The following is a 57,671-nucleotide window of genomic DNA, read 5'->3' as shown; positions in this document are numbered from 1 at the left end:
ACGTCTTCCCCGACAACCCGGACGACCCCGACGCCAACGGCATGCGTAACCTCTACGCCTCGCTGCGGCGCGTGGCCACCACGGGAGAACGCGACACCATGGCCCTGCAACGCTACGACGTAGAAGACCCCGAGCGTCCTGGCGTCTGGCAGGAACGCTACTGGAGCCCTGTCAATGTCCCCGTCCTCGCCCCGGACGGCACCGTGGCCCTGCTGCTGCACCGCGTGGAGGAAGTCACCGAACTCATCAAGGCCCGCGACGCCAGCGGGATCGGTGACCGTGCCCGGGTTCTCGAGGCCGAGCTCTACACACGCGCCCGCGAACTCCAGGAGGTCAACGAACGCCTACGCCAGGCACACGCTCGCGAACGCGAAGTCGCCCTCCACCTCCAGCAGGCAATGCTTCCCGCGCCCAGCCCCCTCGGGCACCACCGCGCCGCCGTCCGCTACCGCCCCGCCATCGGCGCGCTGAACGTCTGCGGCGACTGGTACGACCTCGTGGACATACCCAGGACCGGCCGCACAGCCGTCGCCGTCGGCGACGTCGTCGGCCACGGACTCCGCGCGGCCGGCGTCATGGGCCAGCTCCGCAGCGCCCTGTCGGCCACCTCCCACGTAGCCAGCGGCCCCGCCCAGGCCCTCGAGGTCCTTGGCCAGTACGCACGATCCCTCGACGGAGCCGAGTCCACCACCGCGGCCTCCGTCTTCATCGACTGGAACGCCCGCACGCTCACCTACAGCAGCGCCGGCCACCCGCCGCCCGCGCTGTGCCACCTCGACGGCACCGTCACCTTCCTCGACCAGGCCACCGACCCGCCGCTCGGCGCCCGTCCCGAACCCGTCCCCCGCCCCCAAGGCGTCACCTCCTTCACCGACGGCTGTGTGCTGGTCCTCTACACCGACGGCCTCATCGAGCGCCGCCACGAAGACATCGACGCAGGCCTCGCCCGGCTCGCCAACACCCTCGCACGTCACCACGCCACCGACCCCGACACCCTCGCCGACATCCTCCTGGCCCACCTGATCCCCGCAGCGGGCCTCACCGACGACACCGCCCTCATCGTCATGCGCCTTTGACGGGCGCGTCAGCGCTTTCGTGCAAGTCGCCTGGTCTCATTGGATGCTGAGCCGGTCCTCGAAGAACAGTGAGAACTGGTTCAGGGCCTCTATACAGTGTGCGGCGACATGGTTCGCGTCGCGCGCTTTGGCGTTGCGGGTGGCTTTGCGAAGCCGTGAGTTTGATCGATTCGACCAGTGCCTTCGCCGACACCGGATACACGGTGCGGCTCGTCCTTGGCGCCGACGCGCGGCTACGCCGAGGCGGTCGCGGCGCTCGATCCGGGCCTGCACGCGACCGTTCTGGACTCCGGCAACGCGGGCACCGCCACCGTCATCACCTTCTCGACGGTGTTCATGGTGCTGCTGACGCTCGTCGCGTCGCTCGGTGTCTTCAACACCGTTCTCCTGAACACCGGTGAGCGGTGCCGGGACCTGGGCATGGTCAAGTCGATCGGGATGACCCCCGGATGACCATCGCCAGCGCTGCACATCGCATGGATCACCAGTCAGCACCAGCTTCTGGAACCCACCCAAGCCGGCCGACACCGGCAGAGGTCATGCCGGACGCCGCCCAGGCCGTTCGGGGGAAACGCGAGTGGTATCGGGGGCGTATCCCTCCACCGTGGCATCTCTTGATGGGACGAAAGGGACACATGATGCCGCTCTACCTGTCAAGGTTCAGCTATACGCCGGAGACCTGGTCGAAACTCATCGACCACCCCGAGGACCGCGCAAAGGCAGCCCGGTCGTACATCGAGTCCGTCGGCGGCAAGCTCCATGGCTTCTGGTATGCGTTCGGCACTCGCGACGGCTACAACCTGTGGGAGGCCCCCGACAACGTCTCCATGGCCGCGGTCGCCCTGGCGATCAGCGGAGGCGGCGCACTCAGCTCGTTCGAGACGACCGTTCTCCTCACCATCGACGAAACCATCGCTGCCCTCCGCAAAGCAGGGCACGTACAGTACCGGGCTCCCGGCAGCCAGGAGTGAAGCCGGTCGGGGCCCGGCGGATTCCAGCGACCGTCGCAAGGTGATCACGCGCAGCCGGTCGGTTCCAACAGCGGGGGCGCCGCGGCCTCCGGCTCGGGCGGACCAAGCCTCCGCCCGCCGGGAACGAAGGCTTCGTCGCCAACGACGACATCGGTCTGGCGCTTCTCCCCTCAGCACACACGAACCGTCAGATCGCGGATCCTCGGTCGTCTCCCCGCTCGCGGTAGGTGGCCACTCGCTCAGAAGAAGGCGGAAGACCTTGCGATGCCGTGGACTACGGGTGAAGCGGCCGGACGGCGCCGACTATGACGCTCCGCACCTGGCCAGCGCGGTTCGCGCCAGCCCGCGCAGCCAGGCGTGGGCGTGGTCGGTGTCGTAGCGCTGATGCCAGGACAGGTATATCGGCGCCGACGGCAGTTCGAGCGGGAGGGGGAGCACCACCAGGCCCAGGTCGGCGACCGCTGACCGCGTGGTGGCCTCGGGGACGCTGATCAGGATGTCGGAGCCGCGCGCGAACTCCAGCGCAGCCGCTTCCGTGGGCGCTGTCGCCACCACGCGACGGGAGAGGCCGAGCCGCGCGAGGGCGTCATCGACGGCATTGCTGAGGTTTCCACGTCTCGAGACGGTGACATGCTCAGCGGCGGCGTAACGCTTCGCGGTGACGGTCCTGACGCGGGTGAGGGGGTGCCCCTGCCTCACGACGATGACGAGGCGGGTCTCGCCGACGTTCTCGGCACGGATGTCCGGTGCGCCCGGGCGGTTGGCGTTCGCCTCCAGGTCGACCTCGCCGCGCCGCAACTCGGGGGTGTCGATGCTCGATTCCGCGACGAAGCGCAGTCGCACGCCCGGCGCCTGTCCGCGTACGGCCGCGAGCAGCGCGGGGCCGCTCAAGGCGACCAGGGAATCGTGCCAGCGGAGTGTGAACGTGCGCTCCAACGTCGCCAGATCCAGTTCACGGCTCGGTGCCAGCACCCCCTGGACCTGGTGCAGCAGCTCATGCACCTGTTCCCGGACGGCGATCGCATACGGCGTCGGGGTCATCGTGCGGCCGGTGCGCACCAGGATCTGATCCCCGGTCGTGCGCCGAATCCGGCCCAGACTCCGGCTCATCGCGGGGGCGGTGACATGCAGGCGCGCCGCCGCCCCGGCCACGCTGCCCTCCTCCAGCAGCGCGTCGAGGGCGGCGAGCAGGTTCAAATCCAATTGCATGCGAGTAATCCTAGTGGTGCCTGACATGCATTTGAAGTTAATCGCGGGGCTGCATACCGTTGAGGCGAAAGCGCAGGAAGCAACGCGCAGTTGGGCCATCGACCGGCCTCAGCCCCCTCCTCAGACGGGAATGCCACCATGTCCGAAACGCTCCAGACCACTGACGTCGCCGTCTCCGACGCAGACCTGCTCGCGCATACCGCGATCGCCGTGCGTGAGGCGGGTTCGGCGCTGCGCGAGCGTTTCGGCGAGGTCGTCCGCCACCAGACCCGCGAAGAGCTGATGCGCGCGCTCGCCGTCAACGACGACGTGGCCCTCGATATCCTGCGCCCCCGCCTCACGCGTCTGCGCCCGGACGCCGGCTGGGTGGAGGACGAACTGGACGGCGGGGCGCTGCCGCCCGGCGACTGGTGGGTCGTGGATCCGGCCGAAGGCAACGTCAACCACCTGCACGCCCTGCCGGAGTGGGCGGTGACCGCCACCCTCGTGCGTGAGAACCAGCCGGTGCTCACCGCAGTCCACCTGCCGTTGACCGGCGAGACCTACACCGCGCTGACCGGCGCGGGTGCCCAGCTCGACGGCCGGCCGCTGCATGTATCCCACACCGCGGACCTCGGCCTGAGCATCGTGGCCACCAGCCAGGCCCGGCCGGACGAAGACGAAAAGGTCGTGCGGCGCGTCGGCTCCTCGATCACCGCGATGCTCTTCGACGCGCTCGTCGTGCGCGCCGCCGTGCCCGCAACCCTGCACCTGCTGAACGTGGCCGCCGGCCGGATCGACGCCTTCTGGCAGTTCGCCGGTGCCCGCGCGGACCTGCTTCCCGGAGCGCTGCTCGTCACCGAGGCCGGCGGACGGATCTCCGACGCCGAGGGCCGCCCGTGGACCCCGCAGAGCCAGAGCTTCCTGGCTGCCGCGCCCGGCGTCCATGCCGAGGCCGTATCCACGCTCTCGCGTTGACCGCGCAACCCAACCCGCATGCACGGAAGGACCAGATCATCATGACCACGATCGCAGTTCTCGGAAACGGCCGCGTCGGCGGCAACCTGGCCGCGGCCCTCGCCCGGGCAGGACACGAAGTGACCGTGGCCGACCGCACGCCGGGCGCCGCCGCCGACGCCGCCCGGACTGCCCGGATCGTCATCAACGCCACCCCGGGCGCCGGCTCGCTGGACCGGCTCGCCGCTCTGCGCGAAGAACTCCGGGACAAGATCCTCGTCGACGTCTCCAACGCCACTACCGACGGACCGGACGGACTGCCCGCCGATCTGATCTACCCCGGCTCGAGCCTCGCCGAACAACTCCAGGAAGCGCTCCCCGAAGCGCGCGTCGTCAAGACACTCAACACCATGCTCTTCCCCGTGATGACCTCGCCCGCCACGCTCGCCCAGACTCCGACCGCGTTCCTCTCCGGCGAGGACCTGCAGGCCAAGCAGACCGTGCGCGAACTACTCATCGACCTCGGCTGGCAGAAGGAATGGATCACCGACCTCGGCGGGATCTCGACCGCCCGCGCCGCAGAGGCCGCGATCCTGTTCGTACCGCACGTCATCCGGTCCGCCGGATTCACACCTTTCGCGATCTCCATCGCCCGCTGACTGTCGAGCTGCACTGGCTGGAGGTAGCCGGAGACAGCGCGTGGCATGGATGGTTTTGCAAGTTCCGCCAGGCGTGGATCCCGGCCATGTAAGCGGCGGCAGCCTCGATGATGTCGGCCCACCGCTGACGCCCGAGGACCAGGAAGCCGTCTGGGTTCCAGGGGCGGGACTCCGTGGGCAGTCTATTTCTGAAGGTGCCGAGGGTGATGCCGAGGGCAGCAGCGAGCTCTTCGGAGTTCAGCACGTACTCCCGGCGTCCGGCCCGGATCATCAGTCCCCTCTCCTGTGCGTCGGTGTAGGGCGGCGGCTTACCCAACTGCGGCTGCGCGAGCACGGGTTGTTGCACGTCAGCGGAGACGGCACAGTGCGCAGTCGCGCACGACATCAGCCCAGCCGCTCTCGCCCGCACACCGAACTGGGAAGCGACGGCTGGCCGCGTCTGAGGCCTGGTCGTAGAACGAACGGCAGACAAGCCTGGTCTGTGGGTGACCGTGTCGAGGCGTCAAGAACGCCGTGTTCCTGACTTTCGCATGTGCAGCAGGCCAGCGAGCCAGGCTCCGCCCAAGAAGCCGCAGGCGGACTCGATGAATCCCCTCGGGCCCTCGCCTCCCGTCACAAGGTCGATGACGTAGAGGGCCGCGAGCAAGGATCCGAAGAGGAAAGGACGAGGGAGGCGGTACCGAAGTTCGGCTGTGGCTTCACACTGGCTCCTACATCTACGGGGGTTGGAGAAGGCGGGCCCGCTGGTGTCCGAAGGGCGGCCACCGGCGGGCTGATGCTGACGGGTTGGTTTCCAGCGGTCAGGACCTGAGTGAGCCGCACGCCAGTCGGTAGGCTTCCTGGATCCAGGGCTCTTCGGCATGGGGGTCCACGTCGCAGGCCAGGGATGCGCCGCTGTCGCCGAACCAGGTGGTCACACTGCCGTAGACGTCACGGCCGGGGCAGGTAACGGTGAAGCTCGCGTCGACGACCTGGACTCCCCCGGCCTCCACAAAGCGCCCCGCGCGTCCGAGGGAGTCGGCCCTGACGGGGTGGCGCCGACGATCGGCGGACTCCTCACCCGGCGCAGCCAGTTGCTCGACGTCCCACCACTTGAGGTGCCTGGCGAGTGCGGCAAGAACCTGACGCTCTGACACACGGTCATCGCTCGTGCTGACCTGGGGCACTATGTTGCGCACCAGGCCCAGGTGGAACGTTACCGAGCCGTCGTCCTTGCGGACGTTCACGACGGGCGAGACTTCGGTGAGCCGCCAGTCCCGGTGCAGCGAAATCCACCGGACAGCCCCGCCCCCGCAGGACGGTATGGATGCGGTGGCCTTCGTCTCGGCCTCGGCTGTCTTCGTCGCCGCCGACCTCGCCGTCGCAGCCGTACAGGCCGCCATCAACGGCACAGCCGCGCACAGCACCGCTGCCATCGCCCACCCACGACGCCATGTCGTCCTACTGCATGCCATTCGCTGTCGTTCCGCTCGTTCTCGTACGGGACCGGGCCGTTCGGACATCGGGGTCCAAGATCCGGATCCTGTGAGAGTAAGCGCTCTGACCAGCCAAAACAACGCCTGTTATCCGGAGGTGACGCGGACTGTGGTCGGGCTTGACCGTGCCGCACAGGGTGGTGGTGCCGAAGACGGAGGTGACGTTGCGTGCGTCGTCCTGGGCGAAGGTCAGATCCTGCAGCGGGTAGCCGTGGATGTCGTCGGTGACCTGGATCCCGGTGAGGCGGCGGGCGCCGGCCTCGAAGAAGTCGTGACGAAGGCCTGCTTCCCGGACACACCGTCGGTGCCGAGCCTGAGCTGGCGCAGGTCGCCCTGCGGGGACAACGCCGCCGCCTGCAGATATCCGGTGGTTCCCCTCGACGTGAGCTGCTGTCTGGTGGCGTTGACTGCTGGTGAGTTGTAGCGGGTGTCGTAGGCCTTGATCTTCTGGATGTAGGCCTTGCCGGGCGCGAAGGCCCCGCCGTCGTCGCAACGTGCCACGGCCGGGGGCCAGCAGAACGTCAAGGCGACTGTCCCGCGAGAACTCCGGCACGGCCCGAGTGAGAGACCGGCTCGGGAAGCGGCACCGGCAGTCGGAGAACGCCGCTCTCGCCCTCACGGCTGCAGACGGGCATCAGGGTGCGGCAGAACATCGGCGAACTGCTGGTCTCCCGCTGCCCATTTGCCGACCTGCCTCTCAACAGCCGTTTCTTACAGTCGTGGACATCCCCCGGAGGCCCGGCTCCCCCAGGCCTCCGAACCCGCAAGTGGCGTCCAGTGTTTGGAGACACCCAGATGCGTGCCCTTCCCCGACGTGTCCTGCTCGCCGCTCCCGCCGCCGTCCTGCGCTCGTCGCGCTGCGCACCACGCTCCCCTACTTCCTGGGCGCGGTGGCCGGGGACCAGGCGGCCATGCAGCAGCAACTGACTGCTGCTCGGCGGGCGCTGCGTCGGCTGCAGGGCGAGCTCAAAGCAGCCGAAGGTCTCAACCGGGACGTGGACGCCACCCTCCAAACACTCTTGCGGGAGGTGAGAAACGCGCCCTGCGGCGCTGCGCCACATGCCTACTTTCCGGGCCGCTGTGGCGCTGGAGGCTGTCCTGGGAATGCGCTCCGTACAGTGACTGACCTTGCACGGTCCTGGCCCCTTGGTGGGCAGCCGTTCCCGTTCTGGACAGGCAGGGTCTTCCGTGAGGCAGGACGTAGCGGAAGGAGTTGCTGTGGATTGCGGCGATGTGGACGGCTGTCACTCCTACGCGGAGTTTCTACAAGAGCTCGACGGACGGGCTTTTGCCGAAGTGCAGCGTGCGGACACGAAGGCGACGACCCTGTGCGGGGTAGCCGGTGGCCTGCTGGCTCTGTCTGTGGCTGCGCTTACGCAGAAGACAAGCGTCGCCTTGGGGGCGGTGTTTGTGCTGGCTGTCAGCTGTCTTCTGCTTGTTACTGCAGTGGGTGCTGCGCTGCTGGCGTTGCGTCCGGTGCTGCCGACGGGTGGGCTCCGCAGGGTACTGGCCGGAGAATCGTGTGGGGATGGCGGATGCGGTTCTGGTACAAGTAGTCCGCTGACCAGCCTAGTTGTCAGGCAGGAGAGAGAAGAGCTCCGGCTGCAGGCTTTGTCTCAGTTGGCTGACAGGAAGCTCCGCTTGGTCCGCTTGGCTGGCGACCTTGTCCTGGTGGCTCTACTGGTGGCCGGAATGGGACTGTTGAGCAGTTGCGCATTCAATTGAGAGGATCTCAACGTATGTGATGAACCACCCAAATCGCACCAGGGGGACGAGTGTATCAGCCGCCGCGGGTCCAGGTGATCGGCGAAATGCTGTGGAGCCGCCTGCGAGCGCTGACGCCACAGCGCGTGCGCCCGGCACGGAGCGTGCTGCTGCGGCAGGGAGATCCTGCAACGCACGTGATCCTGCTGGACTCTGGTTCAGCGCTGGTCACGCTGGCCGGGGCCAGTGGGGGGCAGGCGCTTCTGGCCGTACGGGGGGCTGGCGAGCTGCTCGGCGAGCTGGCCGTGCTCGACGACAGGCCGCGGACAGCCACAGTCATCGCCGCGGAAGCCTGTCACGTGCACATCGTGCCGGCTCCTGAATTCCTCAAGTTCGTGAACACGCACGAGCTGCTGCCCCCTTTGCTGCGCCACGCCATCGCTCGGGTACGGGAATCAGACGCGGTCCGGTTCGAGCTCGCCACGGCATCCGTTCCCGTGCGTCTGGCATCGGCTCTCTGCCGCCTGGTCGAGGCCTCCTCAACCGTGTCGGCGCAGCATTCCGTTCCTTTGACCCAGGCTGAGCTGTCCCAGTTGATCGGCGCGTCCCGAAATGCTGTCGGATCGGCTCTTCGACCGTGGCGGGAGGAAGGCTGGGTGCGTACCGCGTCAGGCGGCGGGCTGCTCGTCTGCAACATTAGTGCCATTCAGTCACACGCACAGATGCAGACGTGATGCGCAGCATGCCGGGCATGCCCACTGGTGGGCACCGGCGTCGGCTGGACCGCAGCAGCATGGGGCACTCATCTGACCGCTCGTGCTGAAAGGCCGGTGCCCGCATGTCTTCGTCGCCGCACCCGGAAGAAACCCAGATTCCCGCCGAGTTCGCCCTGCTGGCTTTCGACATGGAGAAGTACAGCCAGATCCCCGAAGCGATGATGGAAAGCACGCGGTCCGACGTGGACGTCATCGTGGCCGGCGTGCTCGCCGACTGCGGACTGCCGGATCCCCAGACGCTGTCCCACTCGTACAAGGACGGTGGGGACGGCGCAATCCTGCTGTTCCCTCCCGAGGTCCTCGCACGGATCATCGACCCCCTGCTCGGGCGCCTCAGTGCCGCCTTGAGGCACTATGACCAGCGACGGCTGGCCAGCAGTCCCCTCGTGCGGCTGCGGGTGGCCGTGCATGCCGGTCCCGTGACCGGGCCCGAGCTCCGCAGTGGCAACGCCCTGGTTGACGTCAGCCGGCTCCTCGACAGCCAGGCCGTACGTCAGGCTCTGCAGTCAGCGGCTGACACCGGCTCCTTCCTCGCCGGTGTCCTGTCCGAGACCGCCTACCAGCGGTGCGTCTACGGCGGCTACACCGCTGAGCTGGCGCCCCTGCACTTCGCGCAGGCCACCGCTCGGGTCAGTGACAAGCCGGGCTACCAGGCGCAGTGCCATCTCCACGTGCCCGGCATGCCCGGCGTTGCCATCACGCCGTACCTGAGCGGGGAGCCAAGCCCGGGTTCGTCCGGGGCCGGTTCCTCTGCCGCGCCCGGGCCGTCCGGCGCCGCTCCGTCTGCAGCATCCGCCTCCCAGGGCGGCGGCATTCAGTTCCACGCACCGCTGTACGGGGCCACGGTGGGCGGTCACATCGAACGCGTGCGCAACACGTATCCGCATCGCTGACCGGTATCCGCGCTGGCCCGTACCTCGCTTCGCTCTCCTGGAGTGTCCTCATGTCCGATGTCCCGAACGATCCTGCCCGCCCGCATCAGCCTGCCCCTGAAACGCCCGCACCCCACGGCTGGAAGGCGCCCTGGCGCCGCAACCAAGACGCGCGCGCGGACAGTGGCCACACCAGCACACCCCCCACTCCCCCGGATACTGCTCCTGCCAGCCGGGAAGAACGACCTACTCTGCACGCGGGCGACGGCGCGATCCACGTGCATCGTCATGTCGACGTCGTCGCACAACACATCGACGAGCTGATCCTCGAGACCCGCACACGGGACCTGCTGGAAGGCGACGTCCAGGACCGCGTCACCCTTCTGCAGCAGCCATTCGTCCGCAACGACCACTGGACCGAGCTGTGGACTCAGGCTCTGCACCCGGGCGCAGGCGGTCTCCGCCAGCCCATACTCATCGTTGTCGCACCACGCGCGTTCGGCTCCACGACGCTCAGTCTGCGACTGCTGGCAGAGCACACCCCCGACCACGTCCCCCTGGTGAAACTGGACGCGGACTGGAGCAGCCCCTCCAGGGGCCGCCTGCCGTTGGAGAGGGACCACGCCTACCAGCTCGACCTGAAGCACCCGGCGAACGACGCCTTGTCGGCCGACTTCCTCGATGCGCTGTCCAAGCATGCTGAGAGCCTCCGCGGTGCCCGCTCACATCTGGTGCTGTCCGTGGCGGAGGATCTGTGGACCGACCACCGGCTGGGAGAGCGCAGCGGCATCCACGTTCTGCGCCTGCGCCAGGCCCCCGACGCCCTGGCCCTGATCGAGGCGCACCTGGACGCCCACGGCTACAGCCGCCTGACCACCGTGCTGCGTTCATCGGCCCGGGCACAGGCCAGCGTGCGTGGTATGAACGCCGTATCCGCTGCACGCGCCGCGCGCACGGTCGTGGAGGCCTGGCAGGAGCACCGTCACCTCGAGCAGCAGCCCGGGCACCCGGTCGCCGACGAGGCCGTCGAGTCGCTCACGCTGGTCCAGCGCATCGAAGCGGCGCTGACCGATTGGCGCGGTGAACTCGACTCCCGGTTCGGAGAATCCACAGCGCAGCACAGCAGCGGCAGCGCCTCTTTGACTCTGGAAGACCGCTGCCTGCTTCTGGCTCTGGCCGTGTGGCAGTCCGCTCCCATGCCCCAGGTGACCCGCAGTGCGAGCAAGCTGCAGGAAAGCATCGAAAGTCAACCTGCCCCCGCTGGGGCGCTCTCGCCGGTGCGCAGCGCGTTCTCCAGCCGGGGACTGCGCCGCCGCATCATCGATGTCGGAGCCGACGTCAACAATCAGGACGTCGTCGTCTTCGACAGGCCTGCCTACGGCCGTGCCGTGCTCGAGTACGTCTGGGACAACTACGACGTCATGCGCCATCCGCTGATCGTCTGGTTGGTCGGCACAGCTGCAGACGCCTCTCCGGAGGACCGTGCCGTAGGGGTACTGACAGAGCTGACCCTGCGGCACGGGACGGTGGAATACCTCGATCGTCTCGGCAAAATCACCAGCGGGGTGCGCCCGGACGTGCTGGGCACCGTCATGGACAACGCGGTCCGTGATGAACACGTCGGCCGCCTCGCCTGGAGCATGCTGTACCGGTGGGCCGGCGGCCGGTCCGAGTACGCAGCCGTGGTGATCGAAGTCTGCCGACGCATTCTCCAGGAACCGGACGTCACCGGCTCGGCCACCAAGATGGCGATGGTCCGTCTGCGGCGCGTCGCACAGTCCAGCAATGATCCGGACACCCGCAGGAGTGTCCTGACCGTCTTCCAAGAGCTGGCCGGCCAGCCTGAAGTCAAGCGGCGGCTGGTTGCCGAGGTCAGGAGCTGGCAGCAGGACAAGGGTTCCGCCCGCAGCGGCGGCCTCGCGTTCATGGCGCTGACCTTCCTCAACGACGACGGCATGCCGTGGCTTATGTCCCCATCCGCATCGGACATCGACGCTGTCCGCGCCGTGCACGACCTGCTCAAGGACCCCGACACCACGACCGAGATCGTCCCCCGTCTGACCGCATGGATCCGTGCATGCGCCGACGACCCCGAGCTGTACCCACAGCTGCGGGACCAGCTGCTGCCCGCCCTGCGAGGGCACAACATGTTCCAAGCCGGCGCCTCGCTCATGCAGGAACTGCAGGGCCTATCCACCACCGAGGGTGCAAGCGTCGCGGACGACTTCTACCACCACCTCGTCGATGTCCGTCTCCGCTCCGTCTTCCCGCCGCCGGGGGACGCCGCATGAGATGGCCATGGCAGCACCGTGTTCGCACCACTACCTGCAGTCGGCCGCGCCTGCTGCCCACCGCCACGGACGGCATCAGCTTCCAAGCCCTCTACACCATCCACTGGCGCCCCCACCGGCGCAGCCAGCCGTGCGTCGAAGAAGCCGTCCGCACCCACGTCCACGCCTCGGCACTCGACGCCGCAGCCTGCCTGCCGGCCACCGACCTCCCCGCAGCCCAGGACGCCGTCAACGCCGCCCTGCCTCACGGACGTCGCACTGCGCAATACCGTCTGATCTCCGCCCGGGCAGTCCTGCAACTACCGCCCGACGCAGCAGACTTCTTGGAACAGCAACAGGCAGACGACCACCGCATCCGCCGCCTGCGCTTCCTCAAAGCCCACCTCTACGACCATCCGGGCCTCGTCGTCCTGGACCGGCTCGAGCACCACTCCCCCGGAGCGATCAGCGACGACCACGTCGCCGAACTCCAGCGCCTCGCCCGGCTGATCACATCCTGCGACCGATGGTGGTCCCCGCTGATGCAGCAGTGGGAGCAGCTCGGCAACGGCTTCCACGACGCCGAGAAGCAGCAACAGGCCATGCTCGCCCTTCTCGACTCGCTCAAACTCCTCAACGGCGGCAGCCTGCCCGCCGACGCCATCACTCCAGGACCCGACGCGTTCGCCCCTGCGACGCAGTGGAAAGCCCACCCATGAAACTCGCTCTGTGGCGGGCCGTCCTCGACCCCCTCACCAGCCTCCGGGCCGTGATCATCCAGCGACGCAGCACCACCCCCCTGTCCTACGACACCGCCTGGCGCCAAGCCCGCATGCACCGTCACCCCGATGACATGCCCTACCGCCTCCACGGCCACCAACCACAACCCACCACCGACACCAGAGACCACCAACCCGCCAACCCGCCATCCACAGAAGTCACTTAAAGGGCATCCGGCACAGTGGGCGGCTACGGAGCTACCCCCAGCGGCCCTTGCTCCCGCCGTCCTCGACGCTCCCCTGAACGGCCTGCAGAACCAGTGAAGCCACCCAAAAAGCGGGCTCTCGATCTGCGCGCCTTGATTTCAGCTGCCCGATCAGGGCGGGCACGTGCATGACGTCTACGCTCCGGCTGCGGTCGAGGCGTGGGTCTCCGTCTCCGGGACGGCGAGCGCGGCGGGAGTGTCGACGAGACGGTGCTGTCGCTGTCCGCGAAGGGGCTGACGCACGGCGAGATCTCCGCCCACCTGGCCGAGGTCTACGGAGCCGAGGTGTCCAAGCAGACCATCTACACCATCACCGACGAGGCCCCGCGAAACCGGGGCACCGGGACGGCCGAGTTGGCCCGCAGCGGTACGGCGTTTCAGTCCAGGACCGCTCCGGGGGCCACGTGGAAGCGGGAAGCGTCCGGAAGGGGGCGGCGGTCGTGGGAATCCAGCATGTCCCTGCGCTCGAACCATTCGGACAGCCGGGTACGGGCCTGCTCGTCGCGTTTCCGGAAGCGGTCGTCCGCACGGTCCGTCTCCGCGGGGGAGATCTCGCGGAGCAGGACGCGGATCGGCGCAGTGTCCTCCTCCGACAGACGCAGGGCCAGGACGGAGAAGGCCGTGCCCGGGGGGAACACCACTTCCGGCTCGTCGTCCGCCCCGAGGAAGACGGACGTGCGGCGGCCCGTCGTGGACCAGATCCCGAACTCGACCGCGCCCTCCAGCTCCGCGTCGCAGGCAGGGACGGCCGCCACCGCCGCGGGCTCGACGAGGACCGTTCCCGGCACGTACCGGTCCAGCGGCACCCGCTCCGCCGGAGCCGCGAGCATGACCGCCCCGTAGTGCCCCGGCAGGCGACGCAGACCTGATTCCAGGCAGCGCAGCAGCGGGGTGAAGGAGCTCGGCGCGGCAGACCGCGCGGCCTCGGCCAGCCCCGCACGGGACCCCAGGCCGGGGGCGTCGGCCTGGTACAGCGCGATGGCGACCATGTCCGGCTTGAGGCCGTCCTGCGCGGCGGAGCGCAGCGACGGCAGCCGTGACGTCAGCAACTCGGCCTTGCTGGCGAGGATGTGGTACTTCTCGCCCAGGAGTTCCCGGAGAGCCGCCCGGTCGTCCGGGCCGCTGCGGCCGTTCGGTGCAGGTGGGGTGACGGGAGTCTCTCCCGTCGGGGGCTCCGGCTCCTGCGACGCCGGGGCCGAGGTCGGGGCAGGGGCCGGGGCCGATGCCGGGGCCGCGTGGGTCGCTTCGCTCGCGGCGGGGGGCGGAACCGGTCCGGTACGGGGTTCGGCGTCGGGCTCGGGCGTCGGCGCCGGGCGGGGTTTCGTGCAGCCCAGCCAGCGCAGGTCGAGTTCCCGCGCCCAGGAACGCGGCTGGTCCTCGTCGGACGCATGGCCGTGGAGCTGCAGTCCGTACGGCTCCGTCGTGCCTGGGTCGGGCAGCGCGGCGAGTACCCCGGGCAGTGCAGGCCTGACCTCGGGGCCGAGGGACCGTTCCCCGTCGCCCACGATCAGGACCGGGCCGGCCCGGTCGGGGCGCACCGTACGGGGGCGGGCGTCCGTCACCCGGTCCGCCGGGCGCAGCCAGAATCCGGCCGCGACGGGTTCGAGGAACCAGCCTTCCAGGCCTGGGCACTCGTACAGTGCCGGGGCCGTCGCCTCCGCGCCGGACGGCCGCAGCCACGCGGACGGCACCACGCGGTGGTGTGCGGGCGAGGCGGCGAGCTCCAGCAGGAGGGGCTGCCAGGTGGGCGCGCCCCGTTCGTCGAGGAACGTGGTGGCGTGGTCGTCGGCCGTCTGTACAGGGAGGCCGATCGCGGCCCGCACCGTACGGTCGAGGCGGTCGGCGAGCGCCACCGCCATGGCGACGAGGTCGGACGGGTCGGCCCATGGCGCGGCGAGCACGAGGTGTCGCGCGTCGGCCGCGTCCGCCGGTACCCGTTCCAGGAGTTCGGCGGCGGGTGGTGCGGGGCGGGCCGGTGATCCGACGCCGAGGAAGTACGTGTCCGGGCGGACGCCGATCAGGGCTTCGACCGCCTCGGGCGGTCCTCCCAGCCAGACTCCGCCCGGAACGGTGCGGCGGGCCTGTGCCGGCTCCTCCCGGGGCTCCTGGGCCGGCTCCTCCTCCGGCTCCTGGGCGGGCTCCGACGGCGCCTCCCCCGGCTCCTCTCCCAGCTCCCCTGTCGGCGTGGCTCCGATTCCGTGCGCGCCGTCCTGGGACTCCGCAACGACGGGGACGGGCGGCGCCGGGGGCGGGAGCGGTGCCTGTGTCTCCCGCTCCTCCTCTCGCGGCTCCTCTTCTTCTCGCGGCTCCTCTTCTTCTCGCGGCTCCTCTTCTTCTCGCTGCTCAAGCTCCTCCCGCAGCCCAGGCTCCTCCCGCTGCTGAGGCTCCTCCCGCGTCTGCGGTTCCCTCTGCGGCCGTGGGTCCTCCGGGGGCCAGTCCGGGCCCAGTTCGTACGGCTCCGCCCCCGGTTCCGCCCGCCACCAGGTGCCCGGTTGTGCGAGTCGTAGCGTGCCGTCCGGTTCGACGCTGACCACGCCGTCCGGGGCGACCACCGTGAAGTCCGCCGCCGCGGCGACCGCCTGCACCGGGCGGCTGCCGCCGGGTCCCCGCGCGGCGAGGCCCGAGGCGGCGAGAACCAGACGGGTCGCGCCACGCTCTGAGGCGAGGGCCACCAGGTCGGGCAGGGCGCGACGCAGGACCGGTGCGGCGTCCGGCGCCGCGGCCAGTACCAGGAGGGCGCCGGGCAACGGGGGCAGCCCGCTCAGGACGGGCGTCAGGGCGGCGGTCGTCTCCTCCGAGGCGATCGCCAGGTGCGGGCCGACGGGGTGCATGCCCGATCCGGGGGCGGCGGCGGTCATCCGGGGTGTCCGTTCTGCGGGGTCCGGCCGTCGGGGCCGAGCAGCGGGGTCTGGAGCTGCACCGTGCGGCGGCGGGTGATGTGCAGCGCGCGTCCGGTGGGCAGCACCTTCGGCTTCGTCGCGCCGAAGAGGTAGCCCTCGGTGGGCGGGCAGGACAGCAGGACGGCAGGAGTGTTGACGTCCTGGAGCTTGCGCAGGAGCGGGTCGGACAGGCCGCGGCCGGCGCCGTTGGCGGACCGGGCGACGATGATGTGGAGGCCGATCTCCGCGCCCTGGGCGAGGTTGTCCAGGACAGCCGCGAAGGGGTGGGCCGACATCGAACCGCCCACCAGATCGTAGTCGTCGACGAGCACGAAGAGTTCCGGGCCGCTCCACCAGTCGCGCAGCCGCAGCCGGTCCGGGGTGATGTCGGCGGCCGGGACGCGGTTGGCGATCGCCTTGCCCGCGCCGGTGATCATCTGGCGCAGCGGGTCCGCGGAGACCGCGTAGCCGAGGCGGTACTCCTCGGGCACGGTCTCATACATCTCGCGGCGGAAGTCGACGAGCATCAGGCGGCCCTGGTCGGGGGTGTAGGCGCGCATGATCTGGGTGGCGATGTGCTTGAGCAGGTTGGTCTTGCCGGTCTCGCTGTCACCGACGACGATCAGGTGCGGATCCTGGGAGAAGTCGTGCCACAGCGGCTGGACGTCGTTCTCCTCGAGACCGAGCGCGATCCGCAGGGAGCCGTGGGGCTCGGGGAGATCGGCGGCGTCGAGGAGGAGCGGAAGCATCCGGACCTCGGGGGCGCGCGGACCGCTCCAGTGGTCGGCGACGACGTCGACCAGGTCGGCGACGCCCTCGCCGAGGTCGTGGACGGAGCCGATGCCGTCCATGCGGGGCAGTGCGCACAGGAAGTGCATCTGGTCGGCGGTCAGTCCGCGGCCGGGGATCTTGGGGACCTTGGCCGCCGCCCGCATGTTGACGACCGAGTCCACGGCGTCGCCCAGGCGCAGTTCGAAACGGGTCTGGAGCTGGTCGCGCAGGGCGCCGGTGATCTCGCCCCAGCGGGTGGTGCCCACGAGCAGGTGGACGCCGTAGTTGAGACCGCGCTGGGAGATGAGGGTGAGGGGCTGGACCAGGTCCATGAACTCCTGGCGCAGGGTGTTCCAGCCGTCGATGACGAGGAACACGTCTCCGTGCGGGTCGTCGGGGAGTTCGCCGGCCGCCTTCCTGCGGCGGAAGGCGGCGACGGAGTCGACGCCGAGCTCGGCGAAGTACTTCTCGCGGCGGGTGATGACCGCGTTGACCTCGGCGACGGTCCGGACGACCCGGTCGGGGTCGTGCCGGCCGGTGACCCCGCCGACGTGCGGCAGGCCGCGCAGGCTCGACAGTGCGCCGCCGCCGAAGTCCAGGCAGTAGAACTGCACTTCGGCCGGGGTGTGGGTGAGGGAGAGCGCCGTCATCAGGGTGCGGATGAGGGTTGACTTGCCGGACTGCGGGGCCCCGGCGATGCCGATGTGGCCGTCGGCGCCTCCCAGGTCGGCCACCAGCAGGTCGCGGAGCTGCTGGAAGGGCCTGTCGACGACGCCGACGGGGACCTTGAGCGTGCCGCGTGCCGCGCTCCCGGCGGTGAAGCCGTGCTCGGGGTCGGGTCCGATCGGGGGCAGCAGTTCGTCCAGGGTCGGCGGCACGTCGAGGGGCGGCAGCCACACCTGGTACGCGGGGGGACCGGCGTCGGCCAGGCGTGCGGCGGCGACGGCGAGGAGCGTCCCGGTCTCCTCGGCCGCCGTCTCCTCCTCCGGCTCGGGGGCTGCGGGCAGCACGTGCGGGGCCACGTACTCGGTGCCGAGAGCGACGACCTGGCCCTCGATGACCGAACGGCGGGCGGCCGGGCGGCGCCTGGGCCGGTAGGTGCCGGAGACGTAGGCGGCCTTGAAGCGGGTGAGGGTGGAGATGTCGCTGCGCAGGTAGCCGTTGCCGGGCTGGGAGGGGAGCTGGTAGGCGTCGGGGACGCCCAGCACGCCCCGTGACTCCATGGCGGAGAAGGTGCGCAGGCCGATCCGGTACGACAAGTGGGACTCCAGCTGGTGCACGCGTCCTTCGTCGAGGCGCTGGGAGGCGAGCAGCAGGTGGACGCCGAGGGAGCGGCCGAGCCGACCGATCATGACGAACAGGTCCATGAAGTCGCGGTGGGCCGAGAGCAGTTCGGAGAACTCGTCGACGACGACGAAGAGGCTGGGCAGCGGGTCCAGCGGCGTGCCGGCGGCACGGGCGGTCTCGTACTCCAGGAGAGAGGCGTAGTTCCCGGCGGCGCGCAGCAGTTCCTGGCGGCGGATCATCTCGCCGTGCAGGGCGTCGCGCATACGGTCCACCAGATCGGCCTCGTCGGCGAGATTGGTGATGACGGCGGAGGTGTGGGGCAGGCCGTCCAGGCCGAGGAAGGTGGCGCCGCCCTTGAAGTCGACCAGGACGAAGTTGAGGATCTCCGAGGAGTGGGTCAGGGCCAGGGCGAGGACGAGGGTGCGCAGCAGTTCGGACTTGCCGGAGCCGGTGGCGCCGATCAGCATGCCGTGCGGGCCCATGCCGCCCTGGGCGGATTCCTTGATGTCGAGGTCGATGGGGGTGCCGTCGGGGCCGAGGCCGAGGGGGACCCGGAGCTTGTTGGACTGGTTGCGCCGCGCCCACTGCTCCTTGGCATCGAAGCGGTGCAGGTCGGGGATGCCGAGCAGGCCCGCCAGATCGAAGTCGGTCTCCAGGGGTTCACCCGCGTCGAAGCTGTCCCCCAGCCGGTACGGGGCCATGGCGGCGGCCAGCCGGGTGGCGGCGACGGCGGTCAGGCCGTCGGGGACGCCGAGCGGGGTGATCTCGTCCTTGCGGTTGCGGTCGGCGCCGACCATCTCCAGAGCGCCGGGGCCGTCGGGGGTGCCGGTGATCCGCAGCCGGAGGGTGAGCCGGCTGTGCTTCCACGCCAGGGTGGAGCCGACGTCGACGACGGTGGCGTTGCGGTAGCCGCCGAGCGCGGCACGGTGGGGAGCGGTGAAGACGGCCCCGTCGAGCACGACGACGGTGTACGGCTCGTCACGGCTCGGGGTGGTGTCGGGTTCGTAGGACGGCCGGGCGCCGAACTCCTCGCCGAGCAGCTGCTCCAGTTCGCCGATGGTTGCGGCGACGAGCCGCAGCGGCCCGGCGCCGTCGGTCTCCTGGGGGTGCAGGGCGTGCGGGAGCCACTTGGTCCACTCCCAGTGGGCGCGCCGGTCGGGCGCGGCGACGACCGCGATGCGCAGTTCGTCGGGGGCGTGGAAGGTGGCCAGCTGGGCGAGGATCGAGCGGACCAGGGCGCGGGAGCGGTCGTCCCCGGTGCCGGCCCCGGTCTCGCCCGTGGGCAGGCTGCCGTCGGTGGAGGAGGAGCGGGCGTCGGCTTCGGAGTCGGCGTCGGTGCGGATCAGGACATGGGCGAAGCCGCGCAGATGGATGGCGACGGGCTGGTCGGCGACGGAGCCGTACGCGTGGATGAAGCGGCGCAGCGCGTGGGCGCTGAGCGGTTCGAGGTCGTCGACGGGTTTGGTGGCGAGCGGGGCGAGGCGCACGGCGAGCCGCTGGGCGCCCAGCGCGATCCGTACGTCGCTGAAGTCGGGGTGGGAGGAGCGCCGTTCCCACAGGCGCGAGGTCCGCACCAGGAACGGCAGTTCGGCCGGGTCGGGGTGGCGCCAGGCCAGAGCCTCCTGCTGACGGTGGATCTCCTTGCGCACCTGCTTGCGCATCTGTGCCAGATAGCGCAGGTAGTCGCGGCGCTCGCCGGTCAGTTCCTGCTTGCGGTCGGCGTTGCCGCGAAGGATCTGGGTGACGACCATGCCGATCGCGGACACGGCCATGGTGCCCATGGCGATGTACGTCATCAAGCCGCCGTTGGGGCGCAGGAAGATGAAGACCATGGAGAGCGAGGACAGCGCCATCGGCACCATCGTGATGATGCTGCCCAGGCCACTCTGCTTCTCGGGCAGGCCGGGGGGCTCCTGGAGCTGGATCTCGCCGTCCGGCATCTCGGGACCCGGCCGCCGCGGTGGGCGGTTGACTTGCACCACGGTCAACGAACGACGCTCCTCACACCTGGCCCACGCCTGGCGGTCGACTCCGTGCGGTTTCCTCGTCAGTCGGGAACGGACGGGAGGTGCTGGACGGTTCAACCCGTCCGTACGGCGTCTTCGGGTGAACCCCGGCGGCGGGCGGACGCGTTGACCACTGCGGCAGGGAAGAAGCGGAGGAGGTGCGCGCATCGGTGCGCCCACGCCCGCCGGGGGCGGTTTCGGGGGGAGAGCGGTGTACGAGGGCGAGGACGAAGGGGCGTACGACGTGAGGGCACTGCTCCGTGGGTGGCTGCCGGGCGTCGGCCCGCAGGACGTCGATCCGCTCGGCGGTGCCGTGACCGGGCTGGACGTGCCGCAGGCCACCGCGTACGACGTGACCGGCGCTCTCCTCCGGCTGCTCGGGTCGGCTCACCCGGCCGGCACGCCGGACCCGGAGGCGCGACTGATCGCGCGTGTGTTCGTGGTCGACGAGCATCCGTCGGCGCCCGGCTGGAGCGAGGGCGAGCGGCGGTCGGTGGCCTGGCTGGCCGCCGTGCTCGTCGCGCGGTACGGCGAGGAGGGCGTCACGGCGCTCGTGCGGGAGCTGCGGGGCGAGCCGCGCCCCGGCCGCTGAACCCGCGGCCGGGGCGCTTGCGTTCCTCTGTCCGCCGAGGACGTTCCGGCCTCGGCGGACAGAGGGAAGGACACGCGGACAGTGAGCGGTAGCGCGGCGGCGGGGCTGTGCCGGTTGAGGTTCCACGGGCCGCACAAGGTGGTCGAGCTCTCCGTACCGGCCGACGTCCCCCTGGCGGACCTGTTGCCGACCATCGTCGGCTACTCCGGGGACGACCTGGACGAGAAGGCCGTCGAGGCGGGCGGATGGGTGCTCCAGCGGCTCGGCGAGGAGCCGCTGGACGAGGAGCGGGCCGTGGAGGCGCTGGGGCTGCGCGACGGCGAGAGCCTCTACCTTCGGTTGCGCCGCGAGGCGCTGCCGGAGGTGCACTTCGACGACATCGTCGACGGCGTCGCGTCCGGGCTGGAGCGGCGAGAAGACGGCTGGCACCCCGCTCTCACCCACCACACGGCGCTCGGCGTCGCGCTGCTCGCACTGGCGGGCGGTTTCGCCCTCCTGGCCCTCTCCGGCGGACTCGGCCCGCTGAGGGTGGTCGCGGCGTCCGGCATCGGGGTCCTGCTGCTCCTCGGCGCGGGCAGCGCGGCGCGGGCGGTGGGCGACGCGGGGGCCGGTACGGCACTCGGCGCCGCGGCGGTGCCCTATCTGGCGCTGGCCGGGGCACTGCTGCCGGCCGGGGTGAGCGATCTGACGGCCGCCCGGATGCTCGCGGGCGGTTCGGCGGCGGCGGGCGCGTCGGTCCTGGCGCTGGCGTCCGTGGCATGTTCGGCGCCCCTGTTCCTCGGGCTGCTCGTCGCCTCGGTCGCCGCGTCGGCGGCGGGCTCGCTCGTCCTGGCGGGGCTCTCTGCCTCCCAGACGGCGGGGGCGCTGGCCGTGCTCGTAGTGGCGTTCGGGGCGTTCCTTCCCGGCTTCGCCTTCCGGCTCTCGGGGCTGAAGCTCCCCGCGCTGCCGCGCCGGGCCGAGGAACTGCAGGAGGACATCGAGCCGTACCCGGCGCAGGACGTCGTGGACCGCAGCGCCGTGGCGGACGGCTATCTGACCGCCTTCCACGTGGTCACCGGCGCCCTGTGCGCCACCGGCCTCACACTGATGGCGCCCGCGCCCGGCTGGGCCTCGCCGACGCTGACGGCCGTGCTGTCGCTGCTGCTGGTCCTGCACGTCCGGGAGGTCGGCTCCCGGTGGCAGCGCCTCTCCCTGATGCTGCCGGGCGTGTACGGGCTCGCCCTGCTCGCGACCGGATGGGCGCTCTCGCTCGCCCCGACGGGCCGGCTGGGTCTGCTGACAGGCCTGGTGGCGGCCGCCGCGGCGCTCGCGGTCTTCTCGTGGACAGTGCCGGGGCGGCGGCTGCTGCCGTACTGGGGGCGGGCCGCCGACCTGCTGCACAGTGCGCTGGCGCTCAGCCTGATCCCGCTGGCGCTGACCGAGGCCGGGGTGTTCGCGTGGGTGCGCGGGCTCACCGGCTGACCGGCACACCGACAGACATCCCCCGCCCCCGACGTACCTTTCCCCCTCAGGAGTTCACATGCAGTCCAGACGCGACCAGGTGCAGGCCCACCTGTTCGTGATGAGCAGGCTCGGGGCCGGGATGCTGCGGGGCGAGCCCGACGCCCTGGACCTCGCGACGCGGCGGACCACCCGAGGAGTGCGCACCGGACTGTTCATCGCCGTGATCATCGCCCTGGTCATGGGCCTGTACGGGGCGATCAAGCCGGGCGGCGCGAAGGGCTGGGCCAAGCCGGGAACCCTGGTGGTGGTCAAGGAGACCGGCGCCCGCTACCTGTTCGTCGACGGGGAGCTGCGGCCGGTGCTCAACCAGGCCAGTGCCCGCCTGGTGGCCGGGGAGAAGATGACCGTCACCCAGGTCGGCCTGAAGTCGCTCGGGGCGGTCCCGCGCGGCGGGCCGGTGGGAATCGTGGGCGCGCCGGACGGGCTTCCGCCCGCGTCCGCGCTGGACCGGGACGACTGGCTGGTGTGCGGTCTCGCGCAGGCCACGGCGTCCGGGCGGCCCGGCCCGGTGGTCTCGGTGGCTGTCGGCGCGGCGGCCGCGGGCCGGGCGCTGGGTCCCGGGCAGGGGGTCCTGGTGACCGCCTCGGACGGCACCGACCACCTGCTGTGGCAGGGACGGCGGTTCCGGCTGGACGCGGGCGCGGGGACGGCGCTCGGCTATGGCACGGCCACCCCGTTCCCGGTGGCGTCGTCCTACCTCAACTCCCTGCCCGCGGGCCCCGATCTGGCGCTGCCGGAGATCGCCGGGCGGGGCACGGCCGGTCCCGCGCTGGCCGGGCGGCAGACCCGGATCGGGCAGCTCTTCACGGGCCCGGGCGGCGAACCGTACGTCCTGACCCAGAAGGGGCTGGCGCCGGTCGACCGCACCCGTTTCGAGCTGCTGCGCGGCGACCCGCGCACCCAGCGGAAGGCGTACGCGGGGGCGCCCGCCGTCGCCGTGGCGGTGGGCGCCGCCGATCTGGCCGCCCACCCGGCACCGGCCGGGACCCTGCCGGAGGACAAGGGCCTTCCGGAGACGCCACCGGAGCTGGTGGAACCGGGTGCCGGACAGGGCGTGTGCACCGCCGTGCGGCCCGCGGCGGACGTCGGCCCCGGCACCCTGGTGACCGTGGCCGACGCGGCCGCGGTCGCCGGCCGGCCGGTGACGCCCCAGCCCGGCGTGACCGCAGCATGCGGCGTGGCGGACCTGATCTCCGTGCGGCCCGGGGGCGGCGCGCTGGTGCGGGCGCTGTCAGGAGCGGGCGCGGCGGGGACGACGTACCTGGTCGCGGACAACGGCGTGAAGTACCCGCTGCCGACACAGGAGTCCGTGAAAGCCCTCGGCTACGCGGGCGCGACGGCGGTGGGCCTGCCCGCGACGCTGCTGACCATGCTGCCCTCGGGGCAGGCCCTGGACCCGGCGGCGCTGGCGGCGGCGGGAGTGGTCGACGCGACCGCGGGCGTGCCGGCTCAGGTCTGCCCCACCGCGGAGCCGTAGGACACGAAGAGCGTGAAAGGCGCGGGCCGCGGTGCCGGGAGGGCGGTGAACCCCGCTCGGTGCACGGCCCGTTCCCTCTGCCGGGAACCCAACGATCGTACGACCGAAGGAGATCAGGTGTCCGAGACCCCCACCGACGCGCTCAAGGTTTCGCGCGAAGTACTCAACTCGGCGATGGCCGAACTGGAAGGCCACCTCGCCGCGATGGAGCAGGCCTACACCGAGTCCGAGGACGTCGCGCGGCAGGTCTCGCAGAGCATGCGGTCCACCGCCGGCACCAAGTTCATCGCGAAGATCGAGAACTGGCAGCGCGGCTACCGGACGGTGATGGCCGAGTACAAGGACCTCCTGGACGCCGTCGGCATCACCAGCCGGGTCATGGCGGACACCGCCGGTGAGGCGGACGCCAACATGGACCTGTGGAGCGGCGACGTCTACGACGTCTACAACGTCCTCAGCAAGTGACGCCTGGGCGGCGTCACACCTGTCCCCCCTTCCCCACCCTCTTCTCCCTCCCTAAGGAATCCACATGAGTGAAATGGACATGGAAATCCAGCATGGCGCGCTCAGGGACGCCAATGCCCACATGAAGCAGATCGCCGGCAAGATGGACACGGCCCTGGACGCCATCATGCAGCGCCTCCTGGCCGTCAAGTCCGGGTTCACCGGTGAGGCGGCCAAGGAGTTCACGGAGTTCCAGCGGGTCGTGAACAACCTGGACGCCAACCTGTCGCAGCAGTTCGACAAGGGCGCGGACCTGCTGGCGGACGCCCACAACATCATCCAGAACGGCGACCGCAGAAGCGCCTACCACTTCCAGAAGTGAGTCCGGCCCCGGAACCCGGCCCGCCGCCCTCCCGGCGCGCCGGGTTCCGTCGTTCCCGGGCCGGTCTGAACCCCGGGGCACGGGGCCCGCGTTCTCCGTGCCGGACGGCCCGCACGACGTACGACGTACGACGTACGACCGAGACTTCGGCAGGAGAGCACTCATGGGAACCCCGAACGACGACAAGGTCACGTCGATCACGGACGACGTGCTGCGCGACTACGCGTGGAAGTTCGACACGCTGCTCAAGGACTTCCAGGACCCGTCCGTGATGGCGCTGCTCTCCTGGGAGAAGGGCGTCGGCAACAGCAAGCTGCTGCCCGGGAACATCAAGGAGCTGCCGAGCGCCCTGTCCGTGCAGGAGGGGTTCGCGTCGCTGTGCAAGGAGCTGAACAGCGCTCTGGAGGCGTTCCGCAGGATCGCCAAGTCGACCAACCTCGACCTGATGTTCGTCAAGCAGACCTTCGAGAACTCCGACGACGATTCCGTCGACGTCACCGAGATGTGGGAGATCCTCAACGACATCCAGCGGAACGCGGGCTCGGGCACCAACTCCCCCACCCCGACCGGCAAGTAGCGCCGGCACCGACGCCTCCGGAAGGGATTCCCGAGTACCCCATGGCGACCTTCACCTGGGAACAGGCCATCAAGGTCCTTCTGCCCGACACCAACTCGCTGACGAACCGCGAGGCGGTGACGGCCGAGAAGTGGCGGGCGCAGGACAACGTCCACATCGAGATCGTGAGCGGCGACGGCACCGCCTTCGCCAAGAGGTTCGACGTCTCCCACATCGTCCCCCTCGCACAGAACGAATACACGAACAACGACCTGCAGTATTCCTGCGTGGTCGGGTTCAACATGGACTGGAAGAACGTCCTGGACAGCTCCCAGTCCAAGTTCAACATGTTCCACAGCGATGCCAGCAGGGCCCTGACGGAGCTGCTGTTCTCGAAGACGCGCAATTCGGGAGCCGTCAGTTTCGCCTCCTTCGACGCCGCGGCGGAGGTGATCCACGGTGCTCACGCCTGGCTGGCGAAGTGGGTCCCGATCATCAAGCGCTGGGAGGAGAGCGTCGACGCCGACGAGAGCGAGTGGAAGGGCAGCGCTGCCGGAGCCTTCAGGAAGTTCCTCGACATCATCCACACGGAGATCAGCAAGGTTCAGGTCGACCTCGCCCAGCCCATGGCCACAGGGGGCTTCACCGGCTATCCGGACACCTTCGACTTCTCCGGGCCGAGCGGCTACGAGAAGCTGATCGCCGACGCCAGGCAGCAGCTCAACGACTCTCTCTACTGGATGTACCAGGCACTTGAGCAGTGGTGGTGGCCGCCGGGCTCGGCGGAGATGAACCCCAAGGCCAGCCCGGTGTGGCGGATGCGTGACGCGTTCGAGGCGGTCATGTCGAACGCCACGTGCACCTTCACGTGGCGGTCGCAGAGCAGCGGCGGCACGCACTCCGCGCCCATCTACTACCCCACGAACCCGAAGGTCCTCGACAACAGCGGGTCCGACGTCAGCCAGAAGTTCTGGCTCGACGGCGTCGAGCTCGCCGCCAAGAAGACGTGGCTGGAGAATCTGCAGCCGCTCGACGACGCGGCGCAGAAATACATGAGCGCGGTGGACACGGCGTACCTCGCGCTCGGCGGGTCGCTGCGCGAGGGCATCTACCAGCCCCGTTTCCAGATGCCCACCGGTGGTGGTGCGGGTCCGAACCCCGAGGCTCCCCCCAAGGGGGGCGGCGGCGGCGCGGGCGGCGGCACCGGGGGCGGTATCGACGGCATCGGCAAGGGCGGGCCGGGCGGCGGCACCGGGGGCGGCAGCGGCAAGGGCGGGCCCGGCGGCGGCATCGGAGGAGGGACCGGCGGCGGCAAGGGCGGCCCGAAGACCGGGCTTCCCGACACCCTCCCCGGCAGCGGGACGGGCGGCGGGACGGGTTCCCCACCGCCGAGCGGCCTGCCCGGGTCCGGTTCGTCGGGCGGCGGCGCCCCGCTGCTGGACAAGAACGGCAAGCCTGTCCTGGGCGCGGACGGCAAGCCCGTCATGCTGCCGCCGGGCTCCCGCATCGGCAAGGACGGCAAGGTCTACGACGCGAACGGCAAGCCTGTCCTGGGCTCGAACGGCAAGCAGATCATCGCCCCGCCCGGCGCCAAGGTGGGACAGCAGCAGCCCAACCCCGAGGAACTGCCGGGCAAGGGGATACCGGGGTCCAACTACGACCAGATCCTGCTCCCCGAGGGCGCGAAGGTCCTCCCGGACGGCACCGTGGTCGACGCCAAGGGCAAGCCGCTGCTCGACTCCAACGGCAACCCGTACGCGCTGCCCGAGGGGGCCACGATCAAGGACGGCGTCGTCGTCGACGCGAACGGCAAGCCACTCAGCCGGGCCTATCAGCTCCTGACGAACGCCGAGCACGCCCTCAACTCCCGCCCCGCACCGCACCCCACGACCAGCGGAGGTCCGGGCGGCGGCGACGGCAGGCTGCCCGACCGTCTCGGCAGCGGCAGCGGCGGCGGCGGCGCGGGGAGCGGCTCGAAGAGCTTCACCGGTACGGCGACCGGCGGCGGGACCACCCTCCTCGGCGACCGGGCGGCGCGCTCCGTCGGGCTTCCCGCGCCGGAGACCGGCGTCGCCGCCCCGGCCGGCGGGGGCACCGGCGGCCCGCAACCGTCCGGCGGCGCGGAGGGCGGCACGCGTACCACGCATCCCCCGATGATGCCGCCGATGAGCCCCGGCGCGGCCGGCGCCGGCCAGCCCAACCAGGACAAGGACCGGCAGCGCACCACCTGGCTCACCGAGGACGAGGACACCTGGGGCACCGACACCGGCTCCGTCAGCGGGGTCATCGGCCGCTGACACCCACCCGCCCACGCCACACCTCCCCACTCCCGCACGAAAGGCGGCCCATGCCCATCGACTTCGACGGCATCCTCAAGGACGCGATGTCGGCCCTGCACGACCACCGGGACAAGATGCTCGCGGCCAAACGCGAACTGGACGCGGCGACCGCGACCGCCACTTCCAAGGACCACATGGTGTCGGTGACGGTCGGCCCCCAGGGCCAGGTGGTCTCGATGACCTTCCACACCAAGGCGTACCAGTCGATGGCGCCGGCCGAACTGGCCGCCGCCCTCGTCACCGTCCTCAACGAGGCGCGGGCCGCGATGGGCAGCCAGGTCATCGAACACATCAAGGGGTTCCAGGACTTCGGCGGACACCTGCGCAGCGTGACCGGGCTCGCCGGCACTCCCGTCGAGATGGACGAACTCCTCAAGCCGCTGCGGTCGATGGCCCCGTCCTTCGCACTGGAGGAGACCCTGGGCGAGCTGAAGGCCGCCAAGCAGGAGGAGTTCGCCGCCGAGGACGACACGGCGGCCGGCCGCGCCGGTGAACAGAAGGCGAAGCAGGAGGAGTTCGCGGCCGAGACCGAGAGCCGCATCCCCACCGGAAAGCAGGAGCAGTTCAGTGGCTGACGACCTGAAGGTCCTGGGCGACCTCAAGAACAAGTTCGCCCACTACGACGACTACCAGCGCTGCCTCACCGATCTCAGCCGGGCGATCGTCCAGATCAACAAGATCAACAAGGAGTCCGCGGGCCAGGACGAGATCGGCAAGACGTACCACCAGCAGGTCGACCGGCCCACCGTGAGCCTGACCGAGACCCTGGAGTACGTCAACAAGCGACTGGGCACGATCGTGGACGCCGGGAACCAGACGGCCGACACCATGACCAACGCGGACGAGGAAGCCGGGAACCGGTCGAACGGCTTCTGAGCCCGCGCGACCCGGCCGCCCGGGCCCGTGTCCGGGCGGCCGTCCGGCCCCCGTCCGCGCGGTCGCACCCCCGCTGAACCGCGCGGACCGTCCTCCCCGTTCCTCCGGGCACAGCCGTCAGCCCGACCGGAGGACCTCCACACCATGGCCATCAACCCGCCGGAAGGCATCGCCGACTTCCTCGGCTTCGTGTCGGGCATGGGATGGCCCGAGGCCGACGAGGACCTCATGCGGCGGGTGTCGGAGCACTACGCGGCCATCGCGCGAGACCTGGAGAAGCTGTCCGGGTACGTCATCGAACTCATCCCGATCGTCAAGAACGACTTCGACGGCGAGGCGGCCGATTCGTTCCTGCTCGCCATGAACGACCTGACGGGCCAGACGGCGGGCGCGAACCAGCTGGAGCAGACGGCGGAGCTGTCCCGTCAGCTGTCCGAAGTGGCGCTGAAGGTCGCCAACCAGGTCGAGTACACGAAGATCATGGCGATCCTCCAGCTCGTGCGGCTGCTCGCCGAGATCCTGTTCGCCACGCTCTTCTCCGCCTTCACCTTCGGCTCGGTCTGGGGCCCGGTGTCGGCGCTGTTCGCGGCGACGCGCGAGGGCCTGCACCAGCTCTTCCGATGGCTGCTCCAGACGATCATCAGCCAGACCTTCTTCGGCATCGTCGGCGGCATCTTCGACGACACGGTGATCCAGCTCTACCAGCTCGGCGCGGGTCACACCACGAGCTGGAACACGGAGTCGCTGATCGACTCCATCAAGCAGGGCACGCTGAGCGGCCTGGTGGCCGGTCCGCTGCAGATCTTCTTCCACTACGGCGGCAAGCTGCTCGGCAGGGCCCTCGGCAAGACCCCCGAGTCGATCCTCAGCAAGCGGGTCGACGACGTGCTGAACAAGATCGACGACAAGCTGGACGACATCACGCCCAACCCGAGGCCCGACATCCCGCCGGGCGGGGCGGGCAGCGCGGGGCCGAAGTCGAAGCTGGACGAGGTCGTGTCCAAGACGGACAAGGACCTGCCGCCGGTCCCGCCCAACACGAGGCCGGACGCCGTCGCGCCTCCCCCGGTCCCGCCGAAGACCGTCGGCGACGGCATCATGCCCACACCCGCAGGCGGCGGGACGAGGACGCAGACGCCGGGCGGTGCCGCGCCCAAGGGCAAGCCGGACACGCCGACGTCGGGGGCTCCCACCTCCGGCAAGGGCAACGGCGGCGTGTCCCCCACGGGCAAGGCCAACGCACCCTCAGCCGCGGGCAGGACGGCCGACGCGCCCCCCACGGACAAGCCCGACGTCCCGCACCCCAACAAGACGGAGACCGTCGGCGGCAACGAGGCCCCCGGCGCGGGCAAGGCCGCCGGGGACACGTCGACGGCGGGGACACATGCCAAGGCCCCCGACACGTCGACCGCCGGCCGGGCCGCGGGCGACGCAGGCACCCCGCTGGACGATCTCCTCGTCACCAAGGAGGCGCGGTCGGCCTTCGCCAAGGACGTCGGTGACCTGCTCGGCGGCGTCAGCCGCAATCTGGAGACCGGGTTCCTGCGGTTCGGCGAGGGCACCATCGCGGACTCGTTCGCCAAGAAGATGGGCGACGTCTTCTCCCAGCACCTCGGGCGGGCCGGTGCCAGGGAGGCGGGCGAGGAGTTCGGCGAGATGCTGACCCGCAAATGGGTCCGGCTCGGCGCGGACCACACCGAGCTGCCCGAGCTCCTCACCAAGGCGATGGGGGACTTCGGCCGGCTGGCACCGCTGAAGAACCTAGCCGACTCGATGCCCAACCTGTTCGCCCGCTCCGAGCACAGCAACGCCCTGGCCCGCATCTTCAAGCAGGAGAACCCGCTCCAGGGCAGCCCGATGTACCAGCTCGGCGGAGCCGTCGCGTCCCTCCTCAACGAGGGCACGAATGAAATGCTGAGCGAGGGCTTCTACAACCTGATCTTCGGGGACGGGACGTTCAAGGTCAGCGGCGGCCCGTTCGCCTCCGGCGTGGCCATGGGCGCGCTGAGCCACGGCCTGCACCGGGCGTTCGAACCGATCATGGTGAGGTACCAGGACTGGGTCCTCAGCCACCAGCACGCCGACAACCCGCACGACAGCAAGTACTTCGGGCTGCTCCATCCCATCAACATCGCCTCGTTCGTGTCGAACATGACGGGCAACCCGGCACCGTGGCCGGTCCCCCGCCCCACCTCCGAGGTGCAGGACCAGAGCTTCACCCGTGACATGAAGGACATGGTGAAGTGGGTCTTCTCCAACCCCATCACCGGCACCCCGTTCTTCGCCGACCTGCCCCAGCGGCCGGACGTCACGGTCGAGAGCGACGGTGACGGAGCCTTCACTCCGCTCGACCTGGACCTGGGTCCGTCGTTCGGCGACGAGTTCGCCGAGGACCCGCTGTTCCAGGGGGGTGAGGAGGACTCGGACCCGGCCGCCGGGCCGCCCCGGGCCACCGTCTCGTCGGACTTCTCCGTTCTGCTGGGCGGCGACACGGCGAGCCCGGCTCCGGACCTGACGGACCGGAACCAGGGCCCGGACCAGGCCACGACCCGCCCCGTGACGCAGAGCGGCGGCGACCCGTTCACCCCGTCCGAGCAGCCGGACGCCGCCACCCCGGCGCATACGGAGGTACCGGCACAGGCCGAGCCCACGTCGGACCCCCGGCGCCACCCGCTCCAGGACGAGGCGGACAAGGCCGCCGCCCAGGGACTCGGCTACCTCTTCCCCGCCGACGGCGACGACACCACGACCCCCGACAGCACCCTGAACCCGGCCGGGCACGAGGGCGGTGACGAGGACGACGGCACCACCCCGCCGGACGACGCCCCGGTCCGGGACATCCCCTCCGGCATCGCCGTCGGCGTCCTCACGCCCGCCCAGAGCACGGCGCTCCAGGCCGTCCCCCGGCGCCCCGGGGTCTTCGTCGTCGGTATGCACACCGACCCCCGAACCCCCCACGACCCGGACACCGTGCTCAGGGCCCTGACCGACGCCCACGACCAGGGCCGGCTCGACGACGTCACCGAGATCCAGTTCACCGCCTGCAACCTCGCCACCCCCGTCCACGAGAGCATCGTCCGGACCGTCATGAGCGGCCTGTGGCAATACCGCGCCGCAGCGGGCACCACAGCCCCCGACCCCCTCACGGCCCGCGCCGCCGACGCACCCGTCTGGTACGTCCCCACAGCAGGCGGCGGCACGACGGACAGCGACTCGGAAGGCGGCGGCCACCTCCTGACCGCCCAGCACATCGGACTCACCCCCGACGGGAAGATCGCCGTCGTCGACCAGGGCACCTGGCACCTCTACCGCGACAGCGGCGACTCCCACCACACGCCCGACCGCACCACCCCCGACACCGACACCCTCCCCGACGACGCCGTCCGCTTCCTCTTCCGCACACCCGCGGTCGACGCGGAGCACCCGGACGCGGTCAAGTTCGGCAACAACGACAGCTCCCCGCCGACCGGCAACGGCGAGGGCTCCAGCACCCGTCGGCCCCCGCGCCCCGGCAACGCGCAGGACCAGATGTCGCCCGAAGAGGACCCGTTTCCCTGGGCCCCGGACGCCTCGCTCGACGACATGGAGCGCATCTACTACACGGACGCCTCGATCCAGTACGAGAAGAACCTCGCCGCCTATCTGGCTCGGCGGGACGACGTCAAGGACCTCGCCGGGGAGCTGTCCAAGGTCCTCTGGAACAAGCTCCAGCACATGGAGAACATCCACAAGCGGCTGGGCACGAACAGCAACGAGGCGCCGGGCGCCGTGGGCACCGACCCGGCGGCCCTGAAGGAGGTCGCGAAGAACGGAAACCTGCGGGAACGCATGGGCATGTTCTTCAACGCCATCTCCACGAAGGCCCTCGGCGAAAGGATCAACTACTTCCCGCCCCCCGCGTCCTCCATCACGGACGAGCGCAAGTTCCGGTACGACAACGACGAGTTCGTCGAATACCGCAAGCTCACCAATGAGGTGCCCGACCTGCGGAAGAAGGTCTCCGCCATGCCGGAGGGGACCGACGAGGAGAAGGCGAGCAAGAAGAAGGAGCGGGAGGATTTCGAGAAGCTCGACCGCAGGTGGAAGCAGCTGTCCGCCGAACTGAGGAGCTTCAAGGAAGCGGACATCGTGCCCCGCCTGAGCGAGCGGGAGAGGCCGATCGCCTTGAACACGGCGAAGAAGGTGCGGTGGATCCCCGGCGGGGCCCGCTACCTCCTGAAGACGGACTTCCTGTACATGAAGCAGACTCAGGGGCGTCTCGTCACGGCCGGAACGTCGGGTTCGGGCTTCATGTTCCACCGGTACGCCCAGCTGATGGCCGAACGCGGCTGGTTCGACAAGGTCAACCGCAAGATCAACCACAAGACGCTGCGACTCGCCATCATCGCCGCCTTCCTCAACCAGGGACACCACTCCCTGCCCGAGGTCATGGCGGGCTCCGCCGCCTTCGCCGAGTACTACCGCGCGAAGCACCCCCACCAGCCGCTGCCGGACGACATCGCGGCCCTTCAGGCACCTCCCTCGGAGCCCGGCCGGGACTACCACCGCACCATGAACCTCGTGCCCGAGGCGGACCTGCGCAAGTACGTCGCACACGAGGGGAAGTTCCCCGACGAGATCGTCGGCGAGAAGATGGGTGAACTGCGGCGGAAATACTCGGCGCGGGAAGAGGAGACCGAGCCCGCCGAGAACACCTCCATGGACATGGACCTCGACGAGCCCGTGTCCCAGCCCTCTTCCTCCGATTCCTCCAGCAACAGGAAGAGGGGGAACCTCGGCGACAGGGACCCGGACGGCGACGTCCTCATGCAGGACCCCAAGCGTTTCCGCCAGGGCGACGACCACGATACGGCCGCGAACGTCCCCGAGAGCTCGCCCCACACCCTGCCCGGCCTTCAGCAGCCGGAGAACGCGGACCCGGTCGAGCGGCCGGTCACGGCCGACCGGTGGGCGTCGTGGCGGTGGGCGCCGGGCCGGGAGGACGTGCCGCCGCCCGCCCGGGTCCGTACCGAGCGCTTCGACCCGGCGGCGGACCCGGACGCCACCGGCCCCTTCCCGGGCACGGCGGACCGGCGGAACGATGACGGGACGCTCGCGGGCCGACGGACGCTGATCCGCGCGGACGTCGAGCGGTTCGTCGTGCCCGAGGGCGGGGACGGCGCGCCGGGCGGGCCCGTCCGGCTGGTGCGGGTGACCCTGCCGGTGGCCGTCGGTGACTCCTTCTCGGCGGCCGACGCGGCCGCGCTGCGCGACCGTATGCAGGGGCTGCTGGACAGCCACGTCAACCTGGGCTTCCGGCTGCCCCGCACCGGCGACCAGCTCCACATGGAGGTGGACCTGGTCCCGGCCTCCGAGGGAGGCGCGGATCTGGTGCGGGTGACCCGGGACGGCGGGCCCGACGCCCGGTCCGACCAGCTGAACCTGCGGCTGCACGACGACGACTCCGACCCGGACGTACGCAGCCGCGACGACGCCATGCTGCTGCACGAACTGCTGCACTACGCGGGGCTGCCGGACCGCTACCACGACGCGGAGACGCTGTTCCGGCACACGCCCGACCGGGCCGACGCGTCCGGGGTCATGGCGACGTCCGTCCTGCCTGACGGGACCCTGCCCCGCCGCTACCTGGAGGCCGTCGAGGACGCCACGGAGTCCGGCTCCGTCCTCCACGACAACGAGGGTCCGGGTTCCTGGACCGTGCCGTCGCCCTCCCCCGTACGGGACATCCCGGCCGGGATCGCCGTCGGCCCGCTCTCCCCCGCCCAGGCCGCCGCGCTCCACGCACTCCCCCGGCGCACGGGCGTCTTCGTCGTCGGCACCCACACCGACCCGGACGCCCCGCACGACCCGGCCGTCCTCCTCAAGGCGCTCACCGACGCCCACGACGAGGGCCGGCTCGACGGCGTCACCGAGATCCGGTTCACCGGCTGCGACCTGGCCTCCCCCGTCCACGGGTCCACCGTGAGGACGGTCATGAGCGGCCTGTGGAAGCACCGCGCCGAGAACGGCGAGAACGGCCCGCTCACCGCGCTCGCCGCCGACGCCCCGGTCTGGTACGTGCCCGGCGGCGACGCGGTGTTCACCGCCCGCCACGTGGGCGTGACCGCCGACGGCCGGATGACCGTCCTCGGCGGCGCCGACTGGCACCGCTACACCGACACCGGCGCCCCCGACCACACCCCCGAGACCACCCCCGTCGGCGACGACGGGGCCCCCGCCGACGCGGTGCGCCTCACGGACGGCGACGAGACCGGCCCGGCGCACGAGGACGCGGTGCGGTTCGGCGACGACGGGGACACCGCCTCGATCAGCATGACGATCGACGGAACACCCCTGCGCATCGAGCGGACCATCGAATTCGGCAAGGGGAAGAAGACCCTCCCCGAGGAGAGCCGGACGATGCTCCAGGACCTCGCGATGGAGCTCTTCCCCGAACTGGTCCGCCGCGCCGAGGACCCCTCGCTGGGCCCCCTGCGGATCGACGTCACGGCAGGTGGCAACAACCGGCTGCCCGGGGCCGCGAAGGCGGTCGGGCAGGAGCGTGCCCTGGCCGTGTCGAGCGCGCTGGCGACCGAGATCCGGAAGCTGGCCTTCGGCCTGGGGATACCGGGGGCGAACGCCATGGCCGTGTTCGCCCCCGGGTCTCGCGGCCGTGACGTCTCGGGGCTGGACACAACGCACGACACGCCCGCGCCGGAGCTGCGGCGGCGGGCCACGATCTCCTCGCTGGTCCAGGACGCGAGCACGTCCCACCTGCGGCCCGTACGGTCGCTACGGGCGCACACCACCGTGGTGGACCTGTTCCGCAGCCTGGCGGACCCGCTGAACACCGACCACACGCCGCTGTCCCTGCACGACCTGACCGGTTCGCGGATCTACTGGAAGACCACCCCGGACGTCCCGGCGGACCACAACCTGGTCTTCCGCGTGGAACCCCCGGAGGAGGACACAAGCAGCGCGCAGACGGCCGGCGACGACCTGGTGGTCTTCCCCGCTGGCACACAGGTCCGCGTGGTCTCCTTCGACCGGATGGACTCCGGCCGCTTCCTGGTGACCTTGCGCGAGGTGGGCCCGCACGACGCGCCGCAGCCCGAGACGACGACACCGCACGAGCCGGTCGTCGGCATCCCCGGCGTCAGCTACCCGGGCCCGAACCGTCCCTTCGACTCGGCGCTCCGGCACCGCGCGGAGCAGGAGAAGACCTCCACCGCCAAGGAAAAGGGCAAGGCGGTCGCCAAGGACGGGAGCAAGAGCAAGAAGGTCGCCGCGGACGAGACCGAGGCAGAGGGAAGCAACGGGGTCGGGAAGCAGGAAACGGAAGAAAAGAAGGACAAGGATGCTAAGCCGGGCCATTACCAGCCCCGGAAGGCGCTCTACATCCACCGGGGAGAGGTGGAGGTGGAGATGACCAAGGAGGGTCCGCACGTCCGCTTCTACACGGCGGTCGTCAGCCAGACCGATGTGACGTACGACCCCGTCAACCAGAAGGTCAAAACGGTCAGGCACAAGGACGTCCAGCAGGACCCGGTCACCGGGAAGGTCCTTCTGGCTTCCGGCGGCGAATCCATGGACGGCACCATGTGGACGGGCATCGGCACGCCCATGCGCGCCATCGCCTGGGCCATGAAGTACAAGGTGGCGGATGCTCCGTTCAAGCCGCTGATCCGCTCCTACCTGGTTCCTCTGAGCGTCTACCGGGAGATCACGTCGACCTCGGTTCCGGAGGGCGACGCCAACTTCCTCGGCGACCCCTACCGGGGCAGCGAATCGCTCGACCTCCGGAAGATACGCGCCCCCTTCCACCCCCATTCCATCGTCTGGAAGTCGCTCGACCCGGAAGAGTTCGCGAAGAACGCCCGGGTGGCGGAGGCGGAGGAGATCTACGAGAAGAGGTGGGATGCCTGGAGGCAGAAGACCCGCACTCTGCCGATCCCCCTGGAGGAATCCGCCTCGGAACAGACCTCCGCTCCGGCGAATCTCCAGAACACGCCCGCCGTGGAGGGGAGTTCCGCGTCGTCGAGTTCCCCGAACAAGCCCGCCGCGAACAAGGACCTCCCGCACAGGCCCCTCGCGAACCGGACGATCAACACCGACCAGCCCGGTGAACGCAACCAGTTCGGCATCCGGGGCAAGCACCTCGAACTGCTGCGCGCGAGCATCGTGCCCGACTCCCTGATCACGTACTACCAGGACGAGTCCGACCTCACTCCGGAGCCCCAGCATTCCGGGGACGACGGGCAGCGGCGGTACCGGAAGAACGGCAGGGCGGTCCACGTCGACGAACTGCGCGAGCGGGTCGGCGTTCCCGGTATCGGCGAGCCCCAGCTGACGTCCGAGTACAACCCCTGGATCCAGAACAAGAAGCACGTCAACGACGCCGCGAAGCTCCGGTCGATCTCCACCAAACTGCGGCAGCACTACACGACGTGGCTGCATTCCCGGCAGCGGCCGGCCGCGCGCACGCAGAGCCTCCTCCTCGACCACGACACGAACCTGATCCCGTACCCCACCCGCCTCCAGAGCCTGAAGAAGTTCCTCAAGGAGAACAGGAACGAGCTGCCCGAAACGACCGGACCGCTCTTCGACGGCGAGGGGAACTTCACCGACACCATCGACTCCGACGACATGTCCCCCGCCGAGCGGAAAGCCAAGGACGACCTTGAGGAGTTCATGCAGAAGACCGTCCTGAACTGGGCCAACCACGCCGAGATCGGTTATCTCCTCTCCCGTCAGCACCAGGAGGTGAAGTCCGACCGGAACCTCAGCGACGCGCCGGTGCCACACGACTTCCACGAGATGCGGCTGCGGCGGAAGGAGGACGTCCACCTCCAGATCCAGGTGGGCAAGGACCTCACCCGGGCGTGGCAGGAGGGCAAGTCGCCGTACGAGCTGCTGAACCGGCTGTTCCGGGACTATCCCGAACTGTCGAAGATGTACGAGGAGATCTGCGCCACGACGGAGCAGTACACCTTCTTCCAGCACGCGCAGATGGTCCTGGGCCAGTACCTCAAGCTCGCCTATCCCGACCGGGACGACCCGAATCGTGTGGTGCCCGTGGACGCGATCGTCAAGGCGATCCTCTTCCACGACATCGAGAAGGCGAACTCGGAGGACATGTACGGCGACAGGAAGAAGTCGGACGAAGACGAGGAGGACGAGCAGGAGCAGGAGCAGGAAGCGAAGCGGCAGCAGAAGAAGGCGCCGTCCCACGACTACGAGCCCGAGCACATGGGGGCCGTCCAGGTCATGAGCCGGTACCGGAACCTGTGGGGCGACGTGGAGGGGGACGAGCGGCAGGCCCGCGCGTACCGGGCGGCCGTGAAGATGGTCGACTCCGACCCCTTCGGTTTCTACTACCGGGACAAACACTCCGGCAATCCGGACAAGAACCGCGACGCGACGTTCCGTTGGGTCGTCGAGATGTACCTGGACCTCCAGGGCCGGAGCATGGTGACGGCCGACGGAGGAACCCGCGGTCTGACCGCGCTGGACCTGAACGACACCGACGGCATCCGGCGGCTGTTCCACGAGTTCCACCAGTACTACCAGGCGGACTTCTCCTCCTACACGGACTACAGCTCCTACCTCGACCCCGGCGAGCGGGGCCCGAACGGTGCCCTGTCCGGCCTGCCGCCCGTGCGCAGGGAGGGCAAGGAGAAGCCCTTCAAGGACCACTTCGAACCCGTCGAGGAGGGAACCCCGGCCCCGGCCAACCCCTACGGGACCGGGCCCCGGACGACCGTGGCGCCCTCGGTGGACGGCAAGGACTCCCTGCGGTTCGTCTTCGCCGACAAACGGAACTACCCGGAGAAGTACGAGGCCCTCGCCGCCCTCTTCCAGGACCACGACAGCGTCCTGGCCGCCTACGACCGCGTCGGCGGGGAGCGGCTGCGCTCCGACGCCCGGTTCCTCGGCGACGAGGAAAACGCGCTGGTGGGCCTGTCCGCCGCGAACCAGTCGCGGAAGACCGGGAACAACAGCGACGACGCCGAGGTCGAGGGCGAGGACCTCGAAGCCTTCTTCTTCCTGGGCGGCGGGGACGCGACCGCCCTCACCACCGGCCCCGGGACTCCCTCCGAGCAGCGAATCACCGAACTCGCCGACTCCCTCGCCCTCTCCCGCCAAGACAACGGCACCCACCACCTCGTGAGCCCCGACGCCGGCGACGCCGAGGCGAACCGGATCCGCGGTGTCGTCGGACGCTTCCCCCGGGACGACCGGTTCTTCACGCTTGCCAGTCACATCGCGGGGAACGACGGGGCGCCCGTCTGGCGCGGGCAGCGGGTCACGCCCGGCGAGCTGGCCGGCGCGCTGTCCCGGCTGGCCGACGACGGGGTGTGGGACACCGCGAAGCCGCTGCGGTTCTCCGCCTGCGGGCTGGGCGGGGACGTGGAGCGCTCGTACGCCGCCGACACGCTGCGGGAGCTGCGGAAGCTGCGGCCCGATCTGCCGCTCACCGCGTACGCCCCCCGGTCCACGCTGTGGTTCGTCCCCTCGGTGACCGGTACGGACTCCTCGGGCACCGGGCACACGGTCGTGGCCCAGAAGGTCGCCTGGGGTGCCGACGGCAAGCCCCGGCTGGTCCCCGACCACTGGGTCAAGCTGTCCCTGCCTGCGGACGGGGACGGCACGGTCGGGGCCACCCTCCTCAACGCCCACATGCCGCCGGACGGCGTCCTGCCCGACGACGCGCTCTCCCCCGACAACGTGCCGGTGACGACTCCTGCGCCGGAGGGCTACCTCGTCGACGACGGCACCGGGGACGGGGACTCCTCCCGCGCCGTGCCGTTCGGCCGGCACACGAACGCCGATGGCGGCCAGCCGGAGAGCAGCACCGCGGCCCAACGCCGCGCCGACGCCGAAGTCCAACGCCGCGCCGAACGCCGCGCCGAACGCCGCGCCCAACGCCTCGCCGACCCCGAACGCCGCGACGAAGCCCGGCGCCGCGCCATCGCCGAACGCGTCGTCCGCGAACTCCTTGCCACCCCGCGCCCTGCCCCCGACGGCTCCCGCACCGACGGCACCTCCCGCCGCACTCCCGAAAACACTGCCACCACCTCCTCGGAGAACTCCTCATCCACGAAGGCCCCCTGGTACACCGCCCGGCAGGCGCTCGGCGACGGGCGGATCATGACCGTGACCGGGGCGGCCCTGCAGCGGAAGGACCTGGAGAACGCCCTGGCACCCGAGACGGAGAGGCTGGGCGGAAGAGGAACGGTCGACCGGATCGCGCGGAAGCTGGCCCCGCTTCTCGGCGGGAACACGCCCGCCGACTGGGACGGGTTCCTGCGCAAGGGCACGGCCTTCCCCGTCGGTGACAAGACCGTGGTCGTGACCGCCGGGCCGAGCGGCCTCACCCACTCCGCGGTCCAGCCCAAGGAGCAGCTGCCCCCGTATGCCTCGCGCAACCAGCCCGTCGTCGGCCACGTCCAGTCCTCCGGCGGCAACCTCGGGCTCTCCGGCGGCCTGGACGTCGTGACGAAGCTGGCGGGCCTGGGGGCCCCGACCGGAGTGGCCCCGACCGTCAAGGTCCAGGCCGGCGGCACGTACGGCTCGGCCCGCACCGCCACGGCGGAGACCCAGGCCGCCGGACGGACCGTGCTCAAGGAGATGAACGAGTTCACCGGTGGCGTGGCCCTCCAGGTGCACGTCATCGAGAAGAACGGCGATGCCCGCACGGTGGAGGCATCCCTCCCCGTAAAGCTGCAGTTCGCCTTCCCGGCGGACGTCACCTCCGACACGCCGCAGAACGACTGGCACGTCGTCCGGCCCGAGGCGCTCAAGACGGTGCTTTGCACGGTCAACGCGGTCGCGCCGGGGCCACTCCTGGTCGACCTCGCCGCGACGCTGCGGAAGGCGGGGTTCGCCCCGGACTCCGTCTCCCGGTTCGTCGCCGACGTCGCCGACGGCTTCTTCAACGAGAAGTCACTCAAGGACGGCAACCAGTGGTGGAGCACCGGGAGCCTGGCCTCACGGGCGTTCAGCGGCGGGGGGCCGCTGAAGTCGCTCGGCGGCCACTTCGTCGTCGGCGCCACGCTGACCGGCCTGCGGCCCAGGGGCACCACCGGGAGCGCGCTGCAGGTGCGGGAGGACTTCTCCGGCACGTTCGGCGTGAAGTCGAGCGGCAAGCACGCCGACAAGACGGGCATCTCGTTCGGCGCGACCGTGCCGATGAGCACCCCGAAGTTCTCCTTCGCCCCGAGCGGGGAGCTGGGCTTCAGCGCGTCCCGCTCGCACAACTTCGACGTCGGCGGCTCCGACAAGGGCAAAGTGAGGATCAAGCACAAGGAGGAGATCCAGGCCGAGTACCACGCCACGGCGCGGTTCCACGTGGAGTTCCTCTCGACGTCCAAGCGCCCGCCGCTGACGTTCACCTCGACGGTGGAACTGGCCGTGGGCGTGCCCGCCTCCCGGTCCGCCGACTTCGAGAACCTGTTGCTCGGCCCGGACGCGGAGCGGACCCGGGCGAGGGAGCAGCCGGCCCTGGACACCTCCGAGGTGACCCGGTACCCCTCGCGTTTCCAGGCCGCGGGGACAGCCGTGTTCGCCGCGCTGCGGCTGGCCCGCAAGGAGCCGTCCTCCCTCCTCGACCACACCACGGCGCCGACGTTCCCCAAGAAGCCGGTGACCGGCCCGGCGGGGCTGCTGAAGGCGTCCCAGCGGCACCCGATCGAGATCGCGGCCCCCGGTGGCCTGCTCCCGGCCGGCGCCGCGTGGGCGGGTCTGGGCGGCAACCCGCGGGTGAGACCGGTCGCCCACGACCAGCTCTACACGCTGGTCCCTCCGGGCGCCTCCGGCCCGGCCTTCCGCTACCGGGTGGACGCCCTCGGGCGGATCACCGGCGTGCAGCGGCTGCGCCCCTCCACCTTCGCCGAGGCGTTCGGAACCCTGGAGACGGCGGACCACGCGACCCGGCTCGCCCAGCTCCACGCCGACCACCCTCAGCTCGCCTTCGACGTGCAGTCCGCCCCGGACGGCCCGTCGGTCCTCATCCCGCCCGGCCCCGCCGACATCCCGCGGCTGCACGTCCGATCCCGCCCGGACGGGACGCTGAGCGTGCTCGGCACCGTGCACCACCCCATCGAGCACGCCCCCGGCCCCGACCGCACGGCGCCGGCGGTGCAGAACCCCCGGAGCGTCCAGACGGTCGTCACCGACCTGCGCGGCCTCCGCTCCCTCGACCAGCCGGTCGCTGTACGGATCCAGCCGGGGTACAGACACTCCGCCGACCTCACCAGCGCCCTCGCCGACGGCCACCCGGACAACCGTGGGCTGACCGTCCTCCAGGACGGCGGAGACCCCCGGACCGTCCAGGACCGGCGGCCGAGCGGCTATGTGGTCGAGGTGGCGGCGGACGGCACCGTCACCGGCCCCGTCCGCCGGCGGGACTTCGCCAAGGACCCGCAGGAGCCGGCCGCCCTCGCCTCGCGCACCGGCCTCGGCTCCGGTGTGGCCGCCGAACTCCCCGGCAGCGAGAAGGTGTTGAAGGCCGCACGGAACTGGCTCGACAGCCACCTGGAGCAGAACGGCCTGAAGAACGGGCTGGACGAGGAGCAGTACGCGCAGTTCCACCGGGAGCTGGAGGCGTCCTTCGGCACGCCCGCCGTGCGGGCCCACTTCGCCGACCTCCTCGGCTCGGGCGTCCCCCTCGTCCTGCACGTCGGCGGCCGGGAGATCCGACTGCACCTGCGCAGCGAACTCCTCGACCTGTGGGCCAAGTCCACCGAGGACGACCTGTCGACGACCCGCGCGGTGACCCACAACACCAACCAGGCCGTCGGCGTCGGCGACCAGAGCGGCGGCTCGCTCTCCCTCGGCTTCACGCCGCGGTTCGAGCCCCGGAAGAACCACCGGATCGAGATGCCCTCCGCCAAGATCAGCGGCGGCGTCACGTTCTCGAACACCAAGGAGTCGGTGGCCGCCACCGTCAAGACCTCCCGCGAGCAGGAGACCAGCGGCGGACACACCGTCTTCTCCTACGAGGTCGTCCACCACCTGACCGCCACGGTCCACGAGAGCGGGGGCGAGCTGGTCTCCGGCACCGCCCTGACCGTCGAGGGCCCCGACGTGTCCGCGAAGGTCCGTGTCGGCGACGACCACCTGGCGACCCCCCACGCGTCCTTCTCCCCCACCCTCGGCACCGTGCAAGACCTCGCCGAGGACGACGTCGCATGGGAGACCAGCACCGAACATCGGGTCTTCCTCGACCTCCGTCAGGGCACCGGAACCGTCCACCCCGAATTCCTCGGCACTTCCGGCCTCACCCTCATCGCGGCCCGGATGGTCGCCGGGGACAGCGGCGGGAACCCGCCCCAGGGCCTGGACGACGAGTTCGCGCAGCACTCCGAGGACACCGTCGGCGCCCTGCGCCAGGGTCTCACCCAGGAGATCGAGAAGGTCTTCACCCCGACCTTCCTCCAGTCCCAGTTCGAGCAGCTCATCGGGCAGGACGGCGCGGTGTTCCCGCTGCCGCAGACCCCGTCCGGCCGCTCGCAGGCCCTCGTGATCCGGCTGCGTACGACCCCGCTCCGGCACGAGGGGACCGGTGACAGGACCACCCTGGGGTACGTGGCGGAGACCGGCACCAAGTCCAGTACGGCCACGACCCGTTCGCACAACATCGGCGCCGGCGTCGGCGTCGGCGGTTTCGCCGGCCTCCCCGACAAGGGCGTCTCGGTCGCCGGAACGGCGACCCTGGACTACACCCGCACGAACACCACGGTACGGACGAACGCCTCGGCGAACACTCTGTCCTCGACCCTGACGCACAAGGGCACCACCCACCGCTACCGCGCCGACGCCCACTACGAGATCACCCACCACACCTGGAAGCCCGCGGACCGCCTCACGACCGGCCCGTCGAACCACACCACGACGACGCGGTACGTTCAGGTGAACGGCGGCCTGGAACTGGCCGTGCCCGAACCCGAGGCCCGCGCCCTGGGCCTCGACGTCCCCGCCGGGAGCCCCCCCGCCGCCGGGTCCAGCACCGAACCCGGCACCACCACGGGGAGCCGCGTGTACCTCGACGCCGACCTGGCGAAGGCCGTCGCGCACGTGGAGAAGCTCGACGCGGAGGACGTCCTGCCCACCGTCAGGAGGCTGCTCGGTGACCTGCCGGACATGCCGGCGGACGTCGACGGCAGCATCCCCACCGACCTGTCCCGGGGCCTGAGTTCGGTCTTCTCCGCGGAATCGCTGCGCGCCAACTTCACCGCGCTCAGCACCACCTCGGTACGCCAACTGGTCAAGCTGCGGCAGAGGACCGGCGGCACCCGGCTGATCGGCATCCGGGTCAAGGCCACCCTCGGCGCCCCGGCCTACAGCGGCTCCCGCGACAACACCACGCTCGCCACCAGCGACACCGCCACGGCGTCGGACGCGAACGCCACCGGGACGTCGAACAAGGTGAGCCTGCAGGGGTCCCTCGCCGTGAAGGGGCTCGACGCGGCGGGCAAGCCGGTCGGCGGAGGCAAGGCCGGCGGCGGCCTGGAGAGGACCACCGGCTCGACCCGGACCGAGACCGCCTCGGAACGCGACCAGCACACCATGGAGTTCACCGGTACGGCCCGGCAGTTCACGCACCCGGTCAGCTACCAGGTGGAGATCTTCGACGCCTCCGAACCCCACCAACTGACCCAGATGGCGGAAACCGCGCTCAAGGCCCCCGCGAAGTTCGTCGACTGGGCCACGGACGGCCGGGCCGAACGCTGGTTCGCCGAGCAGTGGGAGCGGTTCTTCCCGTCCGGCCACACGCCGCAGCAGAAGGAAACGATCCCCGACAAGACGGTCAAGCTGCTGGTCCCCGACCACCTGACCGGGGAGACCGCCCCGACGCCCACCGCACAGACCGAGCCCGAGCCGAGGGTCACGGTCCGCCCGCAGGGCCCCTTGGCCGTGCCGCCGGCCGTCGAACGGCTCGGCACGGACCTGGCTCCCGAGATCCAGGCCCTGTCCCTGCCGAAGCTCGACGCGGTCGTGAAGTGGCTGCCCACCGCCGCCGCCCGGCCGCACCGCGTCGAGGCCGGGGACACCGAAGCACTGACCCGCAAGGACCTCGCCCCTGCGACCCTGGGGGGCCTGCGGACCGACCTGCTGACCACCGAGCGGAACCTGCGCGCCAACATCCGGCAGCTACTCGGCGAGGGGTACGCGATCCCGGTGACGGGCGGCGAGAAGGTCACCGTACGGCTCCTCGTCCGCGGCACCACGCACATCGCCTCGGAGACCCTCGACACGAACGTGGAGACGGGCGCCCGGGAGCGGGAGTCGGAACGCGAGCAGGAGAAGGGCACGACCGCCTGGTCCGCCTCGGCCGCCCCCGAAGCCCGCCTCCGCGCCATGAACCTCGGGGAACCGGAAGGCCCCGGCGCCTCCGAACTCGCCGTGAACATGAACCTCCAGCTCCTGAACATCGGCGGGGAGTCCGGGAACAACCTCAGCACCAACCGGAGCGAGACGGTCGACGAGCGGGACAAGAAGAAGGGGCTCCAGCACTACTACAAGGCCGACGTCACCTGGGTCCTCACCGGCAGCCGGAACACCACCGTCGAGATCGAGGTGGACGGCGGTCTGATCGGTCTGCTGGGCGACGGTACAGCCGAGGACCTGGCGAAGAAGTACCCGGGCCTGTTCGGGGAGAAGCCGTCGCCACGGGACGGGGCGGAGGCCGAGGACGGCACGGGAAGCAGGGACAAGGGCAAGGGCAAGGGCCAGGGCACCAAGCTGGTGTCCTCGGACTGGTCGCAGCAGTTCCTGTACGAGTGAACCGGTACCGGCGTTCCGTACGTTCCCCCGGGCGCGTACGGAACGCCGGGCTGCCCCGGCCCGCCCCGAACCCCAGGACAGGACCCCGTCATGACCGACCCCGAGCCCCGGCCGGAGTTCCGGCTCGCCTCCGTCTTCGACCACGCGGACCCGGTGACGGGTCCGGGCTTCGCCGCGGACCACCCGGTGGTCGAGGACCCGGAGCTGCACGCGCTGCTGCTGAAGCGGCTGGCCGCCGGGACGCCCGTGCTCGCGACGCCCGTGCTGATGGACGACGTGCTGACCCCCTCCCGGGTCGCGGAGGTGCCGCTGACCTTCCGCACGGACGGGCGATGGGTGTGGACGGACACGGTCACGTACTACCTGGAGCACTACGCCCTCGCCCCCGATCCCGAACTGCTCGCGCACCTCGGCGACCCCGGCTACACCGCGCCGGGCCCCCTCGGGCAGGACGTCGTCGAGCGGGCCGCCGCCTTCGTCCTGACCCCGCCGCCGGAGGGGACGCAGGTCCGTCCGCTCGGCTGACCCGGGGCGGTGAACCACAGGGCTCCGCAGGTCCGTTCGTACGTGCGCGGAGGGTTCGCGACGACCGAGAGGACCGAGGGGAATGACGGTGGAGAACAACGAGGTGCGGGCCGGGCAGGCCGCGGCGGCCATCAGCCTGCCGGCGGTCGCCTGGCAGCAGGCGGGCGAGGAGCCTGAAGGCGCTCCCGAGGCGAGGTCCCGGGGGGAGTCCGAGGGCCGGCCGGCCGAGGGTGCCCCGGCGCCGGAGCCGGACACTCAGGCCACCGCCGAACCGGATCCTCCGGCCACGTCTTCGGCCGTGCCGTCCAGCGCCGCCCCGGTCGTGCCCGCCGCGGGCGGAGAGACGGGGGCCGGGGCCGGCTCCGACGGCGAGGAGACGCCGGAGGCCGCCTCCGGGAGCGGGGCGCAAGGCACACAGGGCACGCAGGCGGCGTCCGACGCGGACGGACTCGCCGCGGCCGCGGCGCCCGCACCGGCGGCCCGGGCCGAGTCCCGGCCCACCCGGCGGCTCTCGAGGCCCGTGATCGCGGCGGCGGCCACCTCGGGCGTGGTCCTGATGGGCGTGCCGCTCGTGCTCTCGCAGCTCGGCGGCGGGTCCGGGCCGGGTCCCGTGCCGCCGCGCCCCGCCGGGTACAACCGGGCCGACGGCGGTCCCGGCGGCTTCGTGCCGAGGGCTGACGCGCCGGAGGAGGGTTCCTCGCCGCCCCGGGCCACGGCGGGCGCGAGGAAGCGGCCCCCGGCCGCCGGGAAGGCCCCCCTGGCCCGCATCGGCGCCGGGGTGGGCATGGGCGTCCCCGCCGGCCCGGTGCCCACCTCCTCCCGGGCGCCCAGCACCGGCCGGCGTGCCACTCGCGGCGGCTCCGCGCCCACCACGGCCCCCGCCGAGTCCCGGGAGCCCACCGCGGCCCCGACGAAGCCGGCCACCCAGGCTCCGGCCGCTCCGACGAAGCCGCGGTACTCGGCGGTGGCGGGCCCGAGCTGCGCGAGCGCGGGCGCGAGTTTCACGTACAGCGGCTGGTTCACGGACGGCAAGGAGGGCTGGCAGAAGTACGGCACCGGCGGCTACGGGAGCAGCGGCTGCAACGGCGACTTCTTCTCGCTGCCGATGTCCGGGAACTCGGGCTCGGACAACGGCAGCGCGCTGCGCTGGACCTTCCGCACCGGCGCCGTCACCCGCGGCACCTGCCAGGTCTCGGTGCACATCCCCAACCACACCGACATCAAGGCCGTCGGCGGCAAACCGTCGTACTACACGGTGCACGCGGGCACCACGGGCAACGACCCGATCCTTCGGAAGTTCTCCCTCGACCAGCCTTCCCTGCGGGGCCGGTGGGTGAGCGCGGGCGGCGTCCGCATCACCGGCGGCGTGCTGACGGTGAAGCTCCACGACCGGGGTGTCGACTCGTCGGGGTCGCAGAAGACCTACGCCCACCATGCGGGCGACGCCGCCCGCGTCGAGTGCGGCGCCGACTGAGGCGGCCCGGCCGTCCCCGGCCGTCGGCCCGCTGCTGAGGCCCACGCTCCTGATGCCCGTCCGCAAGGCCCACCACGAAGGGAACAACCACGCATGTCGCGCCATGTGCTGACCGTGAGCGCCGAGGCGCAGAGCGACCACCCGCCCGCCGGCGGCCCCTACCGCACGATCGGGGCGGCCCTGGAGGCCGCGCGCAGCGGGGTGGTGATCTCGGTGCGTCCGGGCCGGTACGAGGAGAACCTGGTCATCACCAAGATGGTGACGATCACCGCCGAGGACCCGCACGGGACCGTGCGGATCGTGCCGCCCCGGGGGACGGTGGTGCAGGTGGTGGCCGAGGCGGTACAGCTGACGGGGCTGGTGCTCCAGGGGCAGGACGACGAACTGCCCGCGCTGGACGTGCCGCGCGGGCAGGCGGCGCTGCAGGACTGCGAGGTGGTGGGCAACGCCTGGACGGCCGTGCTCACCCGGCAGCAGGGTTCGCTGGCGATGCGGGGCTGCCGGGTGACCAATCCCGGCGGCGCGGGGATCGTGGAGACGTCCACCGGCACCAGCGTGATCGACGGCTGTGTCGTGGAGCACCTCGGCACCTCGGCGGTGGTCATCGGCGAGCGGGCCAACCCGACCTTCCGCAACTGCGTGCTGCGCGACGCCCGGGGCAACGGGGTGTGCGCCAACGGCGAGGGCCGGGGGCTGATCGAGGACTGCGAGATCTCGGCCACCGACAAGCCGGCCATCGCCCTGGAGCAGAACAGCGCCACCCGGGTGGTGCGGACCTCGGTGCGGGACTGCCCGCTGGGCGTGTACATCAGCTCCCAGGAGCGGGTGGTCCTTGAGGAGTGCTCGATGTCCGCCACGAAGGTGCACGGCATCGCGCTCGTCGAGGGCACCGACCCGGTGCTGCGCCGCTGCCGGATCTCCCGGACGGAAGGCAACGGCATCCATGTGACGGGGCGTTCACGCGGCGCCTTCGAGGAGTGCGAGGTCGACGCGGCCGCCGGCACCGGAATCTGGGTGGAGGAGTCCTCGGGTCCCTCGTTCAAGCGGTGCTCGGTGCGGGACGCGAAGGAGGCCGCGGTCCAGCTGACCGGGGACAGCGCGCCGGACTTCGACCGGCTGGAGGTGCGCGGCGGCGCGGCGGCGGGGGTGCGCGTGCTGGAGGGCGCGAACCCGATGCTGCGGCGGCTGAACGTGTCGGGGGTGGCCGGGGCCGGGGTGGAGGTGACCCGGGGCGGCCGGGGCCGGGTGGAGAACTCGGAGATCTCCGCCACCGGGCAGGCCGGGGTGCGGATCGCCGACGGCGGAGACACCTACGTCGGCACCACCACGGTCCGGGAGACCGGCGCGGCCGGCGTGTCGGTCGGCGCGGGCGGGGTGGCCACGCTGCGGGACTGCGAGATCGCCGACTCGCCGCAGGAGGGCGTACTCGTCGAGGACGGCGGGGAGCTGACCGCGGCCCGCACCAGGGCGCGGTCGTGCCGGCGGTACGGCTTCCGGGTCGCGGAGGGCGGGCGGGCCACGCTGAACCGGTGCGAGGCGGTGGACAACACCGGCGACGGCATCCGCGTCGACTCCACGGAGGCGGTACGGGTGCACGACTGCGCGGTCTCGGGGAACGGGGGCTCCGGACTGCGCCGGCTCAAGCCGTCGGCCCGGCTCGCGGTGGAGAACCTGACGAGCGGGGGGAACGACCTGCCGGACTCGTACGGGGAGACGACCGCGGCGTCCGATGGGCCGGGGACGACGGCGGACGGACCGCGCGGGGAGGAGGACGGCGAGGGGGAGCCGGGCGGATCCTCCGGCGGGGGCGCACAGACGGCGACGCCCGCCGCGTCGCGCAAGCGGGACGGACCGCTGGAGGCGCTGAACGCGCTGGTCGGCCTGGACGGGGTGAAGGAGCAGGTCGCCACCCTGGTCAACCTCAACAAGCTGGCCAGGCGCCGGGAGCTGGCCGGGATGCCCGCGCTCCCGATGAGCCGCCATCTGATCTTCGCGGGACCGCCCGGCACCGGCAAGACCACGGTGGCCAGGCTCTACGGCTCGATCCTCGCCGAGCTGGACGTGCTGCCGTCGGGGCACCTGGTGGAGGTGGCGCGGGCCGACCTGGTGGCGTCGATCATCGGCGGGACGGCGATCAAGACGACGGAGGTGTTCCAGCAGGCGCTGGGCGGCGTGCTGTTCATCGACGAGGCGTACACCCTGTCGCAGGGGACCGGCGGCAGCGGGCCGGACTTCGGCCGGGAGGCCATCGACACGCTGGTGAAGTTGATGGAGGACCACCGCGACGAGGTCGTCGTCATCGTGGCCGGGTACTCCGAGGAGATGCGGGGCTTCCTCGACTCCAACCCGGGTCTGGCGTCCCGCTTCAGCCGCACGGTGGAGTTCGAGAACTACACGGAGGACGAGCTGACCACGATCGTGGCGATGTCCGCCGCCTCGCACGGCTACCAGCTCGCCGACGGCACCCGCGAGGCGCTCACGCTGCACTTCAAGAACATGCCGAAGGGCGCCGACTTCGGCAACGGCCGGGCCGCGCGCAAGGTGTTCGAGGAGATGGTGGACCGGCAGGCGTCCCGGCTGGCCGCGCTGCCGGAGATCGGCAACACCGATCTGGCGCTGCTGAAGCCGGAGGACGTGGGGGCGACGGCCGCCGCGGCCGCGGCGGCCTCCGGCGAGCCGGCGGAGCGCAGGACGGAACTCCTCGACGAGCTGCGGGCGATGATCGGCCTGCCCGCGGCCAAGGAACAGGTCGAGGACCTGGTCAATCTGATCAAGCAGGTCAACCGGCGCAAGGAGGCCGGGCTCCCGACGGCCACGATCAGCCACCACGTGGTGTTCTCCGGCCCGCCCGGCACCGGCAAGACGACGGTGGCCCGGCTCTACGGGCAGCTGCTCGCCGAACTCGGCGTGCTGCCGGGCGGCCAGCTGGTGGAGACGGCGCGGGCCGACCTGGTGGGCCGGTTCGTCGGCCACACCGCGCAGTTGACGAAGGACGCCTTCGACCGGGCGCGCGGCGGCGTGCTGTTCATCGACGAGGCGTACACGCTGACGCCGCGCGGCGGCACGGGCAACGACTTCGGGCAGGAGGCGGTGGACACCCTCATGAAGCTGATGGAGGACCACCGCGACGAGGTCGTGGTCATCGTCGCCGGTTACGCCGACGAGATGCAGGGCTTCCTGGACTCCAACCCGGGCCTGGCCTCCCGCTTCTCACGCTCCGTCGTCTTCGAGCACTACACCGACGACGAACTGGTCCGGATCGTCGCGGCGTTGTCCGACAAGGCCGGTTACGTGTGCCCGCCCGAGACCCTGTCGGCGCTCGGCGAGCTGTTCGCGGCGACGCCGCGCGACCGGAGCTTCGGCAACGGCCGCTTCGCCCGCCAGGTCCTGGAGACGATGATCACCCGGCAGGCGGGCCGGCTCAGCAGGCTCGACATCGACGACGTGGCCGAGCTGAGCCTGCTGCTGCCCAAGGACGTGCCCGGGGACCGAGTGCCGGACGGTGTCGCGTGAGCCGGGGCGCTCGGGGCGGGGCGTCGGTCCTCGCGGCGGCCCTGCTGTGCGGGACCCTGACCCTGCTGCCGGGGAGCGCGGCGGCCGTGCCCGGCGCAGACGGCGAGACCGGCTCCCCGGGGACCGGCACCGAGGCCGGGGCGGCGGGTACGGATCCCGCCTCGCTGCCCGCCGTCACACAACGGCTCTCCGACGACACCTGCCGCAAGGCGTCGGGCCGGAAGGTCACCGGACTCCCCTGGCCCCAGGCCCTGCTGCGCCCGGACGCGGTCTGGCCGCTGTCCGAGGGGGCAGGGGTGACGGTGGCCGTGGTGGGTTCGGGGGTCGACGACACCGCCGGGCTGCTGGGCGAGCGGCTGAAGCGGACACCGCGCCGGTTCGACGCCGGCCCTGACGCGGACTGCGCCGGTCACGGCACCTTCACAGCCGGTCTGATCGCGGCGGCCCGCACCCCGGGAGCGGGCTTCGCGGGGATCGCGCCCCGGGCGCGGATCCTCGACGTCCCGGTCACCGACCGGCGGGGGAACACCACCACCGAGCTCCTCGCCCAGGGCATCCGGGCGGCGGTCGGCGGCGGCGCCCAGGTGATCGCCGTAGTGGCGGTGACGGGCTCGGACAGCCCCGCGCTGCGGAGCGCCGTGCGGTACGCGGTCGCCGAGGGCTCGGTCGTGATCGCCCCGGCCACACCGGACGGGGCGAGGGACGTGGCATACCCGGCGGCCCTGCCTCAGGTGGTGTCGGTGGCGGCGACCGGCCCCGACGGGACGGTGTCCGAGCAGGCCCCCGGAGGCCGGGTGGACCTGACGGCGCCGGGCGAGGCGGTGACGGGTCCCGGGCCGCGCGGCCGGGGCAGTTTCACGGCCTCCGGGCCGAGTTACGCGACCGCGCTGGTGGCGGGGACGGCGGCCCTCGTCCTGGGCCGCAGGCCGGAGCTGAGCGCCCAGGCCCTGGTCCACCGGCTCCGCTCCACCACGTCGGGACCGGGCGAACCGGTACCGGACCGGGTGCGGGGGTACGGCTCCGTCGACCCGATCGCCGCCGTCACGGCCGTGCTCCCCGAGGAGCGGCGCGGCGCGGCGGCCCCGGGCGGGCGGACGGCGGCGCCCGGGGTGGCGATGCCGCCCGCGCCGGGGCCGTCCGCCGCCGGGGCGGCCTGGTGGGTGGCGGCCGGTTCCCTGGCGATGCTGGCCGGGGTGGCGGCGACCTCCGCCGTGGTACCGCGAGGCCGCCGACGGCAGTGGCGGCCGGGCGACTACCGTGCTCCGGAAGCAGCCAGGGGAAGCGGCCCGGATCCGGACCGAAGGCAGTGCCAGTGACGTCGGCGTCCGACGGAGACCCGGTGCTCAAGGCCCGTTTCGGAAGCGTCGAGCCGATCTGCCGCGCGCCGGCCCGGCACGGCTCGCGGTGACACGAGGTGTCCGAGGAACTGATCCACCGCCGACTCCACGGTGAGACGGGGCACTTCCCGCCCGGTGAACACGAGGCCGCCCCCTACCGAGCAACAACCCAACCACAGGCCACGGCCACGGGCTGAGGTCTCCGACGCACCCCGGACCGCCCCGTCGCACTCGAGCGTTAGTGAGGCGTTAGCCAGGCAATAACTGAGCGTGAGTCGAGGTTGCCAAGGTCGTTCCCAACCAGTCCGACGTGCCCGGAGCCGTCGGCCGATCGATGCCGCCGACCGTCGCCCCAGAGTCGCCGACGCGCGGCGGGGGAGGAACAACCGGGGTGGGAACGCACGAACACGAAGCCGACGGCACGGTCCGCGGCAGAACGGGAACGGGCGTCCGCGCCGAGGCGCGGCCCCGACCCACCATGGACCGAGACACCCTGGCGGAGCTGCACCGGCTGCACGCCTCCGCCCTGTTGCGCGCCCTGCTCCGCCTGACCAGCGGGGACCGGGGCAAGGCCGAGGACATGCTCCAGGAGACGTTCCTGCGCGCCTGGCAGCACCCGCAGGCGCTGACCCGGGGCCCGGCGCACGGCCGCCCCTGGCTCTTCACCGTCGCCCGCCGGATCGCCATCGACCACTTCCGGGCGCAGTCCGCCCGGGCGAAGGAGCTGGGCGACGAGACACCGGAGGACCGGGCGGCCCTGGAGGACCCGTTCGAGGAGGTCGTCACCGCGCACGTCGTCGACGACGCGCTCGCCGAACTGCCCGAGCACCACCGGCAGGTGCTGGTGGAGCTGCACCTCAACGACCGCTCCACCGGGGACGCGGCCGTGGTGCTCGGGATCCCGCCGGGCACCGTCAAGTCCCGCAACTTCTACGCGGTACGGGCGCTGCGTCCCGTACTGGAACGGCACGGTCTGGGGCCCGCCTGACACCTTCCCGCCGTCCGCCCGAAGGGCGGGCCGAGCGACGCCTTGCGGGTGCGCGTGCCAGGCGCCGCTCGGCAGACGGGAATGCGTCGGACAGGCCCCCCGGCCCCGAGGTGCCCCCCGGGTCTGTGTCTGCTGAACCAGCCGCGCCCTGCGGGCCGTTCCTCCGGGCGACCGACGAGAGGGGGCCGAGGTGGTCAGCGTCGTGGCCAGGAACGACATGAACGCGCCCGAGCACTGGACGGACGCGCCCGACTACAGCCCCGGGCACTGGCGCAGGCGGCAGAGCGACGTCCCGCCGGAGGCACCGGAGGAGACACCGGTCGGGGCACCCCCGGAGCCCGACGGAGAAGCCGAAGCCACGGAGCCCGCGCGGACGGAGCCCCCGCCCGCCGTCCCCGCCCCGGCGGAGCCCGTGTCCGCCGGTCCCGCACCCGTGAGTGCCATCCCGGAGATGCCCGTACCGGCGACGGCCGCGGAGCCGACTCGGAAGCACCCGCCGGAGGCGGAGGCTGATATCGAGGCAGACGCGGAGGCTGATGTCGAGGCGGAGGCCGAAGCCGATGTCGGGGCCGGGGCCGATGTCGGGGCCGGGGCCGAGGCCGACGTCGAGGTGGAGACCGCGGACCCGCTGCCGCCGGTACCGGCCGGCCCGGCGGAGCCCGTGGCGCCGGCGCGGCCGACACGGCGTGCTGCTCGTCCGCTCTTCCGGATCGGGCGGCGCGGAGTGCCGGGCGGTGTCCCCGACGCCCTGCGGGCCCCACTGCTGCGCAGCCACCGCATCGCGGTGATCGGGCTGAACGGCGGGGCCGGGAAGACGACGACCGCCCTGGCACTCGGCTCGGTACTGGCGCGGGAACGGGCCGACCGGGTCGTCGCCGTGGACGCGAGCCCCGACTCCGGCGCCCTGGGCCGCCGGGTGCGGCGGCAGTCCGGCGCCACCGTGCGCGACCTGGTGGCCGCGCTCCCCCGACTGCGCACATACATGGACATCCGGGCGTTCACGTCGCAGACCCCCAGCGGCCTGGAGGTCGTGGCGCACGACCCGGACCCGGCACACCCGCGGGCGTTCGGCGAGCAGGACTACCGGCAGGTCGTCGACCTGCTCAGCGGCCAGTACCCGATCGTCCTCACCGACTCCGGGACCGGCATGCCGCACGACACCCTGCGCGCGGTCCTGGAGCTGTCGGACCAGCTGGTCGTCATGGCCACGCCGGGCGCGGACGGCATGAGCGGCGCCGGTCTCGTCCTCGACCGCCTCGCCGCCCTCGGCCACGGGGAGAAGGCGCGCCAGGCGGTGACGGTCTTCTCGGGAGTGCGGTCGTCCTCGGGACGGCTGCTCCTGACGGATGAGGCCGCGGACCACTTCCGCCTGCGCTGCCGGGCCGTGGTGACCGTCCCGTACGACCCGCACCTGGCCCGGGGCGCCGAGATCGACCCGGACAGGCTACGGGGCCGGACCCGGGCCGCGTACTACGAACTGGCGGCGCTCGTCGCCCAGAACTTTCCCCGCGGCTGACGCCGCCCCTCCCTTCCCCTCCCCCGAGAACACTGGAGAGCACCTATGGCCTGGTACGAGGGCCCCTGCCGGATCACCGTCATCGGTCTCGACGCCGACTGGCCGCAGCGCGCGGTGGTCACCGTGTCCGGCGCGCGCGGGGCACGCATCGAGGTCCCCGGAGAGGTGGGGACGGTCCGGCACGTGGACGCGCCGAGCTGGCACCTGGAGGTGGAGCATCTGTACGAGGGGCGGTGGCGGCCCAACGTCCGCGCGGTCAGGAGCCGCTGGGAGACGGTGGGCGGCGTCCGTACGCAGACGGTCACCAGCAAGGACGTGGACTGGCCTGGAGGCAACCAGCATGAACGCAATCTCGTGCTGCGCCTGGAGCGGGTCGGCGAAGAGGCCGAGCGTCCGCGCGAGACGGTCCGGGAGGCGCCGGCCCGGGCGGTCACTCAGTCGACGGCGGACACCCCCGCCCGCCGTGCGGGCGCAGGCCCCGCCTCCGTCCCCAACCGCTCCTCCTCGGGCGGCACAGGCCTCGGCGCCCCGCCCGCGACCTCCGAGGGCGCGACGACGACGAGCAGCAGCAGCCCCTGGTAGGACCTGCCCGCCCCAGCCTCACTCGCAGCGGTGCGGGACGACGAATCCGGTTCCGCGGACTTCGGAACAGAACCGTCCGATCGCCACACCCTTCGAGCGGCACGCTCATTGTTTTGCGGGAATGTACGCGATCTGCTTGATGACTGTCGGGCCCTTGGGCTGAGGGCTCGGGTCGGCATGGCCGAAGGTTAAGGAGACCACGGCGAGGTCCGGCGGGGCCTGGTAGGTGAGTTGGGTGGGGGTGCCCGGTTGGGATTGCCGCTGGCCGGGGCCGTGCTTCCGTCGGAGAGCTGTGCCACCAGGGCGTACTGGGCGCCCTTTCCCGAGAAGGTGAGGCGCACCGGGGAGGCGGGTGTGGTCAGGTCGGCGCGGACGGGGTTGGTGTTGCAGAGGTCGACGCCGACGGGGCCCGCGCTGGCGAGGAAGGCGCCCAGGCCCCCGCAGCGACCATCTCCGCCGGCGACAGCGGGGCGACCACCTTGCAACGGGATCGGCGCAGCAGCTCCCTGCAGGCAGATGCAGTCGACTGTTACTCACTTTCAGGTGACGGGCCGGATCATGGCGGGGTGGCGGGCTGTGGCGAGCGACCGGCCTCGGCAGGAGCCCGCAACGGCGGATCATCTACCGGGCCGTCAATCCTGTGCATTTGAGACATATATGAGCTCTACAGTCGACAGTCACGGAAATATGGGCAACACGTAACACAGCCCGTTTTTCCTGTTCAACTCCCGCACACGGTGACCAAAGTGTGAGTGCGCGGCCAGCCGGTCGCCACCCGCACACCGCACCCAATCCCCCGGGGCGGCCCGCCAAGGGCTTTGACTGGAGGGATGGGTGCCCGCACCATCCAGGGGACTTCATGTCTGCTACTTCGTCTGTCACCGCCCGCCGTCTGGCCGCCGCCGTCCTCGCGGCCGGAGCCGTCATCGGGGCGGCGGCGCTGCCGGCGTCGGCCGCCGACCACGACCGCGGCTACCGCGGTCCGAAGGTGGAGATCTCCGCCGTCCAGTACGACTCCCCCGGGCGCGACGACCGCTCCAACCGCTCCCTCAACCGGGAATGGGTGGAACTGACCAACACCGGCCGGCACAGCGTCAACCTCGACGGCTGGACGCTCACGAACGAGGACGGCCGCACCTACACCTTCGACCACTACCGCCTCGCCGGACGCTCCACCGTCCGTATCCACACCGGCTTCGGCCGGGACACCCGCACCGACCTCTTCCAGGACCGCCGCAACTACGTCTGGGACGACCGCTCCGACACCGCCACCCTGCGCAACGACCGCGGCCGCTTCATCGACGACGAGTCCTGGGGCGACAACGACCATCACCACCACGGCGGCCACCACAACCACAACCACCAGGGCGACCGCGGCAACCGCCACTGACCGCTCCCCTGACCGCCGCCATGGCGGCTGAACATCCCGTCCACGCGTACCGATGAAGCACCGGCGCGCCCTGCCGACTCTCCGGCCGGGCGCGCCGACTCGTGCCTGTCGGCGCCCCCCAACTTCCGCCCGGCTCCCCGGAGGCCGCAGCACGTCCGGCCCGAAGCCCTCCGGGACTGCGTGGTGAAGGCCCGGTGCGGGGCCGGGCCTTCACCGCACGCACCAGTCAGCCTCGTAGCCGCCGGCCGCAGGTCTGCTCACTCTGTCGCGGAACCGGGTGTCCGGGCCGGGCCGCGACGGTCCAGTGGACAGCAGTTCGAGTTCCTCGAACCCGAGACCGCGAAGGTCCCGGGCATCAGTTCTGGCTGTCCGGCTGGTCGGCCCACTGGGTGTCGCCTAGCGGGTATGCGTACACGGGACGGCCCTGGCTGCCGCTGGTGCGGAAGGGTTTTCCGTGGTCGTCGATCCGTATCGTTCCCTGACGGCCGCCGCTGGACCACTGCAGTTCCACGTACCAGCTCACATCGTGAGCGGTGGCATTGCCGGTGATATACAGCACCTCGGGATCGGACTGACTGACCTTGTAGGGAAAACCGCGCTGGCCGGCCTTCGGCACGATGACGGGGCGGACGGCGTCGAGGTCCGTGTCGAAGGACCTCGTTTCCACGCCTCCGCCGCAGCCCGCCCACCCCCGGTACTCATTCCAGGCCGGGGGCGCGCTCGAGCTGACCACACGGACGTACATGGACTCGATGACGACGGTTCCGTCCCCGGTGCCCTGGACGGTCAGGGCTACCCGCTGCCGGTCTGCGGCGATGGCGCCGTTCGCCTTCACCCAGCCCGGCTCGTCCTGCTCCACCGGTGGCGGCGGGGGGACCTTGCTGGGAGGCAGGTTGATCAGGTACCAGCCGCCGCACTGGTTTTCCGACGTATGAGCGCGGGTGGTCACCGTCAGCGGGACCTGATCGGCGACCTGGGCACCGCCCGGGGCGCCGTTGTGCGACGACCTCTTGGCGTCGGGCGCCGTGGGGGCCGCGGCGCGGCCCGGACGTGCGGAGGGGGACACGGGCGCGGACGTCGGCGGGTGCGTCGCAGAGGAGTCGGACGGCCGCTGTCCGGAGGAGGCCACGTTACCGGCCGGCCGGCCCCTCTCCGCAGCGTCCGTCCCCCCTCCCTTCAGAATCACCATGATCACGGTGGACACGGCGACCGCGGCGGCGGTGCCCGCCGCAAGCAGGCCCCACCGCTTACGGGCGGCCCGTATACGCGCCGACGGCGCGTCCGTGAGGACGACCGTCTCGGGCGACGATTGCGCGACGGACACCGCAGGCTCTGCGACGGGCGGAGGCGGGGCGTCCGGCACCGCCTCCGGCTGAACCCTGCCGGTGCTCGCCTGCGCCGGATGCGGCTCCGGCGCCGGGGGGGGGGGGGGGGGGGCGGAGACTTGCTGGGCGGGCCGGGTCGCATTCGCCCCCCTCCCCGCACATTTGTTCGCCCCTTTCCCCCTGGCCCCCCACCCGTGTGGGCTGCTCCC

Annotated in this window: 34 protein-coding genes and 2 pseudogenes (1 of these 36 running past the window's edge); 29 read left to right on the top strand and 7 right to left on the bottom strand. The window is 71.4% G+C overall.

Annotation, left to right across the window (positions count from 1 at the left end; all coding sequences use genetic code 11):
* Positions 1-1,076: the 3' portion of a PP2C family protein-serine/threonine phosphatase gene (locus ACZ6SQ_RS12785; RefSeq protein ID WP_469560264.1), read on the top strand. The gene continues 157 nt to the left of window position 1, outside the view; 1,076 of the gene's 1,233 nt are visible here — the last part of the coding sequence; its start codon lies beyond the left edge, outside the window; it ends in the stop codon at positions 1,074-1,076.
* 36 nt (positions 1,077-1,112) lie between these two features.
* Here the strand turns inward: ACZ6SQ_RS12785 and ACZ6SQ_RS12780 are convergent.
* A pseudogene (locus ACZ6SQ_RS12780) lies at positions 1,113-1,296 on the bottom strand (IS256 family transposase); the annotation flags it as partial.
* On the opposite strand from ACZ6SQ_RS12780, the gene ACZ6SQ_RS12775 reads away from it, so the two are divergent.
* Together ACZ6SQ_RS12775 and ACZ6SQ_RS12770 are read left to right on the top strand one after the other, a co-directional pair.
* The gene (locus ACZ6SQ_RS12775) at positions 1,293-1,529 is read left to right on the top strand and encodes a hypothetical protein (protein WP_469560140.1); all 237 of its coding nucleotides are present in this window, start codon (positions 1,293-1,295) and stop codon (positions 1,527-1,529) included. The pseudogene ACZ6SQ_RS12780 and the gene ACZ6SQ_RS12775 sit on opposite strands and share 4 nt — an antisense overlap.
* Before the next feature lie 185 nt (positions 1,530-1,714).
* On the top strand, positions 1,715-2,047 hold the full coding sequence (locus ACZ6SQ_RS12770; protein WP_469560261.1) for a GYD domain-containing protein: 333 nt from the start codon (positions 1,715-1,717) through the stop codon (positions 2,045-2,047).
* Between the two features lie 303 nt (positions 2,048-2,350).
* On the opposite strand, the gene ACZ6SQ_RS12765 is transcribed toward ACZ6SQ_RS12770, so the two are convergent.
* Entirely contained in the window at positions 2,351-3,256 is a 906-nt protein-coding gene (locus ACZ6SQ_RS12765) for a LysR family transcriptional regulator (protein WP_469560137.1), read from the bottom strand.
* Positions 3,257-3,394: 138 nt separating this feature from the next.
* Between ACZ6SQ_RS12765 and ACZ6SQ_RS12760 the strand changes: the two genes are divergently transcribed.
* Entirely contained in the window at positions 3,395-4,213 is an 819-nt protein-coding gene (locus ACZ6SQ_RS12760) for a 3'(2'),5'-bisphosphate nucleotidase CysQ (protein WP_469560135.1), read from the top strand.
* A gap of 41 nt (positions 4,214-4,254) precedes the next feature.
* The gene (locus ACZ6SQ_RS12755) at positions 4,255-4,851 is read left to right on the top strand and encodes an NADPH-dependent F420 reductase (RefSeq protein ID WP_469560132.1); all 597 of its coding nucleotides are present in this window, start codon (positions 4,255-4,257) and stop codon (positions 4,849-4,851) included.
* Between the two features lie 800 nt (positions 4,852-5,651).
* Here ACZ6SQ_RS12755 and ACZ6SQ_RS12750 read toward each other — a convergent pair.
* Both ACZ6SQ_RS12750 and ACZ6SQ_RS12745 read right to left on the bottom strand, forming a co-directional pair.
* Entirely contained in the window at positions 5,652-6,266 is a 615-nt protein-coding gene (locus ACZ6SQ_RS12750; RefSeq protein ID WP_469560131.1) for a hypothetical protein, read from the bottom strand.
* Between the two features lie 249 nt (positions 6,267-6,515).
* Positions 6,516-6,827, bottom strand: coding sequence for a hypothetical protein (locus ACZ6SQ_RS12745; RefSeq protein WP_469560128.1), 312 nt, complete (start codon positions 6,825-6,827; stop codon positions 6,516-6,518).
* A 648-nt stretch (positions 6,828-7,475) separates the two neighbouring features.
* On the opposite strand from ACZ6SQ_RS12745, the gene ACZ6SQ_RS12740 reads away from it, so the two are divergent.
* From ACZ6SQ_RS12740 to ACZ6SQ_RS12715, 6 genes and pseudogenes are all read left to right on the top strand, one after another.
* Positions 7,476-8,051: a Pycsar system effector family protein gene (locus tag ACZ6SQ_RS12740; protein ID WP_469560126.1), complete on the top strand. Its 576-nt coding sequence runs from the start codon at positions 7,476-7,478 to the stop codon at positions 8,049-8,051.
* A 50-nt stretch (positions 8,052-8,101) separates the two neighbouring features.
* A complete protein-coding gene (locus ACZ6SQ_RS12735) occupies positions 8,102-8,764 on the top strand; it encodes a Crp/Fnr family transcriptional regulator (protein WP_469560122.1) in 663 nt (220 codons plus the stop codon).
* Positions 8,765-8,868: 104 nt separating this feature from the next.
* Positions 8,869-9,699, top strand: coding sequence for a hypothetical protein (locus tag ACZ6SQ_RS12730; RefSeq protein WP_469560120.1), 831 nt, complete (start codon positions 8,869-8,871; stop codon positions 9,697-9,699).
* A gap of 50 nt (positions 9,700-9,749) precedes the next feature.
* Entirely contained in the window at positions 9,750-11,969 is a 2,220-nt protein-coding gene (locus ACZ6SQ_RS12725) for a hypothetical protein (protein ID WP_469560117.1), read from the top strand.
* Positions 11,966-12,667, top strand: coding sequence for a hypothetical protein (locus tag ACZ6SQ_RS12720; protein WP_469560114.1), 702 nt, complete (start codon positions 11,966-11,968; stop codon positions 12,665-12,667). Before ACZ6SQ_RS12725 ends, ACZ6SQ_RS12720 begins: the two co-directional genes overlap by 4 nt.
* Positions 12,668-13,131: 464 nt before the next feature.
* A pseudogene (locus ACZ6SQ_RS12715) lies at positions 13,132-13,251 on the top strand (transposase); the annotation flags it as partial.
* 59 nt (positions 13,252-13,310) lie between these two features.
* Here the strand turns inward: ACZ6SQ_RS12715 and ACZ6SQ_RS12710 are convergent.
* Together ACZ6SQ_RS12710 and eccCa are read right to left on the bottom strand one after the other, a co-directional pair.
* Positions 13,311-15,791 (bottom strand): hypothetical protein, encoded by a 2,481-nt coding sequence (locus ACZ6SQ_RS12710; protein ID WP_469560112.1) that lies wholly within the window; start codon positions 15,789-15,791, stop codon positions 13,311-13,313.
* Positions 15,788-19,810 (bottom strand): type VII secretion protein EccCa, encoded by a 4,023-nt coding sequence (gene eccCa, locus ACZ6SQ_RS12705; protein ID WP_469560258.1) that lies wholly within the window; start codon positions 19,808-19,810, stop codon positions 15,788-15,790. Before eccCa ends, ACZ6SQ_RS12710 begins: the two co-directional genes overlap by 4 nt.
* A gap of 277 nt (positions 19,811-20,087) precedes the next feature.
* Between eccCa and ACZ6SQ_RS12700 the strand changes: the two genes are divergently transcribed.
* The 18 genes from ACZ6SQ_RS12700 to ACZ6SQ_RS12615 all read left to right on the top strand — a co-directional run bounded on the left by ACZ6SQ_RS12700 (position 20,088) and on the right by ACZ6SQ_RS12615 (position 56,137).
* Complete coding sequence (locus ACZ6SQ_RS12700; RefSeq protein WP_469560109.1) at positions 20,088-20,468, top strand: hypothetical protein; 381 nt, start codon at positions 20,088-20,090, stop codon at positions 20,466-20,468.
* Between the two features lie 81 nt (positions 20,469-20,549).
* Entirely contained in the window at positions 20,550-21,929 is a 1,380-nt protein-coding gene (gene eccD / locus ACZ6SQ_RS12695) for a type VII secretion integral membrane protein EccD (RefSeq protein ID WP_469560106.1), read from the top strand.
* Between the two features lie 58 nt (positions 21,930-21,987).
* Positions 21,988-23,448, top strand: a complete 1,461-nt coding sequence (eccB, locus tag ACZ6SQ_RS12690) for a type VII secretion protein EccB (protein ID WP_469560103.1) — start codon at positions 21,988-21,990, stop codon at positions 23,446-23,448.
* Between the two features lie 117 nt (positions 23,449-23,565).
* Positions 23,566-23,913, top strand: a complete 348-nt coding sequence (locus ACZ6SQ_RS12685) for a hypothetical protein (RefSeq protein ID WP_469560100.1) — start codon at positions 23,566-23,568, stop codon at positions 23,911-23,913.
* Between the two features lie 64 nt (positions 23,914-23,977).
* The gene (locus ACZ6SQ_RS12680; RefSeq protein ID WP_469560097.1) at positions 23,978-24,274 is read left to right on the top strand and encodes a WXG100 family type VII secretion target; all 297 of its coding nucleotides are present in this window, start codon (positions 23,978-23,980) and stop codon (positions 24,272-24,274) included.
* A 163-nt stretch (positions 24,275-24,437) separates the two neighbouring features.
* The gene (locus tag ACZ6SQ_RS12675; RefSeq protein ID WP_469560094.1) at positions 24,438-24,851 is read left to right on the top strand and encodes a hypothetical protein; all 414 of its coding nucleotides are present in this window, start codon (positions 24,438-24,440) and stop codon (positions 24,849-24,851) included.
* 41 nt (positions 24,852-24,892) lie between these two features.
* Positions 24,893-27,127 (top strand): hypothetical protein, encoded by a 2,235-nt coding sequence (locus tag ACZ6SQ_RS12670; RefSeq protein WP_469560090.1) that lies wholly within the window; start codon positions 24,893-24,895, stop codon positions 27,125-27,127.
* Positions 27,128-27,177: 50 nt separating this feature from the next.
* Entirely contained in the window at positions 27,178-27,744 is a 567-nt protein-coding gene (locus ACZ6SQ_RS12665; protein WP_469560087.1) for a YbaB/EbfC family nucleoid-associated protein, read from the top strand.
* Positions 27,737-28,045 carry a hypothetical protein gene (locus tag ACZ6SQ_RS12660; RefSeq protein ID WP_469560084.1) on the top strand — a complete coding sequence of 103 codons (309 nt, stop codon included), beginning with the start codon at positions 27,737-27,739 and terminating at the stop codon, positions 28,043-28,045. The genes ACZ6SQ_RS12665 and ACZ6SQ_RS12660 overlap by 8 nt, the downstream gene beginning before the upstream one ends.
* A gap of 144 nt (positions 28,046-28,189) precedes the next feature.
* Positions 28,190-44,812, top strand: a complete 16,623-nt coding sequence (locus ACZ6SQ_RS12655) for a WXG100-like domain-containing protein (protein ID WP_469560081.1) — start codon at positions 28,190-28,192, stop codon at positions 44,810-44,812.
* Between the two features lie 90 nt (positions 44,813-44,902).
* Complete coding sequence (locus ACZ6SQ_RS12650) at positions 44,903-45,337, top strand: hypothetical protein (protein ID WP_469560078.1); 435 nt, start codon at positions 44,903-44,905, stop codon at positions 45,335-45,337.
* 82 nt (positions 45,338-45,419) lie between these two features.
* Positions 45,420-46,811 carry a DNA polymerase III subunit gamma/tau domain-containing protein gene (locus ACZ6SQ_RS12645; RefSeq protein WP_469560076.1) on the top strand — a complete coding sequence of 464 codons (1,392 nt, stop codon included), beginning with the start codon at positions 45,420-45,422 and terminating at the stop codon, positions 46,809-46,811.
* A gap of 93 nt (positions 46,812-46,904) precedes the next feature.
* A complete protein-coding gene (locus ACZ6SQ_RS12640) occupies positions 46,905-50,324 on the top strand; it encodes a right-handed parallel beta-helix repeat-containing protein (RefSeq protein ID WP_469560073.1) in 3,420 nt (1,139 codons plus the stop codon).
* Positions 50,321-51,640, top strand: coding sequence for a S8 family serine peptidase (locus ACZ6SQ_RS12635; protein WP_469560071.1), 1,320 nt, complete (start codon positions 50,321-50,323; stop codon positions 51,638-51,640). The genes ACZ6SQ_RS12640 and ACZ6SQ_RS12635 overlap by 4 nt, the downstream gene beginning before the upstream one ends.
* A gap of 412 nt (positions 51,641-52,052) precedes the next feature.
* Positions 52,053-52,649, top strand: a complete 597-nt coding sequence (locus ACZ6SQ_RS12630) for a sigma-70 family RNA polymerase sigma factor (RefSeq protein ID WP_469560069.1) — start codon at positions 52,053-52,055, stop codon at positions 52,647-52,649.
* A gap of 202 nt (positions 52,650-52,851) precedes the next feature.
* Positions 52,852-54,165, top strand: a complete 1,314-nt coding sequence (locus ACZ6SQ_RS12625) for a MinD/ParA family ATP-binding protein (protein ID WP_469560067.1) — start codon at positions 52,852-52,854, stop codon at positions 54,163-54,165.
* A gap of 45 nt (positions 54,166-54,210) precedes the next feature.
* Positions 54,211-54,747: a hypothetical protein gene (locus ACZ6SQ_RS12620; RefSeq protein ID WP_469560065.1), complete on the top strand. Its 537-nt coding sequence runs from the start codon at positions 54,211-54,213 to the stop codon at positions 54,745-54,747.
* A gap of 859 nt (positions 54,748-55,606) precedes the next feature.
* Positions 55,607-56,137, top strand: coding sequence for a lamin tail domain-containing protein (locus ACZ6SQ_RS12615; RefSeq protein WP_469560061.1), 531 nt, complete (start codon positions 55,607-55,609; stop codon positions 56,135-56,137).
* A 355-nt stretch (positions 56,138-56,492) separates the two neighbouring features.
* On the opposite strand, the gene ACZ6SQ_RS12610 is transcribed toward ACZ6SQ_RS12615, so the two are convergent.
* Positions 56,493-57,086, bottom strand: a complete 594-nt coding sequence (locus ACZ6SQ_RS12610) for a hypothetical protein (RefSeq protein WP_469560275.1) — start codon at positions 57,084-57,086, stop codon at positions 56,493-56,495.
* Between the last annotated feature and the right edge of the window lie 585 nt (positions 57,087-57,671).

This window comes from Streptomyces sp. NPDC048600, assembly GCF_055587025.1.
Note: the sequence above shows the minus strand (reverse complement) of the source record. Positions and strands in the feature narration are given on the sequence as shown.

Excerpts from the sequence above, each read along its gene's own strand:
- ACZ6SQ_RS12680 (WP_469560097.1), top strand. The coding sequence starts at position 23,978 with ATGAGTGAAATGGACATGGAAATCCAGCATGGCGCGCTCAGGGACGCC.
- ACZ6SQ_RS12670 (WP_469560090.1), top strand. The coding sequence starts at position 24,893 with ATGGCGACCTTCACCTGGGAACAGGCCATCAAGGTCCTTCTGCCCGAC.
- ACZ6SQ_RS12725 (WP_469560117.1), top strand. The coding sequence starts at position 9,750 with ATGTCCGATGTCCCGAACGATCCTGCCCGCCCGCATCAGCCTGCCCCT.
- ACZ6SQ_RS12720 (WP_469560114.1), top strand. The coding sequence starts at position 11,966 with ATGAGATGGCCATGGCAGCACCGTGTTCGCACCACTACCTGCAGTCGG.
- ACZ6SQ_RS12645 (WP_469560076.1), top strand. The coding sequence starts at position 45,420 with ATGACGGTGGAGAACAACGAGGTGCGGGCCGGGCAGGCCGCGGCGGCC.
- ACZ6SQ_RS12640 (WP_469560073.1), top strand. The coding sequence starts at position 46,905 with ATGTCGCGCCATGTGCTGACCGTGAGCGCCGAGGCGCAGAGCGACCAC.
- eccCa (WP_469560258.1), bottom strand. The coding sequence starts at position 19,810 with ATGCCGGACGGCGAGATCCAGCTCCAGGAGCCCCCCGGCCTGCCCGAG.
- ACZ6SQ_RS12675 (WP_469560094.1), top strand. The coding sequence starts at position 24,438 with ATGGGAACCCCGAACGACGACAAGGTCACGTCGATCACGGACGACGTG.
- ACZ6SQ_RS12710 (WP_469560112.1), bottom strand. The coding sequence starts at position 15,791 with ATGACCGCCGCCGCCCCCGGATCGGGCATGCACCCCGTCGGCCCGCAC.
- ACZ6SQ_RS12730 (WP_469560120.1), top strand. The coding sequence starts at position 8,869 with ATGTCTTCGTCGCCGCACCCGGAAGAAACCCAGATTCCCGCCGAGTTC.
- ACZ6SQ_RS12770 (WP_469560261.1), top strand. The coding sequence starts at position 1,715 with ATGCCGCTCTACCTGTCAAGGTTCAGCTATACGCCGGAGACCTGGTCG.
- ACZ6SQ_RS12760 (WP_469560135.1), top strand. The coding sequence starts at position 3,395 with ATGTCCGAAACGCTCCAGACCACTGACGTCGCCGTCTCCGACGCAGAC.
- eccB (WP_469560103.1), top strand. The coding sequence starts at position 21,988 with ATGCAGTCCAGACGCGACCAGGTGCAGGCCCACCTGTTCGTGATGAGC.
- ACZ6SQ_RS12650 (WP_469560078.1), top strand. The coding sequence starts at position 44,903 with ATGACCGACCCCGAGCCCCGGCCGGAGTTCCGGCTCGCCTCCGTCTTC.
- ACZ6SQ_RS12750 (WP_469560131.1), bottom strand. The coding sequence starts at position 6,266 with ATGGCAGCGGTGCTGTGCGCGGCTGTGCCGTTGATGGCGGCCTGTACG.
- ACZ6SQ_RS12655 (WP_469560081.1), top strand. The coding sequence starts at position 28,190 with ATGGCCATCAACCCGCCGGAAGGCATCGCCGACTTCCTCGGCTTCGTG.
- ACZ6SQ_RS12620 (WP_469560065.1), top strand. The coding sequence starts at position 54,211 with ATGGCCTGGTACGAGGGCCCCTGCCGGATCACCGTCATCGGTCTCGAC.
- ACZ6SQ_RS12765 (WP_469560137.1), bottom strand. The coding sequence starts at position 3,256 with ATGCAATTGGATTTGAACCTGCTCGCCGCCCTCGACGCGCTGCTGGAG.
- ACZ6SQ_RS12615 (WP_469560061.1), top strand. The coding sequence starts at position 55,607 with ATGTCTGCTACTTCGTCTGTCACCGCCCGCCGTCTGGCCGCCGCCGTC.
- ACZ6SQ_RS12665 (WP_469560087.1), top strand. The coding sequence starts at position 27,178 with ATGCCCATCGACTTCGACGGCATCCTCAAGGACGCGATGTCGGCCCTG.
- ACZ6SQ_RS12755 (WP_469560132.1), top strand. The coding sequence starts at position 4,255 with ATGACCACGATCGCAGTTCTCGGAAACGGCCGCGTCGGCGGCAACCTG.